This window comes from Pseudomonas sp. CROZ-RG-20F-R04-15 (genome assembly GCF_022662375.1).
Taxonomy (GTDB): Bacteria; Pseudomonadota; Gammaproteobacteria; order Pseudomonadales; family Pseudomonadaceae; genus Aquipseudomonas.
The window spans coordinates 1-55,155 of sequence record NZ_JAKNQL010000005.1; the positions used below are offsets into that span (position 1 = coordinate 1).

A 55,155-nucleotide genomic window follows, 5' to 3' on the forward strand; every position below is an offset into this window, starting at 1 on the left:
AGATTAAATTCCGAAACCCCAATTGCGAAAGCAGTTGGGGTTTTGTTTTGCCCGCAGGAAATGTATCTGCTTGATTTCTATGCAACGGCCCGGGGCATGGCTATTATTCGGGCCTCATTGTGAGGCGAGACCTGCATGCTGACGTTGTTGAACCTTCTGAAGGATGGACGATTCCATTCTGGTCAGGATCTGGGAGCTGCCCTGGGAATAAGTCGAAGTGCGGTATGGAAGCAGCTTCAGCACTTAGAGGCTGATCTTGGCTTATCCATTCATAAAGTTCGGGGTCGGGGCTATCAACTGGCTGCGCCATTGATGCTGCTCGATCCTCTGACTATATCTGCAATGTCGCCAAGCTGGCCGGTGACCGTTCTGGATTCGGTCGATTCGACAAACGCTGAGGCTTTGCGCGCGATCGGCCAAGGTAGTTTGGCGCCCTTTTTGGTGCTCGCGGAGCGGCAAGTCTCCGGGCGCGGGCGAAGAGGTCGCAAATGGGTGAGCCCGTTTGCTGAAAATCTTTATTACAGCCTTGTTCTGCGTATTGATGGCGGAATGCGCCAGCTCGAGGGCTTGAGTCTTGTCGTGGGGTTGGCTGTCTTGCAGGCTCTGCGAAACTTTAGTGTTCCAAGTGCCGGATTGAAGTGGCCCAACGATGTCTTGGTGGGTAACAAGAAAATCGCCGGTATTCTCCTTGAGCTCGTCGGAGATCCGGCAGACGTTTGCCATGTGGTGCTAGGTATTGGCATCAATGTGAATATGCAGATGGCTGATGAGGTCGACCAGCAATGGACCTCTATCCGGCTTGAGTCAGGCAAAAGCAGTGATCGTAATGCCTTGGTGGTTGAGTTGAGTGAGCAGTTACATGCTTACATTCAGCGTCATCAGGCGAATGGCTTCTCGGTTCTCCAGGCAGAATGGGAGGCTAATCACCTGTGGCAAGATCGGCCTGTATCGTTGATTGCGGGTTCGAGTCAGGTAGATGGCGTGGTGCTCGGAATAGATAGTCAGGGTGCGCTGCGCCTGAAGGTGGGTGGCGTGGAAAAAGTCTTTAGTGGTGGTGAGCTCAGTCTGAGGTTGCGTGATGATTCTTGAGCTCGACTGCGGGAACAGCTTTATTAAATGGCGAGTACTGAAGGCTGCGCCCGGCGCTCTCTTTTCTGAGGGAGTTGTCGACTCTGATCTAGCGTTGCTTGACAGTTTGAGATCTCTTGACGGGCTTGTGCTGGGCAAGTGTCGCGTGGTCAGTGTCAGGACTGCAGAGGAAACCGACGCATTGATCCATGCGATCGAGCAGGAATTCGGCATTTCGGTGGTCTGCGCGAAGTCCGCTCGTGAAATGTCGGGTGTCAAAAATGGTTATGAAGACTACGAGCGTCTAGGGCTCGATAGATGGTTGGCCATGCTTGGCGGGTTTCATCTCGCATCGGGCAGCGCTTGCCTGGTACTCGATTTCGGTACGGCGGTAACTGCTGATTTTATTGCTGCTGATGGTGAGCATCTGGGCGGCTTTATTTGCCCGGGGATGCCATTGATGCGAAATCAGTTGCGTACTCATACCCGCAAGATTCGCTATGGCGACCTGGCAGCTGAGCGCGCGCTGTCGAGCAATGCGCCAGGGCGGACCACTGTTGAGGCGGTGGAGCGTGGGTGTTCGTTAATGTTGCGGGGCTTTGTGCTGACTCAACTGGAAATGGCGAGTTCCTACTGGGGGAAAGATTTCGCAGTCTTTATAACCGGCGGTGATGCTGTATTGGTCGCAGATGTCGCTCCCGAGGCCCGAGTCGTACCCGACCTCGTGTTTGTGGGGTTGGCTATGGCGTGTCCTTTTTCCTGAGGTTTGTATGCGTTGGTTGTTTCTCCTGCTCCTTGTTCTTAACGGTTTCTATTATGTCTGGCATCAACAGGAGGCGCCCTTACGGGCGAAGGACGTAACGCCTCTTAGTTTGTATCGAGGTTCCCAGCAAGACATTCGCTTGCTCAGTGAAACGAAGGGTGAAGTTCGGGAGGTGGAGGGAGCTGGGCGGAAAGACTGCCTTTTCCTTGGTGGCTTTTCCCGAGAAGAATCGATTTCCGCCCTTCGGCAGCGGTTGGCTGAAATGGATGTCGATGTGGAATCTTCGTCGAAGGATCCTTCTGGGGCCGGTTATTGGTTGTCTATTGCGCCTAAGAGCCAGCGTTTGCTAGGGGATGCCCAGTTGCAAAACCTTTCCAAGGAATTCAATGAGTTAAAACATAAAATAATGCTGTGTGAGGGGGTTGCACCTGCTGAATAGTTTGCATAGAATGGCGCCCGCTCCACAGTGAAGACCTAAACAGGAATTCAAAGTGAGGCGGTGTCAACGCAGCTAACCTCAGGTTTTTAAATGAGAAAATGCTTGACAGAGGTTTGGCATAGTATAGAATGCCGGCCTGATTAGGAGGGGTTCCCGAGCGGCCAAAGGGATCAGACTGTAAATCTGACGTCTACGACTTCGAAGGTTCGAATCCTTCTCCCTCCACCAGATTTAAGCGTGAGCTGCAGGCTCCGCGGGTATAGTTTAGTGGTAGAACCTCAGCCTTCCAAGCTGATGATGCGGGTTCGATTCCCGCTACCCGCTCCAAGTTTGCAGGTTGTGCAAGTGTTTCGCTCTTGTAGCTCAGTTGGTAGAGCACACCCTTGGTAAGGGTGAGGTCAGCGGTTCAAATCCGCTCAAGAGCTCCATATAACAAGGCAGATATGAAAATATCTGCCTTTGTTTTAATGGCTGATATTGTTTGTCTAATTTCTTCTGTTGAGGGTGATATCGATGGCTAAGGAAAAATTTGATCGTTCCCTGCCCCACGTTAACGTTGGGACCATTGGTCACGTTGACCACGGTAAAACCACTCTGACTGCTGCTCTGACTCGCGTTTGCTCCGAGGTTTTCGGTTCTGCAATCGTTGACTTCGACAAGATCGACAGCGCTCCAGAAGAAAAAGCTCGCGGTATCACCATCAACACCGCACACGTTGAGTACAACTCGAAGATTCGTCACTACGCTCACGTTGACTGCCCAGGTCACGCTGACTATGTGAAGAACATGATCACCGGTGCTGCTCAAATGGACGGCGCTATTCTGGTTTGCTCGGCCGCTGATGGTCCGATGCCACAAACCCGTGAGCACATCCTGCTGTCCCGTCAGGTTGGCGTTCCGTACATCGTGGTTTTCCTGAACAAGGCTGACCTGGTAGACGACGCTGAGCTGCTGGAACTGGTTGAGATGGAAGTTCGCGACCTGCTGTCGACTTACGACTTCCCGGGCGATGACACTCCAATCATCATCGGTTCGGCTCGTATGGCGCTGGAAGGCAAAGACGACAACGAGATGGGCACCACTGCCGTCAAGAAACTGGTTGAGACTCTGGACAGCTACATCCCAGAACCAGTTCGTGTGACCGACAAGCCGTTCCTGATGCCAATCGAAGACGTATTCTCGATCTCTGGTCGCGGTACTGTTGTGACTGGTCGTATCGAGCGCGGTATCGTTCGCGTTCAGGATCCGCTGGAAATCGTTGGTCTGCGTGACACCACCGTTACTACTTGCACCGGTGTTGAAATGTTCCGCAAGCTGCTCGACGAAGGTCGTGCTGGCGAGAACTGCGGCGTTCTGCTGCGTGGCACCAAGCGTGACGACGTTGAGCGTGGTCAGGTTCTGGTTAAGCCGGGTTCGGTTAAGCCGCACACCAAGTTCACCGCAGAAGTTTACGTTCTGAGCAAGGAAGAAGGCGGTCGTCACACTCCGTTCTTCAAAGGCTACCGTCCACAGTTCTACTTCCGTACGACTGACGTGACTGGTAACTGCGAGCTGCCAGAAGGCGTAGAAATGGTAATGCCAGGTGACAACATTCAGATGACTGTTACCCTGATCAAAACCATCGCGATGGAAGATGGTCTGCGTTTCGCTATCCGTGAAGGCGGTCGTACCGTCGGCGCTGGCGTCGTAGCTAAAATCATCGAGTAATTGGTTGTAATGTATTTTTCGGGCCGGCATAATGGTCGGCCTGATTTTGTTTTAGGTCAGTAGCTCAATTGGCAGAGCGACGGTCTCCAAAACCGTAGGTTGGGGGTTCGATTCCCTCCTGACCTGCCAGATTCACTCGGTGTGTCTGGCTTTCTTTTCACAGGATCTTCATAGATGACTCCTAAAGCTGAAGCTCAAGGCTCTCGCTTCGATCTGCTCAAGTGGCTTGTAGTTGTCGCTTTGGTGGTTGTTGGCGTTGTTGGCAATCAGTATTACTCTGCTTCGCCGATCCTGTACCGTGTACTCGCTTTGCTTGTCATTGCTGCTGTAGCTGCTTTTGTAGGCCTACAGACTGCGAAGGGCAAGTCTTTCTTTGTACTGGTTAAGGAAGCTCGCACCGAGATTCGTAAAGTCGTGTGGCCAACTCGCCAAGAAACCACGCAGACCACCCTGATTGTGGTGGCTGTTGTTCTGGTTATGGCGTTGCTGTTGTGGGGGCTTGATTCCCTGCTCGGCTGGCTTGTTTCCTTGATTGTCGGCTAAGGGTGTCCCGTGGCTAAGCGTTGGTATGTTGTGCATGCTTACTCGGGTTACGAGAAGCATGTGATGCGCTCGCTGATCGAGCGCGTAAAGCTGGCTGGCATGGAAGATGGCTTCGGCGAGATTCTGGTTCCCACTGAAGAAGTGGTTGAAATGCGTAATGGCCAGAAGCGCAAAAGCGAGCGTAAGTTCTTTCCGGGCTACGTGCTGGTTCAGATGGATATGAATGAGGGTACTTGGCACTTGGTCAAGGATACTCCTCGGGTGATGGGCTTTATTGGCGGTACTGCTGATAAACCTGCACCGATCACCGATAAAGAGGCAGAAGCGATTCTGCGTCGTGTTGCTGATGGTAGCGACAAGCCGAAGCCGAAGACTCTCTTCGAGCCAGGTGAAACGGTGCGAGTCAATGACGGTCCATTCGCTGATTTCAATGGCGTTGTTGAAGAAGTTAACTACGAAAAGAGCCGGATCCAAGTGGCTGTGCTTATTTTCGGTCGCTCTACTCCGGTAGAGTTGGAGTTCAGTCAGGTCGAAAAGGTCTAACTGGACAAGCATCCCAACCCCGCAGCCTAGGCTGTGGGGTTTTGTCGTCACTGGGATAAACGCGCAAGTAACCGGGGAGCCTTTCGAGGCGTTCGAACCCGTAATTGGAGTGCCTCATGGCCAAGAAAATTACCGCTTACATCAAGCTGCAAGTGAAGGCCGCTCAGGCTAACCCAAGTCCACCTGTTGGTCCTGCTCTGGGTCAGCACGGCGTGAACATCATGGAATTCTGCAAAGCTTTCAACGCCCGTACTCAGGGTCTGGAAGCTGGTCTGCCGACTCCAGTGATCATCACTGTCTACAGCGACCGTAGCTTCACTTTCGAAACAAAATCCACCCCTGCTTCGGTTCTGCTGAAGAAAGCGGCCGGTCTGACCAGCGGTTCCGCTCGTCCGAACACCGTTAAGGTTGGCACCGTTACCCGTGCTCAGCTGGAAGAAATCGCGAAAACCAAAAACGCGGATCTGACTGCAGCTGATATGGATGCAGCCGTGCGTACTATCGCCGGTTCTGCTCGTAGCATGGGCCTTAACGTGGAGGGTGTGTAATGGCTAAGCTGACCAAGCGTCAAAAGGCTATCGCCGGCAAAATCGAAGCAGGCAAGGCCTACAACATTGTAGACGCCGCAGCTCTGCTGGCTGAGCTGTCGACTGTCAAGTTCAGCGAGTCGTTCGACGTTGCTGTAAACCTGGGTGTAGACCCGCGTAAATCCGACCAGGTTGTTCGTAGCGCTACTGTGCTGCCACACGGCACTGGCAAGACTGTTCGCGTTGCTGTGTTCACCCAGGGTCCAGCTGCTGAGGCCGCTTTGGCTGCCGGCGCTGACCGTGTAGGTATGGACGACCTGGCTGCCGAAATGAAAGGCGGCGACCTGAACTATGACGTAGTGATCGCATCCCCGGATGCCATGCGCGTTGTAGGTCAGCTGGGCCAGATCCTCGGTCCACGTGGTCTGATGCCTAACCCTAAGGTTGGTACTGTAACTCCTGACGTAGCTACCGCGGTTAAAAACGCTAAAGCTGGTCAGGTTCGTTATCGCACCGACAAAAACGGCATCATTCACACCTCCGTTGGCAAGATGGGCTTCGACGCCGTCAAGCTGAAGGAAAACGTTGAAGCCCTGATCGCTGATCTGAAGCGTATCAAGCCAGCTTCTTCGAAAGGTATCTATGTCAAGCGCGTTACCCTGAGCACCACTATGGGCCCAGGTCTGGTTATCGATCAGAGCTCGCTGGACGCGTAAGACAAAAATTGGCGCGATTGTTCGCGCCAATCGAAAGATTGGGGTCCCTGCCTGGCGGGGGCTATCCAAGACCGTAGGCGACGCAAGTCTTAAACCATAAGCCTACGCAGATGGTGCTCCCGGTTCCTTACCGAATCAGACACCAAAACGACATTCGGTTTCGATCGAATGAAACGGTAACAAGCAGGAGTTAAACCCGTGGCAATTAATCTCGAAGACAAGAAGGCCATCGTCGCTGAAGTCAACGAGGCTGCCAAAGTCGCTCTGTCCGCTGTCGTGGTTGATGCACGTGGCGTAACAGTAGGCGCAATGACCGGACTCCGTAAAGAGGCTCGTGAAGCTGGCGTTTACGTACGTGTTGTACGTAACACCCTGCTCAAGCGCGCAGTTGCTGACACTGAATACAGTGTTCTCAACGACGTGTTCACCGGCCCGACCCTGATTGCATTCTCGAACGAACATCCGGGCGCTGCTGCTCGTATTTTCAAAGAGTTTGCCAAGGGTCAGGACAAGTTCGAGATCAAGGCAGCTGCGTTCGAGGGCAAGTTCCTCGCAGCCAATCAGATCGACGTTCTGGCAAGCCTGCCGACCCGTGACGAAGCAATTTCCCAGCTGATGAGCGTGATTCAAGGCGCTACCAGCAAGTTGGCTCGTACTCTGGCGGCACTTCGCGACCAGAAAGAAGCTGCTGCAGCCTAAGGCTGAGCGTTTCCTCTCTCGCGTATTTTTGTTTATTTCGATGGCCTCCAGGCTATCCCCCAATTCAGGAAATAAGTCATGTCTCTGACTAACGAACAAATCATCGACGCAATCGGCGAAAAATCGGTTCTGGAAATCGTTGAACTGATCAAGGCAATGGAAGAGAAGTTCGGCGTATCCGCTGCCGCTGCTTCTGCTGGTCCAGCTGCTGCTGCCGCTGTTGTTGAAGAGCAAACCGAGTTCAACGTAATCCTGAAAGGCGCTGGCGAGAAGAAAGTCAACGTGATCAAGGCTGTACGTGAACTGACCGGTCTGGGTCTGAAAGAAGCCAAGGAGAAGGTTGACACCGCTCCTCAGGTTATCGCTGAAGGCGTTTCGAAAGAAGCTGCTGAAGACGCGAAGAAGAAGCTGGAAGAAGCAGGCGCTGAAGTCGAAGTTAAGTAACTTTCGACTTTGCACCTCCGGCCCGAGCGTCAAGCGACAGGCTGATGGCTGGTGGCTCTTGCCACCGGCCTTTTTCCGTTATTGGCAGCCGACTGGGTCGGTGCTGATAAGGGCGCTGTAACCACCCGATGCGGTGGCGCAAACCATGGGGTTTGCACGATTTTCTGGCTGCTCCCGTCGGGAGGGGCCAAACAAGCAGGTGACCAAGCTGGGGAACGCTGATGGCTTACTCATATACTGAGAAAAAACGTATCCGCAAGGACTTTAGCAAGTTGCCGGACGTCATGGATGTGCCTTACCTCCTGGCCATCCAGCTGGATTCGTATCGTGAATTCTTGCAAGCGGGAGCGACTAAAGATCAGTTCCGCGACGTGGGCCTGCATGCGGCCTTCAAATCCGTTTTCCCGATCATCAGCTACTCCGGCAATGCTGCGCTGGAGTACGTCGGTTATCGCCTGGGCGAACCGGCATTTGATGTCAAAGAATGCGTATTGCGCGGTGTAACTTTCGCCGTACCTTTGCGGGTAAAAGTGCGCCTGATCATTTTCGACAAAGAATCGTCGAACAAAGCGATCAAGGACATCAAAGAGCAAGAAGTCTACATGGGTGAAATCCCCCTGATGACTGAGAACGGTACCTTCGTAATCAACGGTACCGAGCGTGTAATCGTTTCCCAGCTGCACCGTTCCCCGGGCGTGTTCTTCGATCACGACCGCGGCAAGACGCATAGCTCCGGCAAACTGCTGTACTCCGCGCGCATTATTCCTTACCGCGGTTCGTGGCTGGACTTCGAGTTCGACCCGAAAGACTGCGTGTTCGTGCGTATTGACCGTCGTCGCAAGCTGCCGGCATCGGTACTGCTGCGTGCGCTCGGCTATACCACTGAAGAAGTGCTGGACGCTTTCTACACCACCAACGTTTTCAAACTGAGCGGCGAGACCCTCAGTCTGGAACTGATTGCTTCGCGCCTGCGTGGTGAAATTGCGGTTCTGGACATTCAGGACGAGAAGGGCAAGGTCATTGTTGAAGCGGGACGCCGTATTACTGCGCGCCACATCAACCAGATCGAAAAAGCCGGCATCAAGACCCTGGAAGTGCCTCTGGACTACGTCCTCGGTCGCACCACCGCCAAGGTCATCGTGCACCCGGCTACCGGCGAAATCCTGGCAGAGTGCAACACCGAGCTGAACACCGAAGTCCTGGCAAAAATTGCCAAGGCCGGTGTTGTTCGCATCGAAACTCTGTACACCAACGACATCGACTGCGGTCCGTTCGTCTCCGACACGCTGAAGATCGACTCCACCAGCAACCAATTGGAAGCGCTGGTCGAGATCTATCGCATGATGCGTCCGGGCGAGCCGCCAACCAAAGACGCTGCCGAAACCCTGTTCAACAACCTGTTCTTCAGCCCTGAGCGCTATGACCTGTCTGCGGTCGGCCGGATGAAGTTCAACCGTCGTATCGGTCGTACCGAGATCGAAGGTTCGGGCGTGCTGTGCAAGGAAGACATCGTCGCGGTATTGAAGACTCTGGTCGACATCCGTAACGGTAAAGGCATCGTCGATGACATCGACCACCTGGGTAACCGTCGCGTTCGCTGCGTAGGCGAAATGGCCGAGAACCAGTTCCGCGTTGGCCTGGTACGTGTTGAGCGTGCGGTCAAAGAGCGTCTGTCGATGGCTGAAAGCGAAGGCCTGATGCCGCAAGACCTGATCAACGCCAAGCCAGTGGCTGCGGCGGTGAAAGAGTTCTTCGGTTCCAGCCAGCTCTCGCAGTTCATGGACCAGAACAACCCGCTGTCCGAGATCACCCACAAGCGTCGTGTCTCTGCACTCGGCCCTGGCGGTCTGACTCGTGAGCGCGCAGGCTTTGAAGTTCGTGACGTACACCCGACTCACTACGGTCGTGTATGCCCGATTGAAACGCCGGAAGGTCCGAACATCGGTCTGATCAACTCCCTGGCTGCTTACGCTCGCACCAACCAGTACGGCTTCCTGGAAAGCCCGTACCGCGTGGTGAAAGAGGGTGTGGTCACCGACGAAATCGTGTTCCTGTCCGCTATTGAAGAAGCCGATCACGTGATCGCGCAGGCTTCGGCGACCATGAACGACCAGAAAGTCCTGATCGACGAACTGGTAGCCGTACGTCACCTGAACGAATTCACCGTCAAGGCGCCTGAAGAAGTCACCTTGATGGACGTTTCGCCGAAGCAGGTAGTTTCGGTTGCAGCGTCGCTGATTCCGTTCCTCGAGCACGATGACGCCAACCGTGCGTTGATGGGTTCGAACATGCAGCGTCAGGCTGTACCAACCCTGCGCGCTGACAAGCCGCTGGTAGGTACTGGCATGGAGCGTAACGTAGCCCGTGACTCCGGCGTTTGCGTCGTGGCTCGTCGTGGCGGCGTGATCGACTCTGTTGATGCCAGCCGTATCGTGGTTCGTGTTGCTGATGATGAAGTTGAAACCGGCGAAGCTGGTGTCGACATCTACAACCTGACCAAATACACCCGCTCGAACCAGAACACCTGCATCAACCAGCGTCCGCTGGTGAGCAAAGGTGATCGCGTTCAGCGTAGCGACATCATGGCCGACGGCCCGTCCACCGACATGGGTGAACTGGCACTGGGTCAGAACATGCGCATCGCGTTCATGGCATGGAACGGCTTCAACTTCGAAGACTCCATCTGCCTGTCCGAGCGTGTGGTTCAGGAAGACCGTTTCACCACGATCCACATCCAGGAACTGACCTGTGTGGCCCGTGACACCAAGCTTGGGCCTGAAGAGATCACTGCAGACATCCCGAACGTGGGTGAAGCTGCACTGAACAAACTGGACGAAGCCGGTATCGTTTACGTAGGTGCTGAAGTTGGCGCAGGCGACATCCTGGTTGGTAAGGTCACTCCGAAAGGCGAGACCCAACTGACTCCGGAAGAAAAACTGCTGCGTGCAATCTTCGGTGAAAAAGCCAGCGACGTTAAAGACACCTCCCTGCGCGTACCTACCGGTACCAAAGGTACTGTCATCGACGTACAGGTCTTCACCCGTGACGGCGTCGAGCGTGATGCTCGTGCACTGTCGATCGAGAAGACTCAGCTCGACGAGATCCGCAAGGATCTGAACGAAGAGTTCCGTATCGTTGAAGGCGCAACTTTCGAACGTCTGCGTTCCGCTCTGGTAGGCCACAAGGCTGAAGGCGGCGCTGGTCTGAAGAAAGGTCAGGACATCACCGACGAAGTGCTCGACGGTCTTGAGCATGGTCAGTGGTTCAAACTGCGCATGGCTGAAGATGCTCTTAACGAGCAGCTCGAGAAGGCTCAGGCCTACATCGTTGATCGCCGCCGTCTGCTGGACGACAAGTTCGAAGACAAGAAGCGCAAACTGCAGCAGGGCGATGACCTGGCTCCAGGCGTGCTGAAAATCGTCAAGGTTTACCTGGCAATCCGTCGTCGCATCCAGCCGGGCGACAAGATGGCCGGTCGTCACGGTAACAAAGGTGTGGTCTCCGTGATCATGCCGGTTGAAGACATGCCGCACGATGCCAATGGCACCCCGGTCGACGTCGTCCTCAACCCGCTGGGCGTACCTTCGCGTATGAACGTTGGTCAGATCCTTGAAACCCACCTGGGCCTCGCGGCCAAAGGTCTGGGCGAGAAGATCAACCGGATGGTCGAAGAGCAGCGTAAAGTCGCTGAGCTGCGTACCTTCCTGGACGAGATCTACAACCAGATCGGCGGTCGTAACGAAGATCTGGACAGCTTCTCCGATCAGGAAATCCTGGATCTGGCGAAGAACCTGCGTGGCGGTGTTCCAATGGCCACTCCAGTGTTCGACGGCGCCAAGGAAAGCGAAATCAAGGCCATGCTGAAACTGGCAGACCTGCCGGAAAGCGGCCAGATGCAGCTGACTGACGGCCGTACCGGCAACAAGTTCGAGCGTCCAGTTACCGTTGGCTACATGTACATGCTGAAGCTGAACCACTTGGTAGACGACAAGATGCACGCGCGTTCTACCGGTTCGTACAGCCTGGTTACCCAGCAGCCGCTGGGTGGTAAGGCGCAGTTCGGTGGTCAGCGTTTCGGGGAGATGGAGGTCTGGGCACTGGAAGCATACGGTGCTGCTTACACTCTGCAAGAAATGCTCACAGTGAAGTCGGACGATGTGAACGGCCGTACCAAGATGTACAAAAACATCGTGGATGGCGATCACCGTATGGAGCCGGGCATGCCCGAGTCCTTCAACGTGTTGATCAAGGAAATTCGTTCCCTCGGCATCGATATCGATCTGGAAACCGAATAACACGTGACGCGAATCGAGAGCGGGGCAGGATTGCCCGCTCTCTGCTCCGCCAGGAGGAAAGGCCTTGAAAGACCTACTGAATTTGCTGAAAAACCAGGGTCAAGTCGAAGAGTTCGACGCCATCCGTATCGGATTGGCCTCGCCTGAGATGATCCGCTCATGGTCGTTCGGTGAAGTTAAAAAGCCGGAAACCATCAACTACCGTACGTTCAAACCTGAGCGTGACGGCCTGTTCTGCGCCAAGATCTTTGGTCCGGTAAAGGATTACGAGTGCCTGTGCGGTAAGTACAAGCGCTTGAAGCACCGTGGTGTGATCTGCGAGAAGTGCGGCGTTGAAGTTGCACTGGCCAAGGTTCGTCGTGAGCGCATGGCGCACATCGAACTGGCTTCGCCGGTTGCTCACATCTGGTTCCTGAAATCGCTGCCGTCGCGTATCGGCTTGCTGATGGACATGACCCTGCGTGATATCGAGCGCGTTCTCTACTTCGAGAGCTATGTCGTTATCGATCCAGGCATGACCACCCTTGAAAAAGGTCAGCTGCTGAACGACGAGCAGTACTTCGAAGCGCTGGAAGAGTTCGGTGATGACTTCGACGCCCGTATGGGTGCTGAAGCTGTCCGTGAACTGCTGCACGCTATCGACCTGGAACACGAGATTGGCCGTCTGCGTGAAGAAATTCCGCAAACCAACTCGGAAACCAAGATCAAGAAGCTGTCCAAGCGTCTGAAGTTGATGGAAGCCTTCCAGGGTTCCGGCAACCTGCCAGAGTGGATGGTGCTGACCGTTCTGCCGGTTCTGCCGCCAGATCTGCGTCCACTGGTCCCGCTGGATGGCGGTCGTTTCGCGACTTCCGACCTCAACGATCTGTATCGTCGAGTGATCAACCGTAACAACCGTTTGAAGCGCCTGCTGGATCTGTCCGCTCCGGACATCATCGTGCGCAACGAAAAGCGTATGTTGCAGGAAGCTGTCGATGCTCTGCTCGACAACGGTCGTCGTGGCCGCGCTATCACAGGTTCCAACAAGCGTCCTCTGAAATCCCTGGCTGACATGATCAAGGGTAAGCAAGGTCGTTTCCGTCAGAACTTGCTCGGTAAGCGTGTTGACTACTCCGGTCGTTCGGTAATTACCGTAGGCCCGACCCTGCGTCTGCACCAGTGCGGTCTGCCGAAGAAGATGGCTCTCGAGCTGTTCAAACCGTTCATTTTCGGCAAGCTGGAAATGCGTGGTCTCGCGACCACCATCAAAGCGGCCAAGAAAATGGTCGAGCGCGAACTGCCAGAGGTTTGGGACGTTCTCGCTGAAGTGATTCGCGAACACCCGGTTCTTCTCAACCGTGCACCGACCCTTCACCGTCTGGGTATCCAGGCGTTTGAACCGGTACTGATCGAAGGTAAGGCTATCCAGCTGCACCCTCTGGTCTGCGCCGCGTACAACGCCGACTTCGACGGCGACCAAATGGCCGTGCACGTACCGCTGACACTGGAAGCCCAGTTGGAAGCGCGTGCGTTGATGATGTCGACCAACAACATTCTGTCGCCAGCCAACGGTGAGCCAATCATCGTTCCGTCGCAGGACGTTGTATTGGGTCTGTACTACATGACTCGTGAAGCGATCAACGCCAAAGGCGAAGGTCGTGTGTTCGCGGATCTGCAGGAAGTTGACCGTGTGTTCCGTGCCGGCGAAGCCGCACTGCACGCCAAGGTTAAAGTTCGTATCAACGAAACCGTCAACGACCGTGACGGCAACAGCGTAAGCGGCACCCGTATCGTCGACACCACTGTCGGCCGTGCGCTGCTGTTCCAGGTTGTGCCAAAAGGTCTGTCGTACGATGTCGTCAACCTGCCGATGAAGAAAAAGGCGATCTCCAAGCTGATCAACCAGTGCTACCGCGTGGTTGGTTTGAAAGAGACCGTGATCTTCGCTGACCAGTTGATGTACACCGGTTTCGCTTACTCGACCATCTCCGGCGTTTCCATCGGTGTTAACGACTTCGTTATCCCGGACGAGAAAGCCCGCATCATCGGTGCAGCCACCGACGAAGTGAAAGAGATCGAGAGCCAGTACGCCTCCGGCCTGGTAACCCAGGGCGAGAAGTACAACAAAGTGATCGACCTTTGGTCGAAAGCGAACGACGAAGTTTCCAAGGCAATGATGGCCAACCTCTCGAAAGAGAAGGTTATCGACCGTCATGGCGTTGAAGTCGATCAAGAGTCTTTCAACTCGATGTACATGATGGCCGACTCGGGTGCGCGGGGTTCCGCAGCACAGATTCGTCAGCTGGCCGGTATGCGTGGTCTGATGGCCAAGCCGGACGGTTCCATCATTGAAACGCCGATTACTGCGAACTTCCGTGAAGGTTTGAGCGTACTTCAGTACTTCATCTCGACTCACGGTGCTCGTAAAGGTCTGGCGGATACCGCGTTGAAAACTGCGAACTCCGGTTACCTGACTCGTCGTCTGGTAGACGTGGCGCAGGATCTGGTTGTAACCGAGATCGATTGCGGCACCGAACACGGTCTGCTGATGACTCCGCACATTGAAGGCGGTGACGTTGTAGAGCCGTTGGGTGAGCGCGTATTGGGTCGTGTTATTGCCCGTGACGTATTCAAGCCAGGTACCGAGGACGTTATCGTTCCTGCCGGCACTCTGGTAGACGAGAAGTGGGTCGAGTTCATCGAGCTGAACAGCATCGACGAAGTGATCGTGCGTTCGCCGATCAGCTGCGAAACCCGCTATGGCATTTGCGCCAAGTGCTACGGCCGTGATCTGGCTCGTGGTCACCAGGTCAACATCGGTGAAGCGGTCGGCGTTATCGCTGCCCAGTCCATCGGTGAGCCGGGTACCCAGCTGACGATGCGTACGTTCCACATCGGTGGTGCGGCAAGCCGTACTTCCGCAGCCGACAGCGTTCAGGTGAAGAATGGCGGTACCGTCCGTCTGCACAACCTGAAGCACGTTGAGCGAGTGGATGGTCACCTGGTTGCTGTGTCCCGTTCCGGTGAGCTGGCCATCGCTGATGACTTCGGTCGTGAGCGCGAGCGTTACAAGCTGCCGTACGGTGCTGTGATTTCGGTTAAAGAAGGTGACAAGGTCGACGCTGGCGCAATCGTGGCCAAGTGGGATCCGCACACTCACCCGATCGTTACCGAAATGAAAGGTACCGTGACCTACGTGGGCATGGAAGAAGGCATCACGATCAAGCGTCAGACTGACGAATTGACCGGTATGACCAACATTGAAGTACTCGACGCGAAAGATCGTCCAGCTGCGGGCAAAGAAATCCGTCCAGCAGTGAAAATGGTCGACGACAACGGCAAGGATCTGTTGCTGCCAGGCACTGACGTTATCGCTCAGTACTTCCTGCCAGCCAACGCCCTGGTCGGTGTGGCGGACGGTGCGAAGATCGCGATCGGTGATGTTATCGCTCGTATTCCGCAAGAAACTTCGAAGACCCGCGACATCACCGGTGGTCTGCCGCGTGTTGCCGACTTGTTCGAAGCTCGTCGTCCGAAAGAAGCGTCGATTCTGGCTGAAGTCAGCGGCACCATTGCGTTCGGTAAAGAGACCAAAGGCAAGCGCCGTCTGGTTATTACCCCGAACGACGGTACCGATCCGTACGAAGAGCTGATTCCGAAGTGGCGTCACCTGAACGTGTTCGAAGGCGAGCAGGTAAATCGCGGCGAAGTTATCTCCGACGGTCCAAGCGATCCGCACGACATCCTGCGTCTGCTGGGTGTGAGCGCGCTGGCCAAGTACATCGTGAACGAGATCCAGGACGTTTACCGTCTGCAAGGCGTGAAGATCAACGACAAGCACATCGAGACCATCCTGCGTCAGATGCTGCGTAAAGTTGAAATCGCTGAATCCGGCGATTCCAGTTTCATCAAGGGCGACCAGATGGAACTGACTCACGTACTGGTAGAGAACGAGCGTCTGGGCGGCGAAGACAAGTTCGTCTCCAAGTACACTCGCGTTCTGCTGGGTATCACCAAGGCGTCGTTGTCCACCGAATCGTTCATCTCGGCGGCTTCCTTCCAGGAAACCACTCGCGTACTGACCGAAGCGGCAGTCACCGGCAAGCGCGATTACCTGCGCGGCCTGAAAGAAAACGTGGTCGTGGGTCGTCTGATCCCGGCAGGTACCGGCCTGGCATATCACAGCGAGCGCAAGCGTCGTCGTGAAGCAGACAAGCCGTTGCGCGTAAGCGCCAGTGAAGTGGAAGCTGCACTGACCGAAGCGCTGAACTCGAGCGGTAACTGAGTTCTGCGATAAATGAGCGTAAGGCCCTGATCGCTCCGTTCATCGAATCGAGACAATTTGTCGAGGTTCGAAGGGCGGGGAGGTCGGGGCCTTGCCTTGACTGGGGACAAGATCCTCTTTAGACTCTTGATCCCCTAAATTTGGCGGGAATTCGTTCCTGCCATTTTGCTTTTCTTGCAAGACAATAGCGTCGCAAGACAACAGTGGAGCTAGTAGATGGCAACTATCAACCAGCTGGTACGTCAGCCGCGTAAGCGTATCGTCGAGAAATCCGACGTACCTGCGCTGCAGAACTGCCCGCAACGTCGTGGCGTGTGCACCCGTGTGTACACCACTACGCCGAAAAAACCTAACTCGGCACTGCGTAAAGTATGCCGTGTGCGCCTGACCAACGGTTTCGAGGTTTCCTCGTACATCGGTGGTGAAGGTCACAACCTGCAAGAGCACAGCGTGGTACTGATCCGCGGCGGTCGTGTAAAAGACTTGCCAGGTGTTCGTTACCACACCGTTCGCGGCTCCTTGGATACTTCCGGCGTTAAAGGTCGTAACCAGGGTCGTTCGAAGTACGGTACCAAGCGTCCGAAGTAATCGGCCGTTTTGCAGATTTTCATTTTATTGAGTCGATAAGAGTAAGGTCGGGCACGCATCCATTGGATCTGTCCCGAGCTAACCTGAAGACCGCTTGAGGGCTTATCATGCCAAGACGTCGCGTAGCAGCAAAGCGTGAGATTCTGGACGATCCGAAATACGGAAGCCAGATCCTCGCCAAATTCATGAACCACGTTATGGAAAGCGGCAAGAAAGCCGTTGCCGAGCGTATCGTTTATGGTGCCCTGGAAACCGTTGCGACCCGTAAGGCTGGCACCGATCCCCTGGAACTCTTCGAAAAAGCACTCGACGCCATCGCTCCGCTGGTCGAAGTGAAGTCGCGCCGCGTTGGTGGTGCTACTTACCAGGTTCCGGTCGAGGTTCGTCCTTCCCGTCGTAACGCTCTGGCAATGCGCTGGTTGGTAGACTTCGCCCGTAAGCGTGGCGAGAAGTCTATGGCTCTGCGTTTGGCTGGCGAACTGCTGGATGCTGCTGAAGGTAAAGGTGCTGCTGTTAAGAAGCGTGAAGACGTGCACCGTATGGCTGAAGCTAACAAAGCTTTCTCGCACTACCGCTTCTAATTTTAGCTTCACTAATTTTGCGAGGGCTTTATGGCTCGTACTACTCCGATTAGCCGCTACCGTAACATCGGTATCGTCGCTCACGTGGATGCTGGTAAAACCACCACCACCGAGCGCGTCCTTTTTTACACCGGCAAAAGTCACAAAATGGGCGAGGTGCATGACGGCGCCGCGACCACAGACTGGATGGTTCAGGAGCAGGAGCGTGGTATTACCATTACTTCTGCTGCTATTACCGCCTTCTGGAAAGGTTCCGAGAAGCAGTACAAAGACGAGCATCGCTTCAACGTAATCGATACCCCGGGCCACGTTGACTTCACTATTGAAGTTGAACGCTCCCTGCGCGTACTCGACGGCGCTGTCGTTGTGTTCTGCGGTACTTCGGGTGTTGAGCCTCAGTCGGAAACCGTATGGCGTCAAGCCAACAAGTACGGCGTTCCACGTCTTGTTTACGTAAACAAGATGGACCGTGCTGGCGCCAACTTCCTGCGCGTGATCGGTCAGATCAAGCAGCGTCTGGGTCACACTCCGGTGCCAATCCAGTTGGCTATCGGTTCCGAAGACAACTTCCAGGGTCAGATCGATCTGATCAACATGCAAGCTGTCTACTGGAATGACTCTGACAAAGGTATGGTCCCTGTTCGCAAGGACATTCCTGCTGAGCTCCAAGAGCTGGCTGAAGAGTGGCGCAACAACATGGTTGAAGCTGCCGCCGAAGCCAACGAAGAGCTGATGAACAAGTACCTGGAAGGCGAAGAGCTGACGATCGCAGAGATCAAAGCCGCTTTGCGTCAGCGTACTATCGCCGGCGAAATCGTTCTGGCTGTTTGCGGTTCTTCGTTCAAGAACAAGGGTGTTCCCCTGGTTCTCGACGCCGTTATCGACTTCCTGCCTGCACCGACCGACATTCCTGCTATCAAGGGTACTGACCCGGATAACGAGGAAATCGAGCTGGAGCGTCATGCAGACGATGCGGAGCCGTTCTCGGCTCTGGCGTTCAAGATCGCTACCGACCCATTCGTGGGTACTTTGACCTTCGTCCGCGTTTACTCGGGCGTGTTGAACTCCGGCGACGGCGTGATCAACTCGGTTAAAGGCAAGAAAGAGCGCGTGGGTCGTATGGTGCAAATGCACGCAAACGCCCGTGAAGAGATCAAGGAAGTGCGCGCTGGCGACATCGCGGCCCTGATCGGCATGAAGGACGTCACCACTGGTGAAACCCTCTGCAACGCTGACAAGCCAATCATCCTGGTTCGTATGGACTTCCCGGAGCCGGTTATTTCGGTTGCCGTTGAGCCTAAGACCAAGGATGACCAGGAAAAAATGGGTATCGCTCTGGGCAAGCTTGCTCAGGAAGACCCGTCTTTCCGCGTTAAGACTGATGAAGAGACTGGTCAAACGATCATCTCCGGCATGGGCGAGCTGCACCTGGACATCCTGGTTGACCGGATGCGCCGTGAGTTCAACGTCGAAGCCAACATCGGCAAGCCTCAGGTTTCGTATCGTGAGCGCATCACGAAGAACTGTGAAATCGAAGGCAAGTTCGTTCGTCAGTCCGGTGGTCGCGGCCAGTTCGGTCACTGCTGGATTCGTTTTGCTCCTGCTGACGAAGGTCAGGAAGGTCTGCAATTCGTGAACGAAGTTGTAGGTGGTGTGGTTCCTAAGGAATACATCCCGGCTATCCAGAAGGGTATCGAAGAGCAGATGAAGAACGGCGTTGTTGCCGGCTATCCGCTGATCGGCCTGAAGGCTACCGTGTTCGATGGTTCTTACCACGACGTCGACTCCAACGAGATGGCGTTTAAAGTGGCTGCCTCCATGGCGACCAAGCAACTGGCCCAGAAGGGCGGTGGTGAGTTGCTTGAGCCGATCATGGCTGTAGAGGTTGTTACGCCTGAAGACTATATGGGTGATGTGATGGGCGACCTTAACCGTCGTCGCGGCATGATCCAGGGTATGGAAGACACAGTGTCCGGCAAGGTTATCCGTGCCGAGGTTCCACTGGGTGAGATGTTCGGTTATGCGACCGACGTTCGTTCCATGTCTCAGGGTCGCGCAAGCTACTCTATGGAATTCAAAAAATACGATACGGCTCCGTCGCACATCGTCGAATCCGTAACCAAAAAACAAGGCTGATTCAGCCCCTTTAGGCTAGGAGTTAATTGTCGTGGCTAAAGAAAAATTTGATCGTTCCCTTCCGCACGTCAACGTTGGCACCATCGGTCACGTTGACCACGGTAAAACCACTCTGACTGCTGCTCTGACTCGCGTTTGCTCCGAAGTTTTCGGTTCCGCAATCGTTGACTTCGACAAGATCGACAGCGCACCGGAAGAGAAAGCTCGCGGTATCACCATCAACACCGCACACGTTGAGTACAACTCGAAGATCCGTCACTACGCTCACGTTGACTGCCCAGGTCACGCTGACTATGTGAAGAACATGATCACCGGTGCTGCTCAAATGGACGGCGCTATTCTGGTTTGCTCGGCCGCTGATGGTCCGATGCCACAAACCCGTGAGCACATCCTGCTGTCCCGTCAGGTTGGCGTTCCGTACATCGTGGTTTTCCTGAACAAGGCTGACCTGGTAGACGACGCTGAGCTGCTGGAACTGGTTGAGATGGAAGTTCGCGACCTGCTGTCGACTTACGACTTCCCGGGCGATGACACTCCAATCATCATCGGTTCGGCTCGTATGGCGCTGGAAGGCAAAGACGACAACGAGATGGGCACCACTGCCGTCAAGAAACTGGTTGAGACTCTGGACAGCTACATCCCAGAACCAGTTCGTGTGACCGACAAGCCGTTCCTGATGCCAATCGAAGACGTATTCTCGATCTCCGGTCGCGGTACTGTTGTGACTGGTCGTATCGAGCGCGGTATCGTTCGCGTTCAAGATCCGCTGGAAATCGTTGGTCTGCGTGACACCACCGTTACTACTTGCACCGGTGTTGAAATGTTCCGCAAGCTGCTCGACGAAGGTCGTGCTGGCGAGAACTGCGGCGTTCTGCTGCGTGGCACCAAGCGTGACGACGTTGAGCGTGGTCAGGTTCTGGTTAAGCCGGGTTCGGTTAAGCCGCACACCACTTTCACCGCAGAAGTTTACGTTCTGAGCAAGGAAGAAGGCGGCCGTCATACTCCGTTCTTCAAAGGCTACCGTCCACAGTTCTACTTCCGTACTACTGACGTGACTGGTAACTGCGAGCTGCCAGAAGGCGTTGAAATGGTAATGCCAGGTGACAACATTCAGATGACTGTTACCCTGATCAAAACCATCGCAATGGAAGATGGTCTGCGTTTCGCTATCCGTGAAGGCGGTCGTACCGTCGGCGCTGGCGTCGTAGCCAAAATCATCGCTTAATTCTCTTTTGTAGAGATTGCTTGATGATTTGAAAAAGCCCCCGCTCAGCGGGGGCTTTTTTATTGGGTTGACACCTATCTGGGGCGTCTATAGAATTGCGCCTCCTTTTAACGGGCGTATTGCGCTCGGTGGGAATAGCAGCCGGAGTCTGAAATCCAATGCAAAATCAGCAAATCCGTATCAGGTTGAAGGCTTTCGACCATCGCCTGATCGACCAATCAACCCAGGAAATCGTGGAAACCGCGAAACGTACTGGTGCTCAAGTGCGTGGTCCAATTCCACTGCCTACCCGTAAAGAGCGGTTCACCGTTCTGGTTTCCCCGCACGTCAACAAAGACGCGCGCGACCAGTACGAAATCCGCACTCATAAGCGCGTTCTGGACATCGTCCAGCCAACGGATAAAACCGTTGATGCTCTTATGAAGCTTGATCTTGCGGCTGGTGTGGAAGTGCAGATCAGCCTCGGCTAAGACTCGGTCTTAGTCGTGTAACGCTCTGAAATGGGCGGCCATAGCGGGTGAAAGCCCCGTACACTCATGAGGTTTACAACATGACTATTGGTGTAGTCGGTCGTAAATGCGGTATGACCCGTATTTTCACCGAAGAAGGTGTCTCCATTCCGGTCACGGTCATTGAGATCGAGCCGAATCGCGTCACCCAGTTCAAAACTGAAGAGACCGATGGCTATCGTGCAGTGCAAGTCACTGTCGGCGAGCGTCGTGCTTCGCGTGTAACAGCAGCTCAGGCTGGCCACTTCGCTAAAGCGAACGTTGCCGCTGGTCGCACTACCATGGAATTCCGTCTTGAAGAAGGCGAGTACCAGGCTGGCGATCTGATCAACGCTGAAATCTTCGCCGCTGGTCAACTGGTTGATGTAACCGGTCAGTCCAAGGGTAAAGGCTTCCAGGGTACGATCAAGCGTTGGAATTTCCGCGGGCAAGATAATACCCACGGTAACTCCGTATCCCACCGCGTCCCAGGCTCTATCGGCCAGTGCCAGACTCCTGGTCGTGTATTCAAGGGCAAGAAAATGTCCGGTCATATGGGCGCTGAGCGCGTGACCGTGCAGTCCCTGGAAGTAGTGCGCGTGGACGCTGAACGCAATCTGTTGTTGGTCAAGGGTGCTGTTCCTGGCGCTACTGGCGGCAACCTGGTTGTACGTCCAGCAGCCAAGGCTCGCGGTTAAGGGGAAGCTGACATGCAATTAAATGTAAATGACGCTCAAGCGATCGAAGTTTCCGAACTGACATTTGGCGGCGAATTCAACGAGACGCTGGTTCACCAAGCAGTCGTGGCCTACATGGCCGGCGGCCGTCAAGGTACCAAGCAGCAAAAGACCCGTTCCGACGTTCGTGGTGGCGGTAAGCGCCCATGGCGTCAGAAAGGTACTGGCCGTGCTCGTGCCGGTACTATCCGTAGCCCAATCTGGCGTGGCGGCGGTACCACTTTTGCAGCACGTCCACAGGATCACTCCCAGAAGCTGAACAAGAAGATGTATCGCGCAGCAATGCGTTCCATCCTTGCTGAGCTGGTGCGTACTGATCGTCTGGTCGTGGTTCAGGATTTCGCTGTTGAAACTCCGAAAACCAAAGATCTGCTGGGCAAGCTGAACAACATGAGCCTGACCGACGTTTTGATCGTGTCGGACGCTGTTGATCAGAACCTGTACCTGGCTGCTCGTAACCTGCCGCACGTAGATGTACGTGACGTTCAAGGTTCCGATCCAGTTAGTCTGATCGCATACGACAAGGTGTTGATCACCGTGTCGGCCGTGAAGAAATTCGAGGAGCTGCTGGGATGAACCAGGAACGCGTATTTAAAGTTCTGCTTGGCCCGCACGTTTCCGAGAAGGCTACGGTTCTGGCAGACAAGAAAGGCCAGTTCGTTTTCAAGGTTGCTACTGACGCAACCAAGCTGGAAATCAAGAAGGCCGTCGAAAGCCTGTTCAGCGTGAAAGTAGAGCGCGTCACTACCCTGAATGTTCTGGGTAAGAGCAAGCGCACTGCTCGCGGTCTGGGCAAGCGTAATGACTGGAAGAAGGCAGTTATCTCCCTTCAGCCAGGCCAAGATCTCGATTTCAGCAGCAGTGCTGAGTAAGGAAGGGGTGCATCATGGCAATCGTTAAATGCAAACCGACTTCCCCTGGCCGCCGTTTTGTGGTCAAGGTGGTCAACCAGGAGCTGCATAAAGGCGCTCCTCACGCACCGCTGCTCGAGAAAAAATCGAAGACTGGTGGTCGTAACAACAATGGCCGTATTACCACGCGTCACATCGGTGGTGGTCATAAGCAGCATTATCGTATGGTCGATTTCCGTCGCAACGACAAAGATGGCATCGTCGCCACTGTCGAGCGTATCGAATACGATCCAAACCGTACTGCTCACATCGCACTGCTCTGCTACGCAGACGGCGAGCGCCGCTACATCATCGCCCCTAAAGGCGTGAGTGCTGGCGACCAGCTGATCGCAGGCGCTCTGGCTCCAATCAAGCCAGGCAACGCTCTGCAACTGCGCAACATTCCAGTGGGTTCTACCGTACACGGCATCGAACTGAAGCCAGGTAAAGGCGCACAGATCGCTCGTTCCGCTGGTGCTTCGGCTCAGCTGATCGCTCGTGAAGGCGTTTACGTTACCCTGCGTCTGCGTTCCGGTGAAATGCGTAAAGTCCTGGCTGAATGCCGTGCGACCCTGGGCGAAGTCTCGAACTCCGAGCACAGCCTGCGTTCGCTGGGTAAAGCTGGTGCCAAGCGCTGGCGTGGCGTTCGCCCAACCGTTCGTGGTGTTGCCATGAACCCGGTTGACCACCCACATGGTGGTGGTGAAGGTCGTACCTCTGGTGGTCGTCATCCGGTATCGCCATGGGGCTTCCCGACTAAGGGCGCGAAGACTCGTGGTAATAAGCGTACCGACAAAATGATCGTCCGTCGTCGCAAGTAAATAGAGGGATACGACAGTGCCACGTTCTCTGAAAAAAGGTCCTTTTATTGATCTTCACCTACTGAAGAAGATCGAAGTGGCGGCGGAAAAGAACGATCGCAAACCAATTAAGACTTGGTCGCGTCGTTCGATGATCCTGCCACAAATGGTCGGTCTGACCATCGCAGTACACAACGGTCGTCAGCACGTCCCAGTTCTCGTTAACGAAGACATGGTCGGCCACAAACTGGGCGAGTTCGCCGGTACCCGCAACTATCGCGGGCACGTGGCTGACAAGAAAGCCAAGCGTTAAGGGGTTAGGAAATGGAAGTAGCCGCTAAGTTGTCGGGCGCTCGAATCTCCGCCCAGAAAGCCCGCTTGGTCGCCGACCAGATCCGCGGGAAGAAGGTGGGCGAAGCGCTCAACTTGTTGGCTTTCAGCAGTAAGAAAGCCGCCGAGATCATGAAGAAAGTGCTGGAGTCGGCCGTAGCCAACGCCGAGCATAACGAAGGCGCAGACGTTGATGACCTGAAGGTCAGCACCGTTTTCGTCAACGAAGGGCGTTCGCTGAAGCGCATCATGCCACGTGCCAAAGGCCGTGCTGATCGCATCGTCAAGCGGTCTTGCCATATCACTGTCAAGGTTGCTGACAAGTAACGGAGTCGAAGAGATGGGTCAGAAAGTACATCCCATTGGCATTCGCCTGGGAATCGTCAAGGAGCACACCTCCGTCTGGTACGCAGACGGTCGGACTTATGCGGACTACTTGTTCGCAGATCTGAAAGTGCGTGAGTATCTCCAAGACAAACTAAAAAGCGCGTCCGTAAGCCGTATCGATATCCATCGTCCGGCCCAAACTGCACGTATCACCATCCACACCGCTCGTCCAGGTATCGTTATCGGGAAGAAAGGTGAAGATGTTGAGAAACTGCGTCAGGACCTGACCAAGCAAATGGGTGTGCCTGTGCACATCAATATCGAAGAGATCCGCAAGCCGGAACTCGACGGTATGCTGGTTGCGCAGAGCGTAGCTCAGCAGCTGGAGCGTCGTGTAATGTTCCGTCGCGCTATGAAGCGTGCAGTTCAGAACGCAATGCGCATTGGTGCCAAGGGCATCAAAATCCAAGTGAGCGGTCGTCTCGGCGGTGCTGAAATCGCACGTACTGAATGGTATCGCGAAGGTCGTGTGCCATTGCACACCCTGCGTGCCGACATCGACTATGCCAACTACGAAGCTCACACCACTTACGGTGTGATCGGTGTAAAGGTTTGGATCTTCAAAGGCGAAGTAATTGGTGGTCGCCAAGAAGAGCTGAAACCACAAGCACCAGCGCCTCGTAAAAAAGCTGCTAAGTAAGGGGTACGCCAAATGTTGCAACCTAAGCGTACGAAGTTCCGCAAGCAGATGACAGGCCACAACCGTGGTCTGGCTCAGCGCGGTAGCAAAGTCAGCTTCGGCGAGTTCGCGCTGAAGTCTGTAGCTCGTGGTCGTCTCACCGCTCGTCAGATCGAGTCAGCGCGTCGTGCTCTGACCCGTCACGTTAAACGTGGCGGCAAGATCTGGATCCGTGTATTCCCGGACAAGCCTATTTCCAAAAAGCCCCTCGAAGTTCGTATGGGTAAAGGTAAGGGTAGTGTGGAGTACTGGGTTGCCCAGATTCAGCCAGGCAAAGTCCTGTATGAAATCGAGGGTGTTTCTGAAGAGCTGGCGCGTGAGGCTTTTGCCCTGGCTGCTGCAAAGCTGCCGCTCGCCACCGCCTTTGTTAAACGGACGGTGATGTGATGAAAGCGAATGAACTTCGTGAAAAATCCGCACAGCAGCTGAACGAGCAACTGCTCGGCTTGCTGCGCGACCAGTTCAATCTGCGTATGCAGAAAGCAACTGGCCAGTTGGGGCAGTCTCATCTGCTCTCGCAAGTTAAGCGTGACATCGCTCGCGTGAAGACTGTGCTCAACCAGCAGGCAGGTAAGTGATCATGGCTGAAGCCGAAAAAACTGTCCGTACGCTGACTGGCCGTGTTGTCAGCGACAAGATGGACAAAACCATCACCGTATTGATCGAGCGTCGCGTAAAGCACCCGATCTACGGTAAATACGTTAAGCGTTCGACTAAGCTGCACGCGCACGACGAAACCAACCAGTGCCACATCGGCGACAAAGTCACTATTCGTGAAACTCGTCCTATGGCCAAGACCAAGTCTTGGGCGCTGGTTGATGTTCTCGAACGCGCTGTGGAAGTCTAAGGACTAGGGGTCGGAGAAATTATATGATTCAGACTCAATCCATGCTCGATGTGGCCGATAACAGCGGCGCTCGCCGTGTTATGTGCATCAAGGTGCTGGGTGGCTCCCATCGTCGTTACGCTGGTATCGGTGACATCATCAAAGTTACCGTGAAGGAAGCAATTCCTCGCGGTAAAGTGAAAAAAGGCCAAGTGATGACTGCAGTTGTAGTCCGCACTCGTCACGGCGTACGTCGTGCTGATGGCTCCATTATCCGCTTTGATGGCAACGCTGCTGTTCTTTTGAACAACAAGCAAGAGCCGATCGGCACCCGTATCTTTGGGCCAGTGACCCGTGAACTTCGTACTGAGAAGTTCATGAAGATCGTCTCGCTCGCCCCAGAAGTGCTGTAAGGAGATCCGACATGCAAAAGATTCGTCGTGACGACGAGATCATCGTGATCGCCGGCAAAGACAAAGGTAAGCGCGGTAAGGTGCTTAAGGTTCTTGCTAATAACCGTCTGGTTATTAGCGGTCTGAACCTGGTCAAGCGTCATACCAAGCCTAACCCGATGTCGGGCGTGCAAGGCGGTATCGTCGAAAAAGAAGCTCCACTGGACGCTTCTAACGTCGCCATTTTCAACGGCGAAACCAACAAGGCTGACCGCGTTGGTTTCAAAGTAGAAGACGGCAAGAAAATTCGTGTCTTCAAGTCGACCCAAAAAGCGGTTGATGCTTGAACACTGCTAGGTAGAAGACCATGGCACGACTAAAAGAGATTTACTGGAAGGAAATCGCACCGAAGCTTAAGGAAGAACTTAAGCTTTCGAACGTGATGGAAGTTCCACGCGTTACAAAAATCACCCTGAACATGGGTCTGGGCGAAGCTGTTGGTGACAAAAAAGTCATCGAGCATGCTGTTGCTGACCTGGAAAAGATCACCGGCCAAAAAGTCGTTGTGACCTACGCTCGTAAATCCATCGCTGGCTTTAAAGTCCGTGAAGGATGGCCGATCGGCGTCAAGGTGACTCTGCGCCGTGAGCGTATGTATGAGTTCCTGGATCGTCTGCTGTCGATCTCCCTGCCTCGGGTTCGCGACTTCCGCGGCCTGAATGCCAAGTCCTTCGATGGTCGTGGTAACTACAGCATGGGCGTGAAAGAGCAGATCATTTTCCCGGAAATCGACTACGACAAGATCGATGCTCTCCGCGGTCTGGACATTACCCTGACCACCACTGCCAAGAACGATGATGAAGGCCGCGCTCTGCTGCGTGCTTTCAAATTCCCGTTCCGCAACTGATTGGAGTAGGAAAATGGCCAAGAAGAGCATGAAAAACCGTGAGCTGAAGCGTCAGCTCACTGTTGCCAAGTACGCCACCAAGCGTGCAGCGCTGAAAGCTATCATCGTCGATCTGAACGCAAGTCCAGAAGCGCGTTGGGAAGCTACCGTAGCTCTGCAGAAGCAACCACGTGACGCAAGCGCTTCGCGCATGCGTAACCGTTGCCGCCTGACTGGTCGTCCGCACGGCGTTTACCGCAAGTTCGGCCTTGGCCGTAACAAGTTGCGTGAAGCTGCAATGCGTGGTGACGTACCAGGTCTGGTTAAAGCCAGCTGGTAATTGCTGTCAAAGTCTCGATGTTCGGGTTCGCAAGAACCTGACCATCGGTGGCCTTGAATCTGAATCAAGCCCCTTTTGGGGCTTGATTCATTTCTGGGGTGTGTCTAGAATGACCGGCTCGCCTGAGCCCGTGTTTTTCATGCCCGGAAGTTCTCGGCGACAAGTAGTAGCCGCAAGGCTAATTTTTCTGTATTAGGAGCGTCTAGCCCATGAGTATGCAGGACCCGTTAGCGGACATGCTAACTCGAATCCGTAATGCCCAGATGGCTGAAAAGTCTGTCGTAAGCATGCCGTCTTCCACGTTGAAGGTGGCTGTAGCAAAAGTCCTGAAGGACGAAGGTTACATCGCGGATTTTCAGATCACCACCGACGCTAAGCCGTCGTTGTCCATCGAGCTGAAGTACTTCGAAGGCCGTCCGGTTATCGAAGAAGTGAAGCGCGTTAGTCGTCCAGGCCTGCGTCAGTACAAGTCCGTTGAAGATCTGCCGAAAGTTCGTGGCGGTCTTGGCGTGTCTATCGTCTCCACCAACAAAGGTGTGATGACGGATCGTGCTGCGCGCGCTGCCGGTGTCGGCGGCGAAGTTCTTTGCACTGTGTTCTAAGGGGGGATAAGCATGTCTCGCGTCGCTAAGAACCCCGTTAAGCTGCCAGCCGGTGTCGAAGTAAAATTCGCAGGCCAACAGCTTTCGGTGAAGGGTGCCAAGGGTACTCTTGAACTGAACATCCATTCGTCCGTTGAGATCGTTGAAGAAGCTGGTGAGCTGCGTTTCGCTGCTCGCAATGGCGATCAACAAACTCGCGCAATGGCAGGTACCACGCGTGCGTTGGTAAACAACATGGTCCAAGGCGTAAGCCAAGGCTTCGAGCGCAAGCTCCAGCTGGTCGGTGTTGGTTACAAGGCGCAAGCAAAAGGCACGGTTCTGAACCTGGCCCTTGGCTTCTCGCACCCAGTGGATTACGAACTGCCGGAAGGCATCACCGCTGAGACTCCTAGCCAGACCGATATCCTGATCAAGGGCATCGACAAGCAGCTGGTAGGTCAAGTGGCCGCTGAGATCCGCGACTTCCGTCCACCAGAGCCGTACAAAGGCAAAGGTGTGCGCTACGCGGACGAAGTCGTCCGTCGTAAAGAAGCCAAGAAGAAGTAGGGCATAGCAAATGACCGACAAAAAAGTTACTCGACTGCGTCGCGCTCGCAAAGCACGCCTGAAAATGCACGAACTCGAAGTCGTGCGTCTCTGCGTGTTCCGCTCGTCGCAGCACATCTACGCCCAGGTCATCTCGGCCGACGGCAACAAGGTCCTGGCAAGCGCCTCGACTTTGGATAAAGAACTGCGTGATGGTGCCACTGGCAACATCGACGCGGCCACAAAGGTTGGCCAGCTGGTCGCTACGCGTGCTAAGGCCGCTGGCGTCTCGCAAGTGGCTTTCGACCGCTCTGGCTTCAAGTACCACGGTCGCGTGAAAGCGCTGGCTGATGCTGCTCGTGAAGCTGGGCTGGAGTTCTAAGTTATGTCAAATAACGACCAAAAGCGCGACGAAGGCTACATTGAGAAGCTGGTTCAAGTTAACCGCGTAGCCAAAACCGTTAAAGGCGGCCGTATCTTCACTTTCACCGCGTTGACCGTGGTTGGTGATGGTAAAGGGCGTGTTGGCTTCGGCCGTGGCAAGTCGCGTGAAGTGCCTGCTGCGATCCAGAAGGCAATGGAAGCTGCTCGCCGCAACATGATCCAAGTTGATCTGAACGGCACCACTCTGCAGTACGCAATGAAGTCCGCTCACGGCGCTTCGAAGGTGTACATGCAGCCTGCTTCTGAAGGTACCGGTATCATCGCTGGCGGCGCTATGCGTGCTGTCCTTGAAGTTGCTGGCGTTCAGAACGTTCTGGCCAAGTGCTACGGCTCGACTAACCCGGTAAACGTGGTTCACGCCACTTTCAAAGGTTTGAAAGCAATGCAGTCTCCTGAATCCATTGCCGCCAAGCGTGGCAAAAGCGTCAAGGAGATCTTCTGATCATGGCTACCGTTAAAGTAACGCTGATCAAAAGCATGACCGGCCGCATCCCTAACCACAAATTGTGCGTTAAGGGTCTGGGTCTGCGTCGCATCGGTCACACTGTAGAAGTCCAGGATACTCCCGAGAATCGCGGGATGATCAACAAGGCTTACTACATGCTGCGTGTCGAGGGTTAATCGATGAAACTCAATGATCTGAGTCCAGCGCCGGGTTCCCGTCGCGAAAAGCATCGTCCGGGCCGTGGTATCGGTAGCGGTTTGGGTAAGACTGGTGGCCGTGGCCACAAAGGTCAAACCTCCCGCTCCGGTGGCACCATTGCTCCAGGCTTTGAAGGCGGTCAACAGCCGCTGCATCGTCGCCTGCCGAAGTTCGGTTTCGTTTCCCTGAAAGCCATGGACCGCGCAGAAGTGCGTCTGTCCGAGCTGGCTAAAGTGGAAGGCGACATCGTCACCGTGCAGTCCCTGAAAGATGCCAACGTGATCAACGTCAACGTACAGCGTGTGAAAATCATGCTGTCCGGTGAAGTGACTCGCGCTGTCACTATCGGCAAGGGAATCGGCGCCACCAAAGGTGCGCGTGCGGCTATCGAAGCAGCTGGCGGCAAGTTCGAGGAATAAATGGCTAAGCAAGGTGCTCTCTCTGCGCTCGGCAAAGGCGGTATGTCTGAACTCTGGGCTCGTCTGCGTTTTCTGTTCCTGGCGATTATCGTCTACCGAATAGGCGCACACATCCCGGTTCCAGGTATCAACCCGGACCGACTCGCAGACCTGTTTCGACAGAATGAGGGGACCATTCTTAGCTTGTTCAACATGTTCTCCGGCGGCGCGCTGGAACGGATGAGCATCTTTGCACTGGGGATCATGCCGTACATTTCGGCATCGATCATCATGCAACTGATGACCGCCGTCAGCCCGCAGCTGGAGCAGTTGAAGAAGGAAGGTGAAGCTGGCCGTCGCAAGATCAGCCAGTACACCCGCTACGGCACCGTCGTCCTCGCTCTCGTTCAGGCTATTGGCATGTCCATTGGTCTGGCGGGGCAGGGCGTTGCGTTCACTGGTGACTTTGGCTTCCATTTCGTCGCGGTATCCACGTTTGTGGCTGGTGCGATGTTCATGATGTGGCTGGGTGAGCAGATTACTGAGCGTGGTGTAGGCAACGGTATCTCGATGTTGATTTTTTCGGGTATCGTCGCCGGTCTTCCGAGAGCAATCGGGCAGTCTTTCGAGTCTGCGCGTCAGGGTGATATCAACATCTTCGCCTTGGTTGCCATCGGTTTGCTGGCAGTAGCGATTATCGGTTTTGTGGTGTTCATTGAGCGTGGTCAGCGTCGTATTGCTGTTCACTACGCCAAGCGTCAGCAGGGCCGCAAGGTTTTTGCTGCACAGACAAGCCACTTGCCGCTTAAGGTGAACATGGCCGGTGTTATTCCGGCTATTTTCGCGAGCAGCATTTTGCTGTTCCCGGCTTCGTTGGGTGCCTGGTTCGGTCAGTCTGAAGGTATGGGCTGGTTGCAGGACATCTCGCAGTCGATCGCTCCTGGTCAGCCGTTGAATATTCTGCTGTTTAGTGCAGGGATTATTTTCTTCTGCTTCTTCTATACGGCGTTGATGTTCAATCCGAAAGACGTAGCGGAAAACCTGAAGAAGTCCGGTGCCTTTATTCCGGGCATCCGTCCAGGTGAGCAGTCTGCACGCTATATTGATGGCGTTCTGACCCGCTTGACCATGTTCGGTGCTCTTTACATGACGGCCGTGTGCCTGTTGCCCCAGTTCCTGGTGGTTGCAGCAAACGTTCCGTTCTACCTTGGCGGGACCTCGTTGCTGATCGTGGTCGTGGTTGTGATGGACTTCATGTCCCAAGTACAATCGCACCTCGTTTCGCACCAGTACGAATCCCTGATGAAGAAAGCCAACCTGAAGGGTTACGGCAGCGGCATGTTGCGCTGAGTACCCATAAGGTTCGAGGAGTTGGTGATGAAAGTTCGTGCATCGGTGAAAAAGCTGTGCCGTAACTGCAAGATTATTCGCCGCGAAGGTGTTGTTCGAGTAATTTGCAGCGCGGAACCGCGTCACAAACAGCGCCAAGGCTGAGTGTGATTGTGCTTCAAGCCCGGTAGCTAGTGCGCTACCGGGTTGATTATTTGTTATTACAGCGATATTATCTCGCGCCCTATTTCTTGGCTTCCGGGGCGTAGGTAGCTGTCAATTGGAGTCCCACTGAATGGCCCGTATTGCAGGCGTTAACATTCCAGATAACAAGCATACTGTTATCTCGCTGACCTACATCTATGGTGTTGGTCGCACTACTGCGCAGAAGATCTGTGCAGTGACTGGGGTAAACCCAGCAGCAAAGATCAAAGATCTGAGCGACGAGCAAATTGAACAGCTGCGTGGCGAAGTGGCGAAGTTCACCACTGAAGGTGACCTGCGTCGCGAAATCAACATGAAAATCAAGCGCTTGATGGACCTCGGTTGCTATCGCGGTCTGCGTCATCGTCGTGGTCTTCCAGTACGCGGTCAGCGTACCAAGACCAACGCGCGTACCCGTAAAGGTCCGCGTAAGCCGATCCGCAAGTAATCGCCCCAGCGAATCGACAGGAATTTAATCATGGCAAAACCTGCTGCTCGTCCTCGTAAAAAAGTTAAAAAGACAGTGGTTGATGGCATCGCCCACATCCATGCATCTTTTAACAACACCATCGTGACCATTACCGACCGTCAAGGTAACGCTCTTTCCTGGGCTACCTCCGGTGGTTCGGGTTTCCGCGGTTCCCGCAAGTCCACCCCGTTTGCTGCTCAAGTAGCTGCTGAACGTGCTGGTCAAGCTGCGCTGGAATACGGCCTGAAAAACCTCGACGTTAACGTCAAAGGTCCAGGTCCAGGTCGTGAATCCGCAGTCCGCGCTTTGAACGGCTGTGGCTACAAGATCGCCAGCATCACCGACGTGACGCCAATCCCGCACAACGGGTGCCGTCCGCCGAAGAAGCGCCGCGTGTAATCCAGGAGATTGTAAAGAATGGCTCGTTACATTGGTCCAAAATGCAAACTCGCTCGTCGCGAAGGCACCGATCTCTTCCTGAAGAGCGGCGTGCGCGCGATCGAATCGAAGTGCAACATTGAAGCAGCACCTGGTATCCACGGCCAACGCCGCGGTCGCCAGTCCGATTACGGCACCCAACTGCGTGAAAAGCAGAAGGTCCGTCGTATCTACGGCGTTCTCGAGCGTCAATTCAGCGGCTACTACAAAGAAGCTGCAGGCAAGAAAGGTGCAACCGGTGAAAACCTGCTGCAACTGCTCGAATGCCGTCTGGACAACGTTGTATACCGTATGGGCTTTGGTTCGACTCGTGCCGAATCCCGTCAGCTGGTATCGCACAAGTCGATCAGCGTTAACGGTCAGACCGTAAACGTTCCGTCGTATCAGGTTCGTGCTGGTGACGTGGTTGCAGTTCGCGAGAAAGCAAAAAACCAACTTCGCATTGTCCAAGCTCTCGATCTGTGTGCCCAACGTGGCCGCGTAGAATGGGTAGAAGTAGACACTGAGAAGAAGTCGGGCGTTTTCAAGAACGTTCCTGCTCGCAGTGATCTGTCCGCCGACATCAACGAAAGCCTGATTGTCGAGCTCTACTCCAAGTAAGGGCTAGAAAATAGGTGCATCCATGCAGATTTCGGTAAATGAGTTCCTGACACCCCGCCACATTGATGTGCAGGTTGTCAGTCCAACCCGCGCCAAGATCACTCTCGAGCCTCTCGAGCGTGGTTTTGGCCACACCCTGGGCAACGCGCTGCGACGCATCCTGTTGTCCTCAATGCCCGGCTGCGCAGTAGTCGAGGCCGAGATTGACGGTGTGCTCCACGAGTACAGCGCCATCGAAGGTGTACAGGAAGACGTAATTGAAATCCTGTTGAACCTTAAAGGTCTGGCCATCAAGCTGCACGGTCGTGACGAAGTTACGCTGACCTTGTCGAAGAAGGGTTCGGGGGTGGTTACCGCTGCCGATATTCAGCTGGATCATGATGTCGAGATCGTTAATCCCGATCACGTAATCGCTAACCTGGCGTCTAACGGCGCCCTGAACATGAAGCTCACCGTAGCTCGTGGTCGTGGTTATGAACCAGCCGACTCGCGTCAGAGCGATGAAGACGAAAGCCGCAGCATCGGTCGCTTGCAGCTTGACTCTTCGTTCAGCCCGGTTCGCCGTATCGCATACGTGGTGGAAAACGCCCGTGTCGAGCAGCGTACCAACCTGGACAAGCTGGTTATTGATCTGGAAACCAACGGTACTCTGGATCCTGAAGAGGCTATCCGCCGCGCTGCAACCATTCTGCAACAGCAGTTGGCTGCGTTCGTCGACCTCAAAGGTGACAGTGAGCCAGTGGTTGTCGAGCAGGAAGACGAGATCGATCCGATCCTGCTTCGCCCGGTTGACGATCTGGAACTGACTGTACGTTCGGCTAACTGCCTTAAGGCGGAAAACATCTACTACATCGGCGACCTGATTCAGCGTACCGAAGTAGAGCTGTTGAAGACTCCGAACCTGGGCAAGAAATCCTTGACTGAAATCAAGGACGTTCTGGCCTCCCGCGGTCTGTCCCTCGGCATGCGCCTCGACAACTGGCCGCCTGCAAGTCTTAAGAAGGACGACAAGGCGACTGCCTGATCGTCGTAATCACCGAACGTAGTGTTTGGTAAGGAATGAACCATGCGTCATCGTAAAAGTGGTCGTCACCTGAGCCGCACCAGCTCGCACCGCAAGGCCATGTTCCAAAACATGGCGGTGTCGCTGTTCGAGCACGAGCTGATCAAAACTACTCTGCCAAAAGCCAAAGAACTGCGTCGCGTTGCTGAGCCGCTGATCACTCTGGCCAAGACAGACAGCCTGGCTAACCGCCGTCTGGCTTTCGACCGTACTCGTTCGAAAGCTATCGTTGGTAAGCTCTTCAACGACCTGGGCAAGCGTTACGCTACCCGTGAGGGTGGCTACCTGCGCATCCTCAAGTGCGGTTTCCGCGCTGGCGACAACGCGCCTATGGCGTATGTCGAGTTGGTTGATCGTGCTACTGCTGGCGAAGCTGTATCCGCCGAGTAAGACGTCAGTCTGAAACAAAGAACCGGGCCTAGTGCCCGGTTTTTTGTGCGCGCAAGAAAATGATCTGTTCGTACAAGCTTCTGACACCGTTCTGTTGTCACTATGTGCTGGGAAACATAATTAGTAATTATCTATCGATGTCTACAGGTTAATGAATTTGTGGCTGTCACATGGATGTTCAATACTTCCCACCAAGCCGATTAGCCGGCAGTTTCAAGACTGACAGAGGAAGAAGACCGTATGAGCCAGATCAAAACGCTTACGACCGCCAGTGGCGCACCTGTCGCTGATAATCAGAATTCTCGCTCCGCCGGCCCGCGTGGCCCGCTGCTGCTTGACGATTTTCATTTGCTCGAGAAGCTTGCCCACTTCAACCGTGAAAATATCCCTGAGCGCCGCGTACATGCGAAAGGCTCGGGTGCTTACGGCACGTTCACCGTGACCCGTGATATCACTGAATACACCAGCGCCAAGCTATTTGAATCCGTCGGCAAGCAAACCCCGACCTTCCTGCGCTTCTCTACGGTGGGTGGCGAACGCGGATCGGCTGACACCGAGCGAGATCCGCGCGGTTTCGCGCTGAAGTTCTACACAGAGGAAGGCAACTGGGACATCGTTGGCAACAACACGCCGGTGTTCTTCATCCGTGATCCACTGAAATTCCCTGACTTCATCCACACCCAAAAGCGCCTGCCGCAAAGCAATCTGAAAAGCGCGCAGATGATGTGGGACTTCTGGTCGCATTCGCCAGAAGCGCTGCATCAGGTCACCATTCTGTTCTCCGACCGGGGCATTCCGGACGGCTACCGTCACATGCATGGCTTCGGCAGCCACACGTACAGCCTGATCAGCGCGCAAGGCGAGCGTCATTGGGTGAAGTGGCACTACAAGACCAAGCAGGGCATCAAGAACCTCGCACCAGCGGATGCTGCTCGTATTGCCGGCACCGATCCGGATTACGCCCAGCGCGATCTGTTCGAGGCGATTGAACGCGGTGACTTCCCGAAATGGCGCGTGTGCATTCAGATCATGACTGAAGCCCAGGCGGCAGCGCATTACGAGAACCCGTTCGACGTGACCAAAACCTGGTCGCAGAAGGAGTTCCCGTTGATCGAAGTCGGCGAACTGGAGCTGAACCGCAATCCGCAAAACTACTTCGCTGAAGTGGAGCAAGCTGCGTTTGGTCCGAGCAACATGGTGCCAGGCGTCGGTCTTTCGCCTGATCGCATGCTGCAAGGTCGTGTGTTTGCGTACGCCGATGCACACCGCTACCGTGTGGGCACCAATCACCAGCAACTGCCAGTGAATGCGCCACGCAGCCCGGTCAATACTTACCAGCGCGACGGTTCGATGGCGTTTGGCAGCAATGGTGGTGCTGCGCCTAACTACGAACCAAACAGCTACATCGAATCGCCGAAACAAGCTCCGCATTACGCTGAGCCTGCCCTGGCCCTGAGCGGCGCGGCCGATCGCTACGATCACCGTGAAGACACCGATTACTACAGTCACGCCGGTGCACTCTTCCGTTTGATGAGCGACGAGCAGAAAACGTTGCTGGTCAGCAACATTGCCGGTGCGATGGGTGGCGTTTCAAGTGATGTGGTTGACCGCCAGTTGCAGCACTTCTACAAAGCCGACCCGGCGTATGGAGAAGCAATCGCAAAGCTGCTCAACGTACAGCTTAACGAAGTCTAAACGAGAAGCAGAACCGCCCTCATTTGGGCGGTTTTTGCGTTATTTAGCCTGCTTTTCTCAGAATATCTTCGCTTTTATTGCATCAGGCGGGTGACCTTCCAGTCAGGTTGGTTCAAACTACAGACTTTCAAGTAGGGAGATGTAGGGCGATGCAAGGCCACCCAGACGTAATCGATTACCTCAACACGTTGCTGACCGGCGAACTGGCCGCGCGTGATCAATATTTCGTTCATTCGCGGATGTATGAGGACTGGGGGTTCACCAAGCTCTACGAGCGAATCAACCACGAAATGGAAGAAGAAGCGGGTCACGCTGATGCGTTGATGCGCCGGATTCTGATGCTCGAAGGTACGCCGCGCATGCGTCCGGATGATCTGGATGTCGGCAGTACTGTCCCGGAGATGCTCGAAGCGGATCTGCGTCTCGAATACAAGGTTCGCGCTGCCCTATGCAAAGGCATTGAGCTGTGCGAACAGCACAAGGACTACGTCAGCCGTGAGATCCTGCGGGTTCAGCTCAACGACACCGAAGAAGATCACACCTACTGGCTGGAAAAGCAGTTGGGCCTGATCAAGCTGATCGGTCTCGAGAACTACCTGCAATCCCACACGTCCTGATCGCCGTAGTTACAAAAAAGCCCCTGTCACTGTTGAAGTGACAGGGGCTTTTTCATGCCTGGCGTTTAAGCCCGATCGCGGATCAGTAGCGGCTTAAGGTAGTGACCGGTGTGAGATTGTTTCATCTCGGCCACGTCCTCAGGGGTGCCAGTGGCAATGATCTGCCCACCTTTTGAACCGCCCTCGGGCCCGAGATCGACCAGCCAGTCGGCCGTCTTGATCACGTCGAGGTTGTGTTCGATCACCACCACGGTGTTGCCGTGGTCGCGCAGACGATGCAGCACATCGAGCAATTGCTGAATATCCGCGAAGTGCAAACCGGTGGTTGGCTCGTCGAGGATGTACAGGGTTTTGCCTGTGTCACGTTTCGACAATTCGCGAGACAGCTTGACCCGCTGCGCCTCACCGCCGGACAACGTGGTCGCCGACTGTCCAAGCTTGATGTACGACAGGCCGACATCCATCAACGTTTGCAGCTTGCGCGCCAGCGCCGGCACCGCGTCGAAGAACTCCCGCGCCTCCTCGATGGTCATCTCGAGGGTTTCGTGGATGCTCTTGCCCTTGTATTTGATCTCTAGGGTTTCGCGGTTGTAGCGCTTGCTCTTGCACACGTCGCATGGCACGTAGATGTCCGGCAGGAAGTGCATTTCCACCTTGATCAAGCCATCGCCCTGGCACGCTTCGCAACGACCGCCCTTGACGTTGAAGGAGAAGCGCCCCGGGCCATAACCGCGCGAGCGTGACTCAGGTACGCCGGCAAACAGTTCACGGATCGGCGTAAACAGCCCGGTATACGTCGCAGGGTTGGAGCGCGGGGTACGACCGATCGGGCTCTGGTCGATATCGACGACTTTGTCGAGATGTTCCAGGCCTTTGATGCTGTCGTGCGCCGCCGCTTCCAGGGTGGTCGCACCATTGAGCGCCGTGGCGCTCAGCGGGAACAGCGTGTTGTTGATCAGTGTCGACTTGCCCGAGCCGGACACGCCGGTGACGCAAGTCAGCAGACCAATCGGGATGTCCAGATCGACATTGCGCAGGTTATTGCCGCGCGCCCCTTTGAGCGACAGGTTGAGCTTTTTGTTGCGCGGGGTGCGTTTGGCTGGCACTTCGATCTTCACCCGGCCCGACAGGTATTTGCCGGTCAGGGAGTCCGGGTGCGCCATGACTTCAGCCGGCGTACCTTCGGCAACGATTTGCCCGCCATGCACACCGGCGCCCGGGCCGATGTCGACGACATAGTCAGCCAGGCGAATCGCGTCTTCATCGTGTTCGACCACAATCACCGTGTTGCCGATATCGCGCAGGTGTTTGAGTGTGCCGAGCAGTCGATCGTTATCACGCTGGTGCAAGCCGATGGACGGTTCGTCGAGGATGTACAGAACGCCGACAAGACCGGCACCGATCTGGCTGGCCAGACGAATCCGCTGTGCCTCACCGCCGGACAGGGTGTCAGCGCTGCGATCCAGCGACAGATAGTCCAGACCGACGTTGACGAGGAACTGCAGACGCTCGCGGATTTCCTTGAGGATCTTGTCAGCGATCTCGCCACGGCGGCCGGTCATCTTCAGCTCGCCGAAGTATTCGCAGGCATCGCCGATCGGCAGGTTGGTCACTGCCGGCAGCGTTTTCTCGCCAACCCAGACATGCCGCGCTTCACGGCGCAGACGAGTGCCACGGCAATCCGGACAAGATTGAGTACTGAGGAACTTGGCCAGTTCTTCGCGCACGCTCGCCGATTCGGTCTCGCGGTAGCGACGCTCCAGGTTCGGCACGATGCCTTCGAACGGGTGCGAGCGTTTGACGATGTCGCCACGGTCGTTGAGGTATTTGAAATCGACGTTCTGCGAGCCGCTGCCATGCAGGATGAATTTCTGCTGATCGGCGGGCAGTTCGTTGAATGGCACCTCGAGGCTGAACCCATAATGCGAGGCCAATGAGCCCAACATCTGGAAGTAATAGACGTTACGCCGGTCCCAGCCGCGTATCGCGCCTTCGGCCAGCGTCAGATCACCGTTGACCAGTCGTTTGATGTCGAAGAATTGCTTCACCCCCAGACCATCGCAGGTCGGGCAGGCGCCGGCCGGGTTGTTGAAGGAAAACAGCTTCGGCTCAAGTTCGCTGATGGCGTGGCCGCAGATCGGGCAGGCGAAGCGCGCGGAGAAGATCATCTCTTCGCCGGGCTCGTCGTCCATCGGCGCAACCAGGGCAATGCCGTCCGCCAGTTTCAGCGCTGTTTCGAAGGATTCGGCCAGACGCTGCTGCAGATCGGCGCGTACTTTGAAGCGGTCGACGATCACGTCAATCGAATGCTTTTTCTGTTTATCCAGTTTCGGCAGCTCGTCGAGCTCGCAGATGCGGCCGTTGACCCGGGCACGAACGAAACCTTGCGCGCGTAGCTCTTCGAAGACCGAAAGGTGTTCGCCTTTACGCTCGCGAATCACTGGCGCCAGCAGCATCAGTTTGCTGCCTTCGGGCTGAGCCAGCACCAGATCGACCATCTGGCTGACGGTCTGCGCCTCCAGTGGAATGTCATGATCCGGGCAGCGCGGCGTACCGACGCGTGCATAGAGCAAACGCAGGTAGTCGTAGATTTCGGTGATGGTGCCGACCGTGGAACGCGGGTTGTGCGAGGTCGACTTCTGTTCGATGGAGATTGCCGGCGACAGGCCTTCGATGGTGTCGACGTCGGGCTTTTCCATCATCGACAGGAACTGGCGGGCATAGGCCGACAGCGATTCGACATAGCGGCGCTGACCTTCGGCATACAGTGTGTCGAAGGCCAGGGACGACTTGCCGGATCCGGACAGGCCGGTGATGACGATCAGCTTGTCCCGTGGCAGGGTCAGGTCGATGTTCTTCAGGTTGTGGGTACGGGCCCCACGTATCAGGATCTTGTCCAAAGTGGCCTCGCTCGGCGGGCGTCGAAAACGTAGGAGTATACGGGCAAACACTGGATGGATGCACACTATCAAACGAAGGGTTTTTTGCCCTGGATGAAGAGAGTTTCATCTATACGCGTCAAAGCGTCGCGATCTACCCCGTCTTCCGATGGGACTGGTAGAATCGCCGCCGGTTCACACGAGGTTTTTCCATGCACGATCCCCACAGCGAACGCATGAGTGGCAGCGAGACCCGCGCGGCGAGCGGTCTGGCCCTGGTGTTCGCCTTCCGTATGCTGGGCATGTTTATGGTGTTGCCGGTACTGGCGACCTACGGCATGGATCTGGCAGGTGCGACCCCGGCCCTGATCGGGTTGGCAATCGGCGCCTACGGCTTGACCCAAGCGATTTTCCAGATTCCGTTCGGGATCATTTCCGACCGCATCGGCCGGCGTCCGGTGATTTACCTCGGGCTGATCGTCTTCGCCCTTGGCAGCGTGCTGGCCTCGCAAGCCGATTCGATCTGGGGCGTGATTGCCGGCCGGATCCTGCAAGGTGCCGGCGCCATTTCAGCGGCGGTCATGGCATTGCTTTCCGATCTCACTCGCGAGCAACACCGCACCAAAGCGATGGCGATGATCGGCATGACAATTGGTCTGTCGTTCGCCGTGGCCATGGTCGTGGGGCCTTTGCTGACGCGCGCGTTCGGCTTGTCCGGGTTGTTCCTGGCCACGGGTGGCATGGCATTGGTGGGGATCGTGATCGTGATGTTCATGGTGCCCAAGTCCACTGGACCGCTGACGCACCGTGAGTCCGGCGTGGCGCGTCAGGCGTTGATGCCGACACTCAAGCATCCGGACTTGCTGCGACTCGATCTGGGCATCTTTGTGTTACATGCCATGTTGATGTCGAGCTTCGTTGCACTGCCTCTGGCACTGGTGGAAAAAGCCGGTTTGCCCAAGGAACAGCACTGGTGGGTCTACCTCACCGCGCTGCTGATTTCGTTCTTCGCCATGATCCCGTTCATCATCTATGGCGAGAAGAAACGCAAAATGAAACGAGTTTTGCTCGGCGCCGTCCTGACGCTGATGCTGACTGAGCTATTCTTCTGGCAGTTCGGTGACAGCTTGCGGGCTCTGGTGATCGGTACGGTGGTGTTCTTCACCGCGTTCAATCTGCTGGAGGCTTCATTGCCGTCGCTGATCAGCAAGGTTTCACCGGCGGGCGGGAAGGGCACGGCCATGGGCGTGTATTCCACCAGCCAGTTCCTCGGTTCGGCACTCGGCGGGATACTCGGCGGCTGGCTGTTTCAGCATGGCGGTCTGTCGGTTGTGTTCCTTGGATGCGCGGGTCTGGCTGCCATCTGGCTGGCCTTTGCTGTTACCATGCGTGAACCTCCCTACGTGACGAGTCTGCGCTTGCCGTTGTCGCCCGAGGCGATCCGCGAAGCGGGTCTGGTCGAGCGCCTCAAGGCCCTCGTAGGGGTAACCGATGCAGTGATAGTTGCTGACGAAGCAGCTGTTTACATCAAACTGGACAAAGAATTAGTGGATCGCGACACCCTCGAACGCCTGGTGAACAACCCGGCCGGGGCTGCTTGCGAAGCCTAGGAGAACGTTATGGCCCGTGGGGTTAACAAAGTCATATTGGTCGGCACTTGCGGCCAGGATCCCGAAGTTCGCTACCTGCCTAACGGTAACGCCGTGACCAACCTGAGTCTGGCAACCAGCGAACAGTGGACCGACAAGCAAACCGGTCAGAAGGTCGAGAAGACCGAGTGGCACCGTGTTTCGATGTTCGGCAAGGTTGCCGAAATCGCCGGCGAATACCTGCGTAAAGGTTCGCAGGTTTACATCGAAGGCAAGCTGCAGACCCGCGAGTGGGAAAAAGACGGTATCAAGCGTTACACCACCGAAATCGTGGTCGACATGCAAGGCACCATGCAACTGCTCGGCGGCCGTCCACAACAGGGCGACCAGCAGGGCGGTGGCAATAACTACCAGCAGTCCGCGCCGGCTCCACGCCAGCAGGCTCCGCGTCCGCAGCAGTCGGCTCCGCAGCAGCGTTCGGCCCCGGCTCCACAGCAGGCCGCACCGCAACCGGCTCCGGATTTCGACAGCTTCGATGACGATATCCCGTTCTGATTTGTCCCTGAGTCGTCACCTGGCTTAGCTCGAAACCCCCGCATTGCGGGGGTTTCGTCGTTTTGGCGAAACATAAAACCAATCTTCGCGTTGCCGCGCATGCCGGTAAAGTTTGCCGAGGGCTCTTGAACGCCATCGCAAGCCATTCCATGATCGGCGCCGGCGGCTGGAGAACCGGCCGATCTTCTCAAGAACAGATTGCGCGACGATCAGCGCCCGTTCATTCACAAAAACAAGAGAAACCAATGAGCAGTAGCAAAAACAAGGAAATCGAGTTTCTGCGGGGGGTGGCCATTCTCATGACCATTTTTGCCCATCTCCCTCAGTTGTTGCCGTTCTTCGGTCTGTACCTGTTGAAGGTGTTCAATGTGTATGCGCCTTGGACCGGCGTAGACCTGTTCTTCTGTATCTCTGGTTTCGTCGTCAGCAAGGCCTATCTCGATTATTTCGATAAAAACCGCGAGCAGAACCGCTTTGGCCTTGCGGCAACATCCTTCTGGATCCGGCGTGCCTACCGCCTGCTGCCGACAGCCTGGCTATGGGTGCTGATTCCGCTGGCGTTCTCGATCTTTTTCAACCAGTCGAATGCGTTCCAGTCCTGGTACGAGAACCTGCGCAGTTTCACTGCCGTGGCGACATTCTCCGGCAACCTGGCGAATCAGTACGGTGTGCTGCTGGGGCCGAATTCCGTGTATTGGAGCCTGGCGCTGGAAGAGCAGTTCTACTTCATCTTTCCGTTGTTCCTGCTGTTGGTGACGTCGCCCCGCTGGCGCGTGATTATTCTGTTCTTGCTGATCGCGGCGCAATTTCCGTTCAATCGCGATACCTTCGCAGCCCCTCCCGCAGCGATGCTTTTCTCGTTCCGCCTGGACGCGATGATGTGGGGGATTCTGCTTTGCCTGTTCACCCGCACCTCGTTGTACAAGGATATTGAGCCTGTCGGGCTTGGCGGCAGCAGGTTCAAGCGTCTGGCCATCACGTTGTTTCTGCTGTACATGATGGGTGCCATCGCCGGTCAGATGATCACGGCACCGATTGCCGTCGGCCTGATCGCGATCACGGCGTTGATCATTGTCTGGCTCGCCAGTTATCAGAAGGGCTACATCTACTGCCCGGCGCTGCTCAATGGTCTTTTCCAGTGGCTCGGTTCGCGCTCTTACGCGTTATACGTCGTGCACATCTTTGCCTACCATCTGAGCACCGAGATCTGGACGCGCATTGCCGCCAGCAGAGACGTGGAGCTGGGCGCTGCCTTAACGGTGGAGCTGCTGCTGACCTCGCTGGTGATCATGGTCGTGTGCAGCGAACTCAATTTCCGCTTCGTCGAAACGCCATTGCGGCGCCGTGGGGCAGAGATCGCCCGGCGCAGGATGGCCGGCGACGGCGAAACTGAAGCGGTCAGGGAAAAACCACCCGTGAAAACACCGGCCCGCTCGGTGGATATCGCGTAACCCGGCGCAGAAACGAAAAAACCGCAGCGCGCAAACGCTGCGGTTTTTTAGTGTCGGGCAGACATCTGCCGAGCAGGTCAGTCGAGGATCAGGTGCGGCAGAAAACGGCTCGAATCTTTAGTGATCAGACTGTTGTCTTCCCGCACGCCAATCCCCGCCGCTTGATCGCCAATCACCCAGGAACCGATCAGCGTGTAGCTGTCGCCAAATTTCGGCAGCGGTGCAAATTCCTGCAGGATAAACGGCGCATCCGTGTAGGGGCCGTCCTCTTTGACGATCAGACCGTCAGCCGTTTGCAGCTCAATGTTGGCGCCTTCGCGGGAAAAGTACGGCTTGCGTACCCAGCCTTTGGGCACAGCATTGCCTGGATTCGGATCAAGATGCGCCGCCAGCAGATTTGGATGGCCCTTGTGCATTTCCCACAGCAACGGCAACGCGCCCTTGTTCGACAGAATCGCCTTCCATGCTGGCTCGAAAAACTGCGTATCGCACTCGGCAATCGCCGCGCCGAACGGCTCGTGGAAGATAAATTCCCAGGCATGCAGCTTGAACAGATGCGGGATCCAGCGATCTTCCAGGTCGACAAAACGACCTTCAGCCGTCAAACCGATGTCTTCAATATCGATGTGCCGCGATTCGATGCCGACCTTCTCGGCGATCAAGCGCAGGTAATCCGTGGTGCCCTTGTCTTCGACCGAATCTTTCATTGAGGCGAAATAGAACGGCCGCTTCAGTTGTAACTCGGCGAAGGCCTGATGCAGTTTGGTGTCGATGCTGTTGAACTGATCGGCATGACGCGGCAGCGAGCCACGCTCGATGCATTGTTCCAGCCAGCCCCACTGGAACGCCGCCGCTTCATAAAGACTGGTTGGCGTGTCGTAGTTGAGCTCCAGCAGCTTCGCCGGGCCGTTGCCGCTGTAGGAAAAGTCCATGCGCCCGTACAGATGCGGATGACCTTCCAGCCAGGATGTGCGGATCATGTCGTAGTACTGCGCCGGGATGCTCAGGCGATCCAGCAGTTCCTCGCTGTGCACCACTCGGTCGACCAGGTCCATGCACATCTCGTGCAGTTCGGTGGTCGGATCCTCGAGATCGTTTTCGATTTGCGCAAGCGTGAACTGGTAGTACGCGCTTTCGTCCCAGTACGGCTCATCGTCGATGGTGTGAAACATGAAGCCGAGGCTCTCGGCGGTCTGTTTCCAGTCGGGGCGCTCGGCGCAGAAGATCTTCTTCATCGTCAACTGCTCGAACGACCGGAACTGCTGCCCCAGCCACCCCAGCCGCTACGCGCACTGGACTGGCTGCCGAAGCCGCCGCGCGAGGTCGAGGACGCCACGTTGACCGGTTTGCTTTTGCTGCTCTCGTAATCCGGCTGGCTGCGCGTTGTGGTTTCGGTTCTGCGGTACTGCGTCGAGGTGTTGTACGGCTGACGCGTTTCGCGATCGCGGTAAACCGTGCGATTGGCGTTGTTGCTCATGGCGTTACCGATCAGCCAGCCCGTCAACCAGCCGTTGCCGCCGCCACTGGAGGTGTGCGAAGTGTTTTGCACATTCTGCACCGCCGCCGCATCACCCGCAGGCATTTGCGCGCCGGCGATGGCGTCGAGATTCTGCGCCGGTTCACCGCTTGCAGGCACCTTGAAGCCGCCGAGTTTCGGCACGAAACGGCCGTCGGAGTTCTTCTGACACCAGTCGGCGGCGAAGTCCGCGTCGCACTTGGCCTTGTCGTCGTAAGCCGGGGCGATGCGCCGGTGTTCGGTCAGGGCGGCGACGTAGGCGTTGGAGCAGACATCGGCAGCCACTTCGGCGTCGACACACTGTTCCAGGCTCTGGAAATTGCGCGGTTGATCCGCGGCTGTCACCTGGCCGGAAATGGCCATCGCCACCGAGGCGGCGAGGGACAACTGAACGTATTTGCTGCGTTTCATCGAAGGCTTCCTGCCGATCAGTTAGACGGTGTCATGCACGCCGCATTGAGCATGCCGACGCTGATCGCGACCGCAGCGACATAGATGCCAGAGGCGATTTCACCGTTGGCGATGCGTTGCGAAGTGCCTTTGAGCACCAGGCCCGTGGCGAGGAAGGCCAGCAGTTGCACGACGGCGGCAATCACTGCCCAGAGTACGAAGTCGAGAACATTGACCGAAAACGCAATCACGTTACTCGCCGGAATCGCGAAGCCGATGATCGCGCCGGCCAAGGCGATGGCGGCGGCAACGTTACCGGAGCGGATCAGCTCGAACTCTTTGTGCGGCGTGATGCGCGTGTAGACGAATTGGAACAGCATGAACAGCAGTACGGCGCCGATGAGGTAGACGACGAAACCGACCAGCGCGGTTTTGTTCAGGGAAACGGCCAGCACTTCCAGCATGAAAAACTTCCTTTTTTAAATGGTGCTCAGATCTGTCGTGTACAGCGAGATGCCGAGCGAGGTGCTCAGGCTGACGGTGCCTTCTTCGTCCTGCTCGACGGAGAACAGCAGCAATTCGCGGCGATCGGTCAGGCCGGTCTCGCGCGCATAAAGCATGGAGTGGTGTTCGATGGTGTAGCTCTCGTCCGGATTGACCACTTGTTCGGTCATCGGTACCAGTTCGGTCTGGCCTTGTTCGGTGCCCCACTCGCGGGTGTATTCGACACCTTCGTGGGTGTAGGTCGGCAAGCCGATCGAGCTGTTGGGGCCGGCCAGGCGCTGCAGTTCGGCGTCACTGTTGACCGTCACGTAACTGAGGTAGTTGAACAGGGTGACCGATTCGATCTGATCGTCACCGGTAACGTGGATCTGCAGCCAGAAATCCTCGTCATTCATGTAATACCGGTGCAGTTTGTTGGACTGGCCGAGGTCGACCCAACCGTGGCTCCAGATCGCCTGATCAAAGGGCACGCGCACCGTGGTCGAACCGTCGAGCAACAGCGCCAGCGTCGTATCGAACCTGACAGCCTTGCCCTGAGCCATGCCGAGTGGGCCACTGGCAACGGTCGGTGTTGGCGCAGCGGTCTGCCAGTTGCTGGTGCCCAGCAAGTCTTTAAACCATCCCATGAGTACGTTCCTTGAAGCGGGTGGAAGTGTTCGTCGGCGAAAAAAGCGTGGCTAGTGTAGCGGGCTGAGCGATCAACGACACGCCACAAACCATGTGGGAGCTAGCCTGCTCGCGAAAGCGTCATGTCAGCTGACTCAAATGTCGACTGATACTCCGTCTTCGCGAGCAAGCTCGCTCCCACAGGTTTTGTGCAATTGCTTACTGCGCGGACTTTTGCTTCAGACGCTCAAGAATCGCGTTGGCGCTGCCTTCGTTCGGCGTGATGCCGGCGTCGCGCAGTTTGCGTTCCAGGTCGTTGCCGGTCGAAGCGTCGGCCAGTTCGTCGGCAGCGCTCAATTCAGCCGCGCGTTGCTGCTGCTTGGCTTGCAGGCGGTTCAACGTACCGACGGCGGTTTCCAGTTTGCCATTGGCGCCGCCGCTGGCGATGGATGCGCTGACCTGGGCTTTCTGCACGCTTTCGCGGGCCTTGGCCATGTCCACTTGCTGGCGCAGGCTCTTGATACGCGACTCGGCTTTGCTGATGTCTTTGCGCATGTTTTCGGCGTAAGTGCCGAATTCGTCGCTCTGCTTTTTCTCGACATCCAGCTCGTTGGTCAGGGTCGAAATCGCTTCGGCCACTTCCAGCGCCAGGTCTTCACGGCCAGCGTTCAGCGCCGAGACGGCTTTGGCTTCCAGATCCTTGATCTTGGCGTCGTACTCGCTCACGCGGTCGGCGGCCAGTTTGTGCTTGGCCATGATGGTGACCAGTTCGCGGCGAGCGTTCGACAGTGCACTGTCGGCATCGCGGATTTCCTGATCGAGGATGCGCAGGGCCTGTTGGTCGGCGATCGCTTCGCCGACTTCGTTGGCGCCGCCGCGCAGTGCGGTGAACAACTTGCTCCAGATGGACTGAGTCATTGGATATTCCCTGTTGATTACTTGAAGAAGTGTTCGAAGGCTTCACTCGCGCGCTGCACATTGTCGACCAGGGTTTTCACCTCGGTGACGACGTTGGTCAGGCTCGAGTCGGCGCTGAGGGCGCCAAACATGTTGTAAACGGTCTGCCCGTTGGGCATCGACTCGATACCGATTGACGACAGCGGGAACATTTCCCGGCTGCGCAACACGGCGTCGTTGAAGGCCGCTACGTTCGAGATCGAATCGATGTCTACCAGTACGGTGTCGACGATGATCTGCTGGCCGGCCAGGGCGATGTGAATCGGCAGACCGCCGAATTCGTTCATTTCCAGCTTGATGCTGGGTTCGGAGCTCTGGATCAGCGACAGCGTGATCTCTTGCGAAGCCACCTCGTCCAGAGCCTTGAGGGCGTTGAAGAGGCTATCGATGGTCCAGTTGTTGCCTGCGCTCATGTAATTCTCCGACATGAAAGAGCCAGCCAGAATCGGTTGGCGTAGCTGTTGCTCCATTTGCTTGAGCAAGCTTCGGTTTTCGGGAAGCACCCAAGTTTCGTGTTTCACATAACCGGCAGCGGCCAGGCCTGCGCGCATCTGCTTCATATAGAAGCTCGACGGTTTTTTCGCTGACGGTTTCGCGCGCTCTCCCTTCGGACTCTCTGATTTCGCTGTGGGGGAACGGCTTTTCATGGCAATGGCTCGGTTATGAAAATCTCACGCGTGAGCCACACTACAACCAATTCAAAGTGCCATCAATGGCTCACGCGTGAGATTTTCATGACAGACGAAAAAAGGCCCGCAACAGGGCGGGCCGGCTATTTTTGCAGAATGTGACTCAGCGATTGGCGGCGAGGAATTCGTCGGTGGAGACCACACTGGCGTAGGCGAATCCCAGCGCCGACATGAAGGCAGCGTGCACGTGGGCCGCCGGCACCGTAAGACCATTGAAGTCAAGATCGCGGCTGGCGCAGGCATCGTGAATCACGGTGACGGTATAGCCCAGATCCGCTGCCGCACGGGTAATGCCGTCAACACACATGTGGCTCATGCTGCCGACGACTACCAATTCCTTGATGCCTTGTTCATCAAGGATCGCTTGCAGTTCGGTTTCGCGGAACGAGTTGACGAAATGCTTGAGCACTACCGGTTCATCGACGCGATTCAGCACCTTCGGATGCAGCTTGGCGCCGTCCGATCCCGGGGTGAAAAACGGCGCATCCGCCGAGGTGAACTCATGACGAATGTGCACCACCGAATCACCGGTATCGCGGAACGCGGCGATCAGCCGGGCGGCGTTGTCGGCGGCGGCATCAGCACCGGCCAGCGGCCACTTGCCTTGGGGGAAGTAGTCGTTCTGGATATCGACTACGATGAGCGCTTGCTTGGCCATGGGTGTGTCCTCGATGTGTTGGCTGGAAGTGGCTTTAGTATTGGCGCTGGCCGACATTTCGTGGATTGGCCGCACCGACAATAGACAGGGGAAAACTGACAATGGGCGCAGAAAGGGCTGCCATCGCTGAACTGGGCGTGCTGATCTATCCCGGCGCGCAGATGGCAGCGGTGCATGGTCTGACTGATCTGTTTGCGGTGGCCAACCGGATTGCCGCCGAGCAGCAGGCTGCGCAATTGCCGCTGCTGCGCGTTAGTCATTGGCAGGTCGAAGGTGATCAGCCGCCGACGCGCACTTACGCCAGTCATGCGGGTGACGACAGCGCTTTTCTGGCGGTGCTGATTCCGCCATCGATCGGCGGGTTTTCGGCGGCGCAAACCTCAGCCAGCCTGATGCAATGGCTACGGGATCAACATGCACTTGGCGCGACGCTCGGCGGCGTCTGTGTGGGCTCGCTGCTGTTGGCTGAAAGCGGTTTGCTCGACGGCCGCAGCGCCACCACTCACTGGACTTCGGCCAAGGCCTTTGCCGAGCGTTACCCGAAGATCAAACCAAGGCTGATACGCCGATTGTCGATGACGGCGACCTGATCACCACGGCCGGATTGATGGCCTGGTCGGAACTGGGTTTACGCCTGGTCGACCGCCTGCTCGGGCCGAGCATTGCTACCGCCACTGCGCGATTCCTGGTGATCGAGCACAGCGACAGCGCCAGCGAGTGCGGCAGTAACTTCGCGCCTATTCTCGGGCATGGCGATGCGGCGATTCTCAAGGTGCAGCACTGGCTGCAAAGCACCGGTGCGACGGATGTTTCGTTGACGGCGATGGCGGAGCGGGCCGGGTTGGAGCGCACATTTCTACGGCGTTTTCGCGCGGCGAGCGGGTTGAAACCGACCGAGTACTGCCAGCATCTGCGGGTCGGCAAGGCGCGCGAGATGCTCGAGTTCAGCAATGGCACGATTGATCATATTGCGTGGACGGTGGGCTATCAGGATCCGGGCGCGTTTCGCGCGATCTTCAAGAAGATTACCGGGCTGGCGCCGAGTGATTATCGGGCGCGGTTTGGTGTGACCCCGTTTTCGAAAACGTCGAATGCCTAATGTGGGAGCGAGCCTGCTCGCGAAAGCGCTGGTCAGCAAGTTTGATGTCGACTGACCCGACGCCTTCGCGAGCAGGCTCGCTCCCACAATGAACTTCACAGGGCCATAGATCGTGCAATTTGCCGGGGTTTGGCGCGCGGTCGTGCAGATTGAAACAGGCGTGGTGCCAGCACGATTCCGGCAAGTTTCTGATTGGACTAGGATTTTTGTGGAGCGGCCGTTGGCCTGATCTCTGCACCGCTCATCGCTACAGTCATCGATAGAAGGGGACCGCATGACCCCGACACCCCGCAGGAAAATTGTCGTCGCCCACTCGGTGCGCCCTGACGCGCCGCAGCATGAGGTGCAGACCAACAAGGCCCTGGCCCGCTGGCTGGCGCAGATATCAGGGTTTGAATTCGGTGGCAGTTACGACGCTGCGAAACATCAGGGTCGCGATCTCTACCTGTTGCCAACGCAAACCATCGTTGGCGCCGACCAGGCCCGTGAGCTCGGCATCAAGGGCCCGGACGATCTGTGGGGCGGCTTCGTCGAACACGATTTCATCTGCACCAAAGCGATCAGCCATGGCCTGCGCAGTCATCTGGCCCACGCGCCGCAAGGTTGGTCACCGCTGTTTTCCGAGCGGGTGCGCAATGTCGTGCTCGATGGCCTCAGTGTGTTTGCGCTGGCGGATGCGCGGCCCGCCGCCGAGCATCTGCTGTACAGCGGTCCCATTCGCCTGAAGCCGATTCACGCCTGCGCCGGACGCGGCCAGGAAGTGATCAAAAGCCTCGACGCCTTCGACGAAGTTCTCGCTCGACCTGAAGCCGCGAAGTTGTTCAGCGCAGGCGTGGTGCTGGAGCAGGACCTGAGCGATGTCGTCACCCACAGCGTCGGCCAGTCATTCATCGGCGATAAAGTGCTGAGTTACTGCGGTGATCAATACTTGACCAAGGATGCCCACGGCGAAGAGGTTTACGGCGGCTCGAACTTGCTCGTGGTGCAGGGTGGTTACGACGAGCTGCTGAGGCTGGATCTGCCTGACGATGTGCGTCTGGCCATCGAGCAGGCGCAGGTTTTCGACGCTGCCGCCAATGAAGCCTATCCGCGCTTCTATGCCTCACGGCGCAACTACGACATCGCCCAAGGCCGGGACAGCAACGGCAAAACCCGCAGCGGTGTGCTCGAACAGTCCTGGCGCATGGGCGGTGCCAGCAGTGCTGAGGTTGCGGCATTGCAAAGTTTCGTCAACGATCCGGGGATGCGCGCGATCCGCGTGTCTTCGGTGGAAACCTATATCGATCAGCCGCTGCCGGCGGACGCCATCGAGGTCTATCGCGGGCCGGCTGAGAACAGCGAATTTCTCCTCAAATACGTAACGGTCAAATCCTATGACGGCTAGAAGCGAAAGCATTCAAATCGACATTGATGATGAACAGATGAGCGGGACATTTCTCAGTCCAAAATCGAAAGTCCCGGGGGTGTTGTTCGTACACGGTTGGGGCGGCAGTCAGGAACGTGATCTCGAGCGGGCCAAAGGCATCGCCGGTCTCGGATGTGTCTGTCTGACCTTCGACTTGCGCGGACACACCGGTGGCACCGGGATCCCGCTGACCCGCGTTACCCGTGAAGATAACCTGCGTGATTTGCTCGCTGCCTATGACCGCTTGCTGGCGCATCCGGCGCTCGACACTTCCGCGATCGCCGTGGTCGGCACCAGTTATGGCGGTTATCTGGCTGCGATCCTGACCTCGCTACGCCCGGTGCGCTGGCTGGCGCTGCGGGTGCCGGCGTTGTACCGCGATGAGCAATGGCACACACCCAAGCGTGAGCTGGATAAAGCGGATTTGCGGGATTACCGCAGCACGCTGGTGCGCGCTGATAGCAATCGCGCCTTGCACGCCTGTTCGCAATTCACCGGGGATGTGTTGCTGGTGGAATCGGAAACCGATGACTACGTGCCCCACGCGGCGATCATGAGTTACCGCGCAGCGTGCCAGCAGACCCATTCACTTACGCACCGGATTATCGATGGCGCCGATCATGCGCTGAGCGAGCCTGTGTCGCAGCAGGCGTACACCTCGATACTGGTGGACTGGATTACCGAGATGGTCGTGGGTGAACGGTTGAGCATTATTCAGTCTGCATGAGCTGTAGTGTTCTTTCGGACGCCTTCGCGAGCAAGCTCGCTCCCACAGGGATCGCGTTTCAAATACGGGAGCGAGCTTGCTCGCGAAGAGGCCATCAACTTCACCCAAAAAATCAGGAAGGGTTCTTCTCGATCCGCAGCGCCTTCGCCTTCGCTTCAACCACCAGATACATCACCACCGTAATCAACAGCGGCAGCAGAAAATAAATCGCCCGATACGCCAACAGTCCTGCAACCAGACTGCCACGTGAAGCCTCGTGTTGCAGCAATGCCACAAACACTGCCTCCAACACCCCAAGCCCCGCCGGAATATGCGTAATGACCCCGGCGATCGCACTGATCAACAGCACCCCCAGCACCAGCGGATAATCCAGTTTGCTCGGCAACAAGGTGAAAATCACCGCCGCCATCAGCGACCAGTTCAACGCCCCCAGCAGCAATTGCAGGACGGCCATGCGCAGCGACGGCAGATTGATTTCCACCCCGCGAATTGACCATTCACGGCGCTTGGAGAACTGACACGCCGCCAGATAGCCGGCGCTGATCAGCAGTAACAGAACACCAATGCCTTGCAACGCCGCGCTGCTGATTTTCCAGCCCGGCGGCATTGTCACCAGCCCACTGCTGAACACCACGCCGGCAATGGTCATGTAGCCAAACCAATTGGTCGCCAGGCTCAGACCGAGGATCTTGGCGATGTTGCCTTTGCTCACGCCAAGGCGCGAATACAGCCGATAGCGCATGGCGATACCGCCGACCCAGGCACTCAGATTGAGGTTGAACGCATAGCTGATGATCCCCACCGGCAGAATCTGTTTCCAGGTCAGGTCCTGACGAATGTAAGTGCGGCCGATCAGGTCGAAACTGGCATACACCAGAAAGCTCAGCAGGGTCAGGCTGGCGGCGATAATCAAGGTGCGCACTTTGAAATCGGCGAGGGTTTGCAGCACCTCGGCCCATTCGATGCGCGTGGCGAACATCGTCAGCAACACGATCAACGCGAGGAAAAACAGCAGCGTCAACGGACGCTTCCAGCGGCTCCATTTCGAGTGCGTTGCTGGCGTCGAATGCTTGGCGGAATGCGCCTCGGAATGGCTCATGAGCGGTCACCTCGAAACGGCTTGAGCCTAGGTTTGTGCGCCGGCAGCCAACCCGCCATCGCCGGGAAATGCCGCAGAAAGTGGAACACCAGAAAACCCACAGTCATGTGCCAGATGCGCCCACGTGGCGACTGGCTGGCGTCCATGGCTTTGCAGTGGTTTTGGCTGAGGTCTTCGAGGCGCTCGAACAAATGCTGATTGAAGGCGCGGTCGCGGATCAGCACGTTGGCTTCAAGGTTCAGCGACAGGCTCAGCGGGTCGAGATTGCTTGAACCGACGGTGCTCCATTCCTCATCGACCAGCGCGACTTTGCCGTGCAGCGGGCGCTGGCAATATTCGTGAATCTGTACGCCGGCCTTGAGCAAATAATCGTAGGTCATGCGCGCCGCGAGTTTGGCCACCAGCATGTCCGGCTGGCCTTGCAGAATCAGGCGTACCTCGACCCCGCGCCGCGCCGCATTACGGATTTCCCGCAGCAAGCGGTAACCGGGGAAGAAGTAGGCGTTGGCGATCACCACGCGGCGTTTGGCGCGGCGCAGTACCTGCAAATACACGTCTTCGATATCACTGTGGTGCTGGTCGTTATCGCGGAACACCAGGCGCACCTGACCATCGTGATCAGTGAAGGCCATCTCGGCGCGACGCTGGCGCCGGCGTTGCCACCAGAAACGTGCGCGTCCGGGGCGACCGCTTTGCAGCAGGGCGAAGTGATGAATGTCGGCGACCGCCGGACCCTGCACTTGCACCGAGTAGTCCTGCTTGGCTTCGGGACCGAAATCGGCCAGGTGATCGCCGGAAAAGTTGATCCCGCCAATGAACGCGATCAAACCGTCGACCACCACGATCTTGCGGTGCAAACGGCGGAACCAGTTGGTGCGAATGCCCAGGCGTTTCGGCGCCGGGTCGAAGATCTGCAAATGCACCCCGGCTTCGCTCAACGCGGTGAGATAACCGGTGGTCAACTCGCCACAACCAAAGCCGTCGAGGCTGACGGTGGTGCGCACGCCGCGCCGGGCGGCGTCGATCAGAATCTCCTGCAACTCGGCACCGACCTTGTCTTCGAAAACGATAAAGGTCTCGAGGAGGATCTCACTCTTCGCCGCGCGCATCGCTTCGAAGACTCGCGGGAAAAATTCTTCACCGTTTTCCAGCAGTTCGACACGGTTGTTGCCCTGCCAGTGATACTCGACATCGACCTGGCCGGGCTCGCGTATCGGCGGGGTGATGGCGATCGGTTCCACGGCGGATTTCTCCAGTGGTGCGCTGCTCATAGTTCGATCTCCACCGATAACGGAACATGGTCGGAAAGGTGCGACCAGGGGCGGTTTGCCAGGACTTTCGGCAATCTGGCCTTGAGATTGCGCACGTAAATGCGGTCGAGCCGCAGTGTCGGCAGGCGCGCCGGGAAACTGCGCGCCGGTTTGCCCTGCTGCTCGGCAAATACTTCGCGCAGGCCACAGGGTTTGAGTTGCGCATCGGCGCGCTGGCGCCAGTCGTTGAAGTCGCCGGCAACAATCACCGGTGCGTCATCCGGCAGTTCTGCCAGGCGTTGCATCAGCAATTGCAGTTGCGCATTGCGATGACTTTCGCGCAGACCCAGATGCACGCAAATGGCATGCACTTCGGTGCCGTCACCGGGCAGGCGTAGCACGCAATGCAGCAGACCACGGTTCTCGTGGCCGCTGATCGACACGTCGAGGTTGTCGTGGCGGATGATCTGGAATTTCGACAGCAGTGCGTTGCCGTGATCGCCCTCCGGGTACACCGCGTTGCGCCCATAGGCGAACTGCGGCCAGAGGCTGTCGGCGAGGAATTCGTACTGCGGCATCGTCGGCCAATTGTTGTAGCGCTTGGGATGCTGTTCATGGGTGCCATGAACTTCCTGCAGGAACACCACGTCGGCCGCGACGCTGCGCACCGCTTCGCGCAACTCCGGCAGGATGAAGCGTCGGTTGAGCGCGGTAAAACCCTTGTGAGTGTTGACCGTCAGCACCGTGAAGGTGCGAACCGAAGGCGCGACCACCGAGCCTTCATCCGTGAAGCCGACCGGTTCTGGAATGCTCATGGCAGTACCCCTTCGGCAACAGGTTCACCGGGGGCGGTGGCGAGGTCTTTATCCAGTTCGAAGCGATGCAGCAGATCGCGTGCGTCGTAGGGCGCGCGGACCTTGATGTCGTTGTCGAAGTAGCAGAACACTTCGCGGGATTTGCGTACGCGTGGCTTAAGGCGTGGCGCAATCAAATGCGCGTCTTTGGGTTGCTCGCCGTGGTGCCAGGCGTCAATGCGCTCGGCCCAGCGCTTGAGGGCCGGCGCGGTGTAGC

At 56.3% G+C, this 55,155-nt stretch carries 63 protein-coding genes, 4 tRNA genes and 1 pseudogene (1 of these 68 only partly in view); 56 read left to right on the top strand and 12 right to left on the bottom strand.

The annotated features are described in order from the left end of the window. The first annotated feature begins 135 nt into the window (after positions 1-135). The 50 genes from birA (at position 136) to bfr (ending at position 36,710) form a co-directional block, all read left to right on the top strand. Positions 136-1,089 (top strand): bifunctional biotin--[acetyl-CoA-carboxylase] ligase/biotin operon repressor BirA, encoded by a 954-nt coding sequence (birA, locus tag L8H52_RS09450; RefSeq protein WP_242210157.1) that lies wholly within the window; start codon positions 136-138, stop codon positions 1,087-1,089. Beyond that, complete coding sequence (locus tag L8H52_RS09455) at positions 1,079-1,831, top strand: pantothenate kinase (protein WP_242210158.1); 753 nt, start codon at positions 1,079-1,081, stop codon at positions 1,829-1,831. Before birA ends, L8H52_RS09455 begins: the two co-directional genes overlap by 11 nt. 7 nt (positions 1,832-1,838) lie before the next feature. Beyond that, a complete protein-coding gene (locus tag L8H52_RS09460) occupies positions 1,839-2,270 on the top strand; it encodes a hypothetical protein (protein ID WP_242210159.1) in 432 nt (143 codons plus the stop codon). A 143-nt stretch (positions 2,271-2,413) separates the two neighbouring features. Continuing rightward, positions 2,414-2,498, top strand: a tRNA-Tyr gene (locus L8H52_RS09465). 25 nt (positions 2,499-2,523) lie between these two features. Then, positions 2,524-2,597: transfer RNA gene (locus L8H52_RS09470), tRNA-Gly, on the top strand. Positions 2,598-2,622: 25 nt separating this feature from the next. After that, positions 2,623-2,698, top strand: a tRNA-Thr gene (locus L8H52_RS09475). A gap of 85 nt (positions 2,699-2,783) precedes the next feature. Next, positions 2,784-3,977, top strand: coding sequence for an elongation factor Tu (gene tuf / locus L8H52_RS09480; protein ID WP_053124324.1), 1,194 nt, complete (start codon positions 2,784-2,786; stop codon positions 3,975-3,977). Between the two features lie 53 nt (positions 3,978-4,030). After that, positions 4,031-4,106 (top strand) — tRNA-Trp (locus L8H52_RS09485). A 45-nt stretch (positions 4,107-4,151) separates the two neighbouring features. Next, positions 4,152-4,520 (top strand): preprotein translocase subunit SecE, encoded by a 369-nt coding sequence (secE, locus tag L8H52_RS09490; protein ID WP_007916493.1) that lies wholly within the window; start codon positions 4,152-4,154, stop codon positions 4,518-4,520. 9 nt (positions 4,521-4,529) lie between these two features. Next, positions 4,530-5,063, top strand: coding sequence for a transcription termination/antitermination protein NusG (gene nusG / locus L8H52_RS09495; protein WP_007957598.1), 534 nt, complete (start codon positions 4,530-4,532; stop codon positions 5,061-5,063). A gap of 116 nt (positions 5,064-5,179) precedes the next feature. After that, complete coding sequence (rplK, locus tag L8H52_RS09500; protein WP_003228756.1) at positions 5,180-5,611, top strand: 50S ribosomal protein L11; 432 nt, start codon at positions 5,180-5,182, stop codon at positions 5,609-5,611. Next, entirely contained in the window at positions 5,611-6,306 is a 696-nt protein-coding gene (gene rplA, locus L8H52_RS09505; protein WP_007916481.1) for a 50S ribosomal protein L1, read from the top strand. Before rplK ends, rplA begins: the two co-directional genes overlap by 1 nt. 198 nt (positions 6,307-6,504) lie before the next feature. Further along, a complete protein-coding gene (rplJ, locus tag L8H52_RS09510; RefSeq protein WP_242206868.1) occupies positions 6,505-7,005 on the top strand; it encodes a 50S ribosomal protein L10 in 501 nt (166 codons plus the stop codon). 78 nt (positions 7,006-7,083) lie between these two features. Further along, on the top strand, positions 7,084-7,449 hold the full coding sequence (gene rplL / locus L8H52_RS09515; RefSeq protein WP_053124318.1) for a 50S ribosomal protein L7/L12: 366 nt from the start codon (positions 7,084-7,086) through the stop codon (positions 7,447-7,449). A gap of 221 nt (positions 7,450-7,670) precedes the next feature. Further along, positions 7,671-11,744 carry a DNA-directed RNA polymerase subunit beta gene (rpoB, locus tag L8H52_RS09520; protein ID WP_016984190.1) on the top strand — a complete coding sequence of 1,358 codons (4,074 nt, stop codon included), beginning with the start codon at positions 7,671-7,673 and terminating at the stop codon, positions 11,742-11,744. A gap of 64 nt (positions 11,745-11,808) precedes the next feature. Continuing rightward, positions 11,809-16,008, top strand: a complete 4,200-nt coding sequence (gene rpoC, locus L8H52_RS09525; RefSeq protein WP_007916472.1) for a DNA-directed RNA polymerase subunit beta' — start codon at positions 11,809-11,811, stop codon at positions 16,006-16,008. A 216-nt stretch (positions 16,009-16,224) separates the two neighbouring features. Further along, positions 16,225-16,596 (top strand): 30S ribosomal protein S12, encoded by a 372-nt coding sequence (gene rpsL, locus L8H52_RS09530; protein WP_003186084.1) that lies wholly within the window; start codon positions 16,225-16,227, stop codon positions 16,594-16,596. Between the two features lie 107 nt (positions 16,597-16,703). Further along, positions 16,704-17,177: a 30S ribosomal protein S7 gene (gene rpsG / locus L8H52_RS09535; protein WP_007916467.1), complete on the top strand. Its 474-nt coding sequence runs from the start codon at positions 16,704-16,706 to the stop codon at positions 17,175-17,177. A gap of 30 nt (positions 17,178-17,207) precedes the next feature. Beyond that, positions 17,208-19,313, top strand: a complete 2,106-nt coding sequence (gene fusA / locus L8H52_RS09540) for an elongation factor G (RefSeq protein WP_242206869.1) — start codon at positions 17,208-17,210, stop codon at positions 19,311-19,313. A gap of 31 nt (positions 19,314-19,344) precedes the next feature. Then, positions 19,345-20,538, top strand: coding sequence for an elongation factor Tu (tuf, locus tag L8H52_RS09545; protein WP_007918472.1), 1,194 nt, complete (start codon positions 19,345-19,347; stop codon positions 20,536-20,538). 158 nt (positions 20,539-20,696) lie between these two features. Beyond that, positions 20,697-21,008: a 30S ribosomal protein S10 gene (gene rpsJ / locus L8H52_RS09550; RefSeq protein ID WP_003186070.1), complete on the top strand. Its 312-nt coding sequence runs from the start codon at positions 20,697-20,699 to the stop codon at positions 21,006-21,008. Positions 21,009-21,088: 80 nt separating this feature from the next. Then, the gene (gene rplC / locus L8H52_RS09555) at positions 21,089-21,724 is read left to right on the top strand and encodes a 50S ribosomal protein L3 (protein WP_003228738.1); all 636 of its coding nucleotides are present in this window, start codon (positions 21,089-21,091) and stop codon (positions 21,722-21,724) included. Positions 21,725-21,736: 12 nt separating this feature from the next. Next, the gene (gene rplD, locus L8H52_RS09560; protein WP_007918468.1) at positions 21,737-22,339 is read left to right on the top strand and encodes a 50S ribosomal protein L4; all 603 of its coding nucleotides are present in this window, start codon (positions 21,737-21,739) and stop codon (positions 22,337-22,339) included. After that, positions 22,336-22,635 (top strand): 50S ribosomal protein L23, encoded by a 300-nt coding sequence (rplW, locus tag L8H52_RS09565; RefSeq protein WP_002555488.1) that lies wholly within the window; start codon positions 22,336-22,338, stop codon positions 22,633-22,635. The genes rplD and rplW overlap by 4 nt, the downstream gene beginning before the upstream one ends. Before the next feature lie 14 nt (positions 22,636-22,649). Beyond that, positions 22,650-23,474, top strand: a complete 825-nt coding sequence (gene rplB / locus L8H52_RS09570) for a 50S ribosomal protein L2 (protein WP_003228734.1) — start codon at positions 22,650-22,652, stop codon at positions 23,472-23,474. Between the two features lie 16 nt (positions 23,475-23,490). Beyond that, positions 23,491-23,766, top strand: coding sequence for a 30S ribosomal protein S19 (gene rpsS, locus L8H52_RS09575; RefSeq protein ID WP_011336172.1), 276 nt, complete (start codon positions 23,491-23,493; stop codon positions 23,764-23,766). Between the two features lie 11 nt (positions 23,767-23,777). After that, complete coding sequence (gene rplV, locus L8H52_RS09580) at positions 23,778-24,110, top strand: 50S ribosomal protein L22 (RefSeq protein ID WP_003103908.1); 333 nt, start codon at positions 23,778-23,780, stop codon at positions 24,108-24,110. A 13-nt stretch (positions 24,111-24,123) separates the two neighbouring features. Continuing rightward, positions 24,124-24,810 (top strand): 30S ribosomal protein S3, encoded by a 687-nt coding sequence (rpsC, locus tag L8H52_RS09585; RefSeq protein ID WP_003176422.1) that lies wholly within the window; start codon positions 24,124-24,126, stop codon positions 24,808-24,810. A 12-nt stretch (positions 24,811-24,822) separates the two neighbouring features. Continuing rightward, the gene (rplP, locus tag L8H52_RS09590) at positions 24,823-25,236 is read left to right on the top strand and encodes a 50S ribosomal protein L16 (protein ID WP_007896757.1); all 414 of its coding nucleotides are present in this window, start codon (positions 24,823-24,825) and stop codon (positions 25,234-25,236) included. Beyond that, entirely contained in the window at positions 25,236-25,427 is a 192-nt protein-coding gene (rpmC, locus tag L8H52_RS09595; RefSeq protein WP_002555481.1) for a 50S ribosomal protein L29, read from the top strand. The genes rplP and rpmC overlap by 1 nt, the downstream gene beginning before the upstream one ends. 2 nt (positions 25,428-25,429) lie before the next feature. Next, positions 25,430-25,696 carry a 30S ribosomal protein S17 gene (gene rpsQ, locus L8H52_RS09600; protein ID WP_003194644.1) on the top strand — a complete coding sequence of 89 codons (267 nt, stop codon included), beginning with the start codon at positions 25,430-25,432 and terminating at the stop codon, positions 25,694-25,696. Positions 25,697-25,719: 23 nt separating this feature from the next. Then, complete coding sequence (rplN, locus tag L8H52_RS09605; RefSeq protein ID WP_002555479.1) at positions 25,720-26,088, top strand: 50S ribosomal protein L14; 369 nt, start codon at positions 25,720-25,722, stop codon at positions 26,086-26,088. An 11-nt stretch (positions 26,089-26,099) separates the two neighbouring features. Then, entirely contained in the window at positions 26,100-26,414 is a 315-nt protein-coding gene (rplX, locus tag L8H52_RS09610) for a 50S ribosomal protein L24 (RefSeq protein ID WP_008081905.1), read from the top strand. 20 nt (positions 26,415-26,434) lie between these two features. Next, a complete protein-coding gene (gene rplE / locus L8H52_RS09615; protein ID WP_003176415.1) occupies positions 26,435-26,974 on the top strand; it encodes a 50S ribosomal protein L5 in 540 nt (179 codons plus the stop codon). A gap of 13 nt (positions 26,975-26,987) precedes the next feature. Next, entirely contained in the window at positions 26,988-27,293 is a 306-nt protein-coding gene (gene rpsN / locus L8H52_RS09620) for a 30S ribosomal protein S14 (RefSeq protein WP_003228726.1), read from the top strand. Positions 27,294-27,502: 209 nt separating this feature from the next. Beyond that, a complete protein-coding gene (gene rpsH / locus L8H52_RS09625; RefSeq protein WP_007918458.1) occupies positions 27,503-27,895 on the top strand; it encodes a 30S ribosomal protein S8 in 393 nt (130 codons plus the stop codon). 12 nt (positions 27,896-27,907) lie between these two features. Further along, positions 27,908-28,441: a 50S ribosomal protein L6 gene (gene rplF, locus L8H52_RS09630; RefSeq protein ID WP_003176412.1), complete on the top strand. Its 534-nt coding sequence runs from the start codon at positions 27,908-27,910 to the stop codon at positions 28,439-28,441. 10 nt (positions 28,442-28,451) lie between these two features. After that, on the top strand, positions 28,452-28,802 hold the full coding sequence (gene rplR / locus L8H52_RS09635) for a 50S ribosomal protein L18 (RefSeq protein WP_003186037.1): 351 nt from the start codon (positions 28,452-28,454) through the stop codon (positions 28,800-28,802). Between the two features lie 3 nt (positions 28,803-28,805). Next, a complete protein-coding gene (gene rpsE, locus L8H52_RS09640) occupies positions 28,806-29,306 on the top strand; it encodes a 30S ribosomal protein S5 (protein WP_003186035.1) in 501 nt (166 codons plus the stop codon). Between the two features lie 2 nt (positions 29,307-29,308). Further along, positions 29,309-29,485, top strand: coding sequence for a 50S ribosomal protein L30 (gene rpmD / locus L8H52_RS09645; protein WP_003176408.1), 177 nt, complete (start codon positions 29,309-29,311; stop codon positions 29,483-29,485). Between the two features lie 3 nt (positions 29,486-29,488). Next, positions 29,489-29,926: a 50S ribosomal protein L15 gene (rplO, locus tag L8H52_RS09650; RefSeq protein ID WP_003228720.1), complete on the top strand. Its 438-nt coding sequence runs from the start codon at positions 29,489-29,491 to the stop codon at positions 29,924-29,926. Further along, complete coding sequence (gene secY, locus L8H52_RS09655) at positions 29,927-31,255, top strand: preprotein translocase subunit SecY (protein ID WP_003228718.1); 1,329 nt, start codon at positions 29,927-29,929, stop codon at positions 31,253-31,255. Positions 31,256-31,282: 27 nt separating this feature from the next. Continuing rightward, a complete protein-coding gene (gene rpmJ, locus L8H52_RS09660; protein WP_002555468.1) occupies positions 31,283-31,399 on the top strand; it encodes a 50S ribosomal protein L36 in 117 nt (38 codons plus the stop codon). 130 nt (positions 31,400-31,529) lie between these two features. Beyond that, positions 31,530-31,886 (top strand): 30S ribosomal protein S13, encoded by a 357-nt coding sequence (gene rpsM / locus L8H52_RS09665; protein ID WP_003186020.1) that lies wholly within the window; start codon positions 31,530-31,532, stop codon positions 31,884-31,886. Between the two features lie 30 nt (positions 31,887-31,916). Continuing rightward, positions 31,917-32,306 carry a 30S ribosomal protein S11 gene (gene rpsK / locus L8H52_RS09670; protein ID WP_002555466.1) on the top strand — a complete coding sequence of 130 codons (390 nt, stop codon included), beginning with the start codon at positions 31,917-31,919 and terminating at the stop codon, positions 32,304-32,306. Between the two features lie 18 nt (positions 32,307-32,324). Then, positions 32,325-32,945 (top strand): 30S ribosomal protein S4, encoded by a 621-nt coding sequence (gene rpsD / locus L8H52_RS09675; protein ID WP_003176404.1) that lies wholly within the window; start codon positions 32,325-32,327, stop codon positions 32,943-32,945. A gap of 22 nt (positions 32,946-32,967) precedes the next feature. Further along, positions 32,968-33,969, top strand: a complete 1,002-nt coding sequence (gene rpoA / locus L8H52_RS09680; RefSeq protein WP_003186012.1) for a DNA-directed RNA polymerase subunit alpha — start codon at positions 32,968-32,970, stop codon at positions 33,967-33,969. Between the two features lie 42 nt (positions 33,970-34,011). Continuing rightward, entirely contained in the window at positions 34,012-34,398 is a 387-nt protein-coding gene (gene rplQ / locus L8H52_RS09685) for a 50S ribosomal protein L17 (RefSeq protein WP_003176402.1), read from the top strand. A gap of 240 nt (positions 34,399-34,638) precedes the next feature. After that, positions 34,639-36,093, top strand: a complete 1,455-nt coding sequence (locus L8H52_RS09690; RefSeq protein ID WP_242206870.1) for a catalase — start codon at positions 34,639-34,641, stop codon at positions 36,091-36,093. 149 nt (positions 36,094-36,242) lie between these two features. Next, positions 36,243-36,710 carry a bacterioferritin gene (gene bfr / locus L8H52_RS09695; protein ID WP_053124309.1) on the top strand — a complete coding sequence of 156 codons (468 nt, stop codon included), beginning with the start codon at positions 36,243-36,245 and terminating at the stop codon, positions 36,708-36,710. A 65-nt stretch (positions 36,711-36,775) separates the two neighbouring features. On the opposite strand, the gene uvrA is transcribed toward bfr, so the two are convergent. Continuing rightward, a complete protein-coding gene (gene uvrA, locus L8H52_RS09700) occupies positions 36,776-39,610 on the bottom strand; it encodes an excinuclease ABC subunit UvrA (RefSeq protein WP_093434409.1) in 2,835 nt (944 codons plus the stop codon). A 191-nt stretch (positions 39,611-39,801) separates the two neighbouring features. Here uvrA and L8H52_RS09705 point away from each other — a divergent pair, with 191 nt between their 5' ends. The 3 genes from L8H52_RS09705 (at position 39,802) to L8H52_RS09715 (ending at position 43,184) form a co-directional block, all read left to right on the top strand. After that, on the top strand, positions 39,802-41,199 hold the full coding sequence (locus tag L8H52_RS09705) for an MFS transporter (RefSeq protein ID WP_242206871.1): 1,398 nt from the start codon (positions 39,802-39,804) through the stop codon (positions 41,197-41,199). Positions 41,200-41,208: 9 nt separating this feature from the next. Then, a complete protein-coding gene (locus tag L8H52_RS09710; protein WP_008081898.1) occupies positions 41,209-41,733 on the top strand; it encodes a single-stranded DNA-binding protein in 525 nt (174 codons plus the stop codon). A gap of 125 nt (positions 41,734-41,858) precedes the next feature. Continuing rightward, entirely contained in the window at positions 41,859-43,184 is a 1,326-nt protein-coding gene (locus L8H52_RS09715; RefSeq protein WP_242206872.1) for an acyltransferase, read from the top strand. 77 nt (positions 43,185-43,261) lie between these two features. On the opposite strand, the gene L8H52_RS09720 is transcribed toward L8H52_RS09715, so the two are convergent. The 7 genes from L8H52_RS09720 to L8H52_RS09750 all read right to left on the bottom strand — a co-directional run bounded on the left by L8H52_RS09720 (position 43,262) and on the right by L8H52_RS09750 (position 48,504). Beyond that, complete coding sequence (locus tag L8H52_RS09720; RefSeq protein WP_242206873.1) at positions 43,262-44,419, bottom strand: glutathionylspermidine synthase family protein; 1,158 nt, start codon at positions 44,417-44,419, stop codon at positions 43,262-43,264. Between the two features lie 2 nt (positions 44,420-44,421). Beyond that, positions 44,422-45,111, bottom strand: coding sequence for a DUF1190 domain-containing protein (locus L8H52_RS09725; RefSeq protein WP_242206874.1), 690 nt, complete (start codon positions 45,109-45,111; stop codon positions 44,422-44,424). 17 nt (positions 45,112-45,128) lie between these two features. Further along, positions 45,129-45,554 (bottom strand): DUF350 domain-containing protein, encoded by a 426-nt coding sequence (locus L8H52_RS09730; protein ID WP_016983572.1) that lies wholly within the window; start codon positions 45,552-45,554, stop codon positions 45,129-45,131. 15 nt (positions 45,555-45,569) lie between these two features. After that, positions 45,570-46,220: a DUF2491 family protein gene (locus L8H52_RS09735; RefSeq protein WP_242206875.1), complete on the bottom strand. Its 651-nt coding sequence runs from the start codon at positions 46,218-46,220 to the stop codon at positions 45,570-45,572. Positions 46,221-46,419: 199 nt separating this feature from the next. Beyond that, entirely contained in the window at positions 46,420-47,118 is a 699-nt protein-coding gene (locus tag L8H52_RS09740) for a PspA/IM30 family protein (protein ID WP_038362095.1), read from the bottom strand. A gap of 17 nt (positions 47,119-47,135) precedes the next feature. Beyond that, a complete protein-coding gene (locus tag L8H52_RS09745; RefSeq protein WP_242206876.1) occupies positions 47,136-47,804 on the bottom strand; it encodes a YjfI family protein in 669 nt (222 codons plus the stop codon). Positions 47,805-47,949: 145 nt separating this feature from the next. After that, the gene (locus L8H52_RS09750) at positions 47,950-48,504 is read right to left on the bottom strand and encodes a cysteine hydrolase family protein (RefSeq protein ID WP_242206877.1); all 555 of its coding nucleotides are present in this window, start codon (positions 48,502-48,504) and stop codon (positions 47,950-47,952) included. Between the two features lie 101 nt (positions 48,505-48,605). On the opposite strand from L8H52_RS09750, the pseudogene L8H52_RS09755 reads away from it, so the two are divergent. The 3 genes and pseudogenes from L8H52_RS09755 to L8H52_RS09765 all read left to right on the top strand — a co-directional run bounded on the left by L8H52_RS09755 (position 48,606) and on the right by L8H52_RS09765 (position 51,735). Next, positions 48,606-49,603 (top strand): annotated as a pseudogene (locus tag L8H52_RS09755) (GlxA family transcriptional regulator). A gap of 274 nt (positions 49,604-49,877) precedes the next feature. Continuing rightward, positions 49,878-50,987, top strand: coding sequence for a DUF3182 family protein (locus tag L8H52_RS09760; RefSeq protein WP_242206878.1), 1,110 nt, complete (start codon positions 49,878-49,880; stop codon positions 50,985-50,987). Then, positions 50,977-51,735, top strand: coding sequence for an alpha/beta fold hydrolase (locus L8H52_RS09765; RefSeq protein WP_242206879.1), 759 nt, complete (start codon positions 50,977-50,979; stop codon positions 51,733-51,735). Before L8H52_RS09760 ends, L8H52_RS09765 begins: the two co-directional genes overlap by 11 nt. Positions 51,736-51,847: 112 nt before the next feature. On the opposite strand, the gene L8H52_RS09770 is transcribed toward L8H52_RS09765, so the two are convergent. The 4 genes in view from L8H52_RS09770 to L8H52_RS09785 are tightly spaced (each overlapping or abutting the next) and all read right to left on the bottom strand, a layout consistent with a single transcriptional unit that may run on beyond the window. After that, the gene (locus L8H52_RS09770) at positions 51,848-52,834 is read right to left on the bottom strand and encodes a lysylphosphatidylglycerol synthase domain-containing protein (RefSeq protein ID WP_242206880.1); all 987 of its coding nucleotides are present in this window, start codon (positions 52,832-52,834) and stop codon (positions 51,848-51,850) included. Then, on the bottom strand, positions 52,831-54,105 hold the full coding sequence (gene clsB, locus L8H52_RS09775) for a cardiolipin synthase ClsB (protein ID WP_242206881.1): 1,275 nt from the start codon (positions 54,103-54,105) through the stop codon (positions 52,831-52,833). Before clsB ends, L8H52_RS09770 begins: the two co-directional genes overlap by 4 nt. After that, a complete protein-coding gene (locus L8H52_RS09780) occupies positions 54,102-54,899 on the bottom strand; it encodes an endonuclease/exonuclease/phosphatase family protein (RefSeq protein WP_242206882.1) in 798 nt (265 codons plus the stop codon). Before L8H52_RS09780 ends, clsB begins: the two co-directional genes overlap by 4 nt. Further along, on the bottom strand, positions 54,896-55,155 hold the 3' end of the coding sequence (locus L8H52_RS09785; RefSeq protein WP_242206883.1) for a DUF72 domain-containing protein. 667 nt of this gene lie beyond the right edge of the window; the window shows 260 of its 927 coding nt (coding positions 668-927); its start codon lies off the right edge, out of view — the gene reads right to left on this strand; its stop codon occupies positions 54,896-54,898. Before L8H52_RS09785 ends, L8H52_RS09780 begins: the two co-directional genes overlap by 4 nt.

Bases quoted from the DNA above. Each gene is read 5' to 3' on its own strand.
- rpmJ (WP_002555468.1), top strand. From the start codon at position 31,283: ATGAAAGTTCGTGCATCGGTGAAAAAGCTGTGCCGTAACTGCAAGATT.
- rpsM (WP_003186020.1), top strand. From the start codon at position 31,530: ATGGCCCGTATTGCAGGCGTTAACATTCCAGATAACAAGCATACTGTT.
- L8H52_RS09460 (WP_242210159.1), top strand. From the start codon at position 1,839: ATGCGTTGGTTGTTTCTCCTGCTCCTTGTTCTTAACGGTTTCTATTAT.
- rplA (WP_007916481.1), top strand. From the start codon at position 5,611: ATGGCTAAGCTGACCAAGCGTCAAAAGGCTATCGCCGGCAAAATCGAA.
- rpsL (WP_003186084.1), top strand. From the start codon at position 16,225: ATGGCAACTATCAACCAGCTGGTACGTCAGCCGCGTAAGCGTATCGTC.
- rplN (WP_002555479.1), top strand. From the start codon at position 25,720: ATGATTCAGACTCAATCCATGCTCGATGTGGCCGATAACAGCGGCGCT.
- L8H52_RS09745 (WP_242206876.1), bottom strand. From the start codon at position 47,804: ATGAAAAGCCGTTCCCCCACAGCGAAATCAGAGAGTCCGAAGGGAGAG.
- rpmD (WP_003176408.1), top strand. From the start codon at position 29,309: ATGGCTACCGTTAAAGTAACGCTGATCAAAAGCATGACCGGCCGCATC.
- L8H52_RS09725 (WP_242206874.1), bottom strand. From the start codon at position 45,111: ATGAAACGCAGCAAATACGTTCAGTTGTCCCTCGCCGCCTCGGTGGCG.
- rplP (WP_007896757.1), top strand. From the start codon at position 24,823: ATGTTGCAACCTAAGCGTACGAAGTTCCGCAAGCAGATGACAGGCCAC.
- rplW (WP_002555488.1), top strand. From the start codon at position 22,336: ATGAACCAGGAACGCGTATTTAAAGTTCTGCTTGGCCCGCACGTTTCC.
- L8H52_RS09765 (WP_242206879.1), top strand. From the start codon at position 50,977: ATGACGGCTAGAAGCGAAAGCATTCAAATCGACATTGATGATGAACAG.
- clsB (WP_242206881.1), bottom strand. From the start codon at position 54,105: ATGAGCAGCGCACCACTGGAGAAATCCGCCGTGGAACCGATCGCCATC.
- rpoB (WP_016984190.1), top strand. From the start codon at position 7,671: ATGGCTTACTCATATACTGAGAAAAAACGTATCCGCAAGGACTTTAGC.
- L8H52_RS09735 (WP_242206875.1), bottom strand. From the start codon at position 46,220: ATGGGATGGTTTAAAGACTTGCTGGGCACCAGCAACTGGCAGACCGCT.
- rplQ (WP_003176402.1), top strand. From the start codon at position 34,012: ATGCGTCATCGTAAAAGTGGTCGTCACCTGAGCCGCACCAGCTCGCAC.
- L8H52_RS09770 (WP_242206880.1), bottom strand. From the start codon at position 52,834: ATGAGCCATTCCGAGGCGCATTCCGCCAAGCATTCGACGCCAGCAACG.
- rplC (WP_003228738.1), top strand. From the start codon at position 21,089: ATGACTATTGGTGTAGTCGGTCGTAAATGCGGTATGACCCGTATTTTC.
- rpsD (WP_003176404.1), top strand. From the start codon at position 32,325: ATGGCTCGTTACATTGGTCCAAAATGCAAACTCGCTCGTCGCGAAGGC.
- rpsH (WP_007918458.1), top strand. From the start codon at position 27,503: ATGAGTATGCAGGACCCGTTAGCGGACATGCTAACTCGAATCCGTAAT.
- L8H52_RS09705 (WP_242206871.1), top strand. From the start codon at position 39,802: ATGCACGATCCCCACAGCGAACGCATGAGTGGCAGCGAGACCCGCGCG.
- birA (WP_242210157.1), top strand. From the start codon at position 136: ATGCTGACGTTGTTGAACCTTCTGAAGGATGGACGATTCCATTCTGGT.
- L8H52_RS09710 (WP_008081898.1), top strand. From the start codon at position 41,209: ATGGCCCGTGGGGTTAACAAAGTCATATTGGTCGGCACTTGCGGCCAG.
- rpsQ (WP_003194644.1), top strand. From the start codon at position 25,430: ATGGCTGAAGCCGAAAAAACTGTCCGTACGCTGACTGGCCGTGTTGTC.
- tuf (WP_053124324.1), top strand. From the start codon at position 2,784: ATGGCTAAGGAAAAATTTGATCGTTCCCTGCCCCACGTTAACGTTGGG.
- rpsK (WP_002555466.1), top strand. From the start codon at position 31,917: ATGGCAAAACCTGCTGCTCGTCCTCGTAAAAAAGTTAAAAAGACAGTG.
- rpsJ (WP_003186070.1), top strand. From the start codon at position 20,697: ATGCAAAATCAGCAAATCCGTATCAGGTTGAAGGCTTTCGACCATCGC.
- rpsE (WP_003186035.1), top strand. From the start codon at position 28,806: ATGTCAAATAACGACCAAAAGCGCGACGAAGGCTACATTGAGAAGCTG.
- L8H52_RS09455 (WP_242210158.1), top strand. From the start codon at position 1,079: ATGATTCTTGAGCTCGACTGCGGGAACAGCTTTATTAAATGGCGAGTA.
- rplX (WP_008081905.1), top strand. From the start codon at position 26,100: ATGCAAAAGATTCGTCGTGACGACGAGATCATCGTGATCGCCGGCAAA.
- rplL (WP_053124318.1), top strand. From the start codon at position 7,084: ATGTCTCTGACTAACGAACAAATCATCGACGCAATCGGCGAAAAATCG.
- secY (WP_003228718.1), top strand. From the start codon at position 29,927: ATGGCTAAGCAAGGTGCTCTCTCTGCGCTCGGCAAAGGCGGTATGTCT.
- rplD (WP_007918468.1), top strand. From the start codon at position 21,737: ATGCAATTAAATGTAAATGACGCTCAAGCGATCGAAGTTTCCGAACTG.
- rplB (WP_003228734.1), top strand. From the start codon at position 22,650: ATGGCAATCGTTAAATGCAAACCGACTTCCCCTGGCCGCCGTTTTGTG.
- rpsC (WP_003176422.1), top strand. From the start codon at position 24,124: ATGGGTCAGAAAGTACATCCCATTGGCATTCGCCTGGGAATCGTCAAG.
- L8H52_RS09720 (WP_242206873.1), bottom strand. From the start codon at position 44,419: ATGAAGAAGATCTTCTGCGCCGAGCGCCCCGACTGGAAACAGACCGCC.
- rpoA (WP_003186012.1), top strand. From the start codon at position 32,968: ATGCAGATTTCGGTAAATGAGTTCCTGACACCCCGCCACATTGATGTG.
- fusA (WP_242206869.1), top strand. From the start codon at position 17,208: ATGGCTCGTACTACTCCGATTAGCCGCTACCGTAACATCGGTATCGTC.
- rplK (WP_003228756.1), top strand. From the start codon at position 5,180: ATGGCCAAGAAAATTACCGCTTACATCAAGCTGCAAGTGAAGGCCGCT.
- L8H52_RS09690 (WP_242206870.1), top strand. From the start codon at position 34,639: ATGAGCCAGATCAAAACGCTTACGACCGCCAGTGGCGCACCTGTCGCT.
- rplE (WP_003176415.1), top strand. From the start codon at position 26,435: ATGGCACGACTAAAAGAGATTTACTGGAAGGAAATCGCACCGAAGCTT.
- rpmC (WP_002555481.1), top strand. From the start codon at position 25,236: ATGAAAGCGAATGAACTTCGTGAAAAATCCGCACAGCAGCTGAACGAG.
- L8H52_RS09740 (WP_038362095.1), bottom strand. From the start codon at position 47,118: ATGACTCAGTCCATCTGGAGCAAGTTGTTCACCGCACTGCGCGGCGGC.
- rplF (WP_003176412.1), top strand. From the start codon at position 27,908: ATGTCTCGCGTCGCTAAGAACCCCGTTAAGCTGCCAGCCGGTGTCGAA.
- L8H52_RS09760 (WP_242206878.1), top strand. From the start codon at position 49,878: ATGACCCCGACACCCCGCAGGAAAATTGTCGTCGCCCACTCGGTGCGC.
- rpsN (WP_003228726.1), top strand. From the start codon at position 26,988: ATGGCCAAGAAGAGCATGAAAAACCGTGAGCTGAAGCGTCAGCTCACT.
- L8H52_RS09750 (WP_242206877.1), bottom strand. From the start codon at position 48,504: ATGGCCAAGCAAGCGCTCATCGTAGTCGATATCCAGAACGACTACTTC.
- rplR (WP_003186037.1), top strand. From the start codon at position 28,452: ATGACCGACAAAAAAGTTACTCGACTGCGTCGCGCTCGCAAAGCACGC.
- secE (WP_007916493.1), top strand. From the start codon at position 4,152: ATGACTCCTAAAGCTGAAGCTCAAGGCTCTCGCTTCGATCTGCTCAAG.
- rplO (WP_003228720.1), top strand. From the start codon at position 29,489: ATGAAACTCAATGATCTGAGTCCAGCGCCGGGTTCCCGTCGCGAAAAG.
- L8H52_RS09730 (WP_016983572.1), bottom strand. From the start codon at position 45,554: ATGCTGGAAGTGCTGGCCGTTTCCCTGAACAAAACCGCGCTGGTCGGT.
- rplV (WP_003103908.1), top strand. From the start codon at position 23,778: ATGGAAGTAGCCGCTAAGTTGTCGGGCGCTCGAATCTCCGCCCAGAAA.
- L8H52_RS09780 (WP_242206882.1), bottom strand. From the start codon at position 54,899: ATGAGCATTCCAGAACCGGTCGGCTTCACGGATGAAGGCTCGGTGGTC.
- bfr (WP_053124309.1), top strand. From the start codon at position 36,243: ATGCAAGGCCACCCAGACGTAATCGATTACCTCAACACGTTGCTGACC.
- rpsG (WP_007916467.1), top strand. From the start codon at position 16,704: ATGCCAAGACGTCGCGTAGCAGCAAAGCGTGAGATTCTGGACGATCCG.